This window comes from Pseudomonas sp. 43(2021) (assembly GCF_017490805.1).
Taxonomy (GTDB): domain Bacteria; phylum Pseudomonadota; class Gammaproteobacteria; order Pseudomonadales; family Pseudomonadaceae; genus Aquipseudomonas.
In genome coordinates this window covers 1-56,206 of record NZ_JAFGYJ010000023.1, presented here as the reverse complement: position 1 = coordinate 56,206, position 56,206 = coordinate 1, and the positions used below count along the sequence as shown (strand labels likewise).

Below are 56,206 nucleotides of genomic sequence, written 5' to 3'. Positions count from 1 at the left end.
GGCCCGGCCGGCACCACGCTCGGCAGGATGTCACCGTCCGCCGCATGCTCTTTGCGGATCGACGCTGGCGGGGTCCAGGTCGGGTTCGGCGTCTTGGCGGTAATCTTGGTGTTGGCGATCGGCGAACCCCAGCCTTCACGGCCAATGCCCAGCGGGAAGGTATGCACCACGTTCTGCCCTTTCGGGAAGTAGTACATGCGGTATTCGGCCAGGTTGATGACGATGCCCTCACGCGGGCCCGGCGGCAGGATATAGCGGGTCGGCAGGACAATCTCGGTGCCCGCACCTGGCAGCCATGGGTCTACGCCCGGGTTGGCGGCGATCATTTCCAGGTAGCCGAGGTCGTTGGCAGTGCCGATATCGGCGAACGTGTCCTCGTACTTTGCCTTGATCACCTGCACCTGGCCGATGATGTCTTCACCGGGGGGTGGCAGTGGCAGCTCCAGCGCAGCAGCGGGGCCTGCTACCAGCAGGGCGGCCAGGGACAGGCTACGGGTGACGGCAGGAAAGCGCGGCAACATCCGGTAAATCCTTCGAAAGGTGGGTCAAGAGAATCGATTGTACACCCGCGCCGATGCAAGCGGGAGGCATTGGCGCCATGCAAGCGTTTCAGATGATGAAAGGCGTGGCGTTCAGCCGCCCTGCAGCTCCGGCCACACCGGGCGCATGCCGCGTCGCTGGGCATCGAGGATGGCGCGGCACAGGTCGCACAGGCGGCCGTCGCGGTAGATCGAGCGCGGTACCCCCGACCAGCGCGGTTGCGCCGGCAGCAGGCCACCGCACAGGGTACGGTCGACCGGCACGCCCAGCTCGAGCTGGCGGGCCACCAGATGGACGCGGACTTCCTGGCAGGCGAACAGGTCGAGCTGCTCATCGGGCTCGATCAGTTGGTAGGCATACAGGGACCAGGCAGGGCGCGGCATCGGTGGCACTCGAAACGGGGGGCGCAACATTAGCCGAAAGCCGGCGCCGTTAAAAGCGTCACAGCAAGGGTTTTATCGCCGGCCAGGCATTTTCCAGCAGGCGTTGCTGGGCGGCCTGGGCCGGGTGAATGCCATCGGCCTGCATCAACTCAGGCACGCCCCCTACCCCCTCGAGGAAAAACGGCACCAACGGCACCTGTTTTTCTGCCGCCAGCTGTTCATACACCTGGGCGAAGGCGGTGGTGTAGCGCACGCCATAATTGGGTGGCAGGCGCATACCCAGCAGCACCACCTTGGCACCGGCCTTGCGCGCACTCTCGATCATCGAAGCAAGATTTTGTTGCAATTGCGCGGGCGGCTGCCCGCGCAGGCCATCGTTGCCACCCAATTCCAGCACCACCAGGCTCGGCTTGTGCACTGCAAGCAGCGCCGGCAGCCGCGCCTGACCACCTGCACTGGTGTCGCCACTGATCGATGCATTGACCACTTTGTCGTCGAAACCTTCGTCCCGCAGGCGGGTCTGCAACAGGGACACCCAACCCTGGCGGGTATCCAGGCCAAAACCGGCGCTGATACTATCGCCGACAATCAGCAGTGTTCCCGCCGCCGCGCTCTGCGCCAGGCAATACAGGGCCAGACCGGCACTCAACCACCACACTCGCATCGGATTCTCCATGGGCCCCAGCATTCTCGTTGCGCAGAACCTTAGCAAAGTGGTCCCCAGCGCGGAAGGTGACCTGACCATCCTGCACGCGTTGTCCCTCGACCTGGCCCAGGGCGACAGCCTGGCCATCGTCGGCGCCTCGGGCTCGGGCAAGTCGACCCTGCTCGGCCTGCTCGCCGGGCTAGACCAGCCCAGTGCCGGCAAGGTCATCCTCGCTGGCCACGACCTGGGGCCACTGGATGAAGACCAGCGCGCGCGGGTACGCGCCGAACATGTGGGCTTCGTGTTCCAGTCGTTCCAGCTGCTCGACAGCCTCAACGCCCTGGAAAACGTCATGCTGCCGCTGGAGCTGGACGGCCGTCGCGACGCCCGCGAACACGCGCGCACCCTGCTTGAACGGGTTGGCCTGGGCAAGCGCCTGAGCCACACCCCGCGCCAGCTGTCGGGCGGCGAACAGCAACGGGTGGCCATTGCCCGTGCCTTCGCCGCGCAACCGGCAGTGCTGTTCGCCGACGAGCCCACCGGCAACCTCGACAGCCACACCGGCGAGCGCATCAGTGACCTGTTGTTCGAACTGAACAAGGAGCGCGGCACCACCCTGGTGCTGGTTACCCATGATGAGCGCCTGGCACGGCGCTGCCGCCGCCAGATCCGCCTGGATGCGGGCCGCCTGGTGGCCCCGGTGGAGGCCTGATGACCCACATGCCGCTGTCCCGCCTGTGCGGCCTGGCCCTGCGCCAGCTGCTGCGCGACATTCGCGCCAGCGAAGTGCGCGTGCTGTTCTTCGCCCTGCTGGTGGCAGTCGCGGCCAGCACTGCCATCGGCTATTTCGGTGCCCGCCTCAACGGCGCCATGCAACTGCGCGCCAGCGAGTTTCTCGGTGCCGACCTGGTGCTGCAGGGCAGCGCCCCGGCCCGCGACCCGCAGATTGAGGCTGGCAAGGCGCTTGGCTTGCGCCACGCCCAGGTGGTCGAATTCACCAGTGTGGTCGGCGGCGACAACGGCATCCAGCTGTCCAGCGTCAAGGCTGCCGATGGCGCCTACCCGTTGCGCGGGCAAGTGCGCAGTGCCGCGGCGCCCTATGCCGCCGAAACCCCGGGCGGCGGCCCGGCACCTGGCGAGGCATGGGTCGAACCGCGCCTGCTGGCGGCACTGGGGCTGAAGGTTGGCGACAGCATCGACGTGGGCATGAAAACCCTGCGCATGAGCCGCGTGCTGACCTACGAACCGGACCGCGCCAACAACTTCTACAGCCTTACCCCGCGGGTAATGATGAACCTGGCCGACCTGCAAGCCACCGGCGTGGTCCAGCCGGGTAGCCGGGTCACCTACCGCGACCTGTGGCGCGGCGATGCCGAAGCGCTGGTCCAGTACCGCGAGGCACTGAAAAAAGACCTGGCCGCCAACCAGCGCCTGCGCGACACCCGCGATGGCAACCAGCAGATCGGCGGCGCCCTGGGCAAGGCCGAACGCTACCTGAACATGGCCAGCCTGGTGGCGGTGCTGCTGGCAGGCGTCGCCGTGGCCCTGTCGGCCAGCCGCTATGCCGCACGCCGCCTGGACGCCAGCGCCCTGCTGCGCTGCCTGGGCCTTTCACGCCGCCAGGCACTGGGCCTGTACTGCCTGCAATTGGCCATGCTCGGCCTGGCCGCCGCGCTGGCCGGCGCCCTGCTCGGCTGGCTGGCCCAGCTGGGCCTGTTCCGCCTGCTGCATGGCCTGCTGCCAAGCGTGGTGCCCGCAGGCGGCATCGTCCCGGCCCTGGCCGGCATCGCTACCGGGCTTGTGGCCCTGGCCGGCTTTGCCCTGCCGCCAATTGCCGCCCTGGGCCAGGTGCCGCCGCTGCGCGTGCTACGCCGCGACCTGCTGCCGATACCGCCCAGCAGTTGGGTGGTGTACGGCGCGGCGTTGTTCGCCCTGGGCCTGATCATGTGGCGCCTGAGCCTCGACCTGCTGCTCACCTTCGCCCTGCTCGGTGGCGGCCTGGTCGCCGCGCTGCTGCTCGGTGGCCTGCTGCTGCTCGGTTTGCGCAGCCTGCGCCAGTTGCTGGCCGGGGCCCCACTGACCTGGCGCCTGGGCCTGGGCCAACTGCTGCGTCACCCCATGGCCGCCGCCGGCCAGGCCCTGGCCTTTGGCCTGATCCTGCTGGCCATGGCCCTGGTTGCCCTGCTGCGCGCGGAACTGCTCGATACCTGGCAAGCGCAGCTGCCCAAGGATGCGCCCAACCATTTCGCCCTGAACATCCTGCCGGATGACCGTGAGCCCTTCGCCCAACGCCTGCAGCAGGTCAACGCCACCTCGGCGCCGCTGTACCCGGTGACCCCCGGCCGCCTGGTGCGAATCAATGAGCAACCGGTGCAGCAGGTGGTCAGCAAAGACTCGGCAGGCGAGCGCGCCGTGCAGCGCGACCTCAGCCTGACCTGGGCGGCCGAACTGCCCGAAGGCAATGCACTGACGGCCGGCAACTGGTGGCAGGCGTTGCCAGCCGAAGATGAAATCCCCGGTGTGTCGGTGGAGGCGGAACTGGCCAACAGCCTGAAGCTGCAACTGGGTGACCTGCTGACCTTCGACATCGGCGGCCAGCAGCGCCAGGCGCGGGTAAGCAACCTGCGCAGCGTGCACTGGGACAGCTTCCAGCCGAACTTCTACATGATCTTCCAGCCCGGCACGCTGCAGGGACTGCCGACCACCTACCTGACCAGCTTCTACCTGGCACCGGGTCATGACCTGGATGTGGTGGCGCTATCACGGGCATTCCCGGCGGTGACCATCCTCCAGGTGGACGCCTTGCTCGAACAGCTGCGCAGCATCCTCGCCCAGGTGACCCTGGCGGTGGAGTATGTGTTGCTGTTCGTGCTGGCAGCCGGGCTGGCAGTGCTGTTCGCCGGCTTGCAGGCGACACTGGACGAGCGCATCCGCCAGGGCGCCTTGCTGCGTGCGCTGGGCGCGGCGCGGCCATTGCTGGTCAGGGCGCGGCGGATCGAGTTCGGCTTGCTCGGTGCGGCGAGCGGCTTGCTGGCGGCGGTCGGGTGTGAGCTGATTACCCTGGTGCTGTACCGCTATGCCTTCGACCTGCAATGGAGCCCACATCCGTGGTTGCTGGTATTGCCGCTGGCAGGGGCGCTACTGGTGGGCGGTGCAGGGGTGCTGGGGACGCGGCGGGCGTTGAATGCCAGCCCGCTGGCGGTTTTACGCGAGAGTTGATGACAGCCTGTGCCGACCTCTTCGCGGGTAAACTCGCTCCCACAGGTTCACCACATGACTTGAAACCTGTGCCGGACCTGTGGGAGCGGGTTTACCCGCGAAGAGGCCGGCACAGTCAATATCAACTCACTGGCCGTAAGTGATGCTGTTCACGTACCAGGTCGCTTCACCGGTAGGTGTGTGCACCACCACCTCGTCACCCTCCTCCTTCTTCAGCAAGGCGCGGGCCATGGGCGAGTCGATCGAAATGTAGTCATTGCGCCCATAGATCTCGTCATAACCGACAATGCGAAACTTCATGGTCTCGCCCTCGTCGTTCTCGATCTCTACCCAGGCACCGAAAAACACCTTGCCCTCCTGCTGCGGCGAGTAAGCCACCACCTTTACATCTTCAAGACGCTTGCGCAGGTAACGCACCCGACGGTCGATCTCGCGCAGCAGCTTCTTGTTGTACTGGTAGTCGGCGTTCTCGCTACGGTCGCCCAGCGACGCCGCCCAGGTAACCTTCTGGGTAATCTCCGGGCGATACACCCGCCACAGGTGGTCCAGTTCTTTCTTCAGCGCCTCATGGCCTTCCGTGGTGATGATGTTGGTACTCAACAGCGCGCTCCTCAGCGGCGGGTAATCAGGCCCTGGCGCGCAATGCGGGTGATGTGGCCGATGATTTCGGCGGCCTCGTCCGGCGCCGGGGCCTGGATCACGGCCAGGTCGAAACGGTCATTGCCATACTGCGCGAGGTGGCAGCCGGTATCGGCAAACTGGATCAGAAAGGCACGCGCCTGGCCCTTGCGCCGGGACAGGCCTTCGAGGTGACGTAAAAGAGTGGGCTGATGCTGGCCGCCGAGCAGGATGCGCGGTGTGCGGGACGCCTGATTGGCAGGCAAAGGGCTCAAACAGACACTGGTACGTGGGCAACTCATGGAGCTTCTCTCCGCCTCGCGAATGCCGCTGGGCAGCGGTGGGAGGCGTCACCGAACCAGCGCTTTAGCGGTATTTCGGATGACCCGCAGAGGGGCTTTCCTGCGCCCCGCAAGTAGCTGTTTAAATCGGCGCAGACGGTATGCTAGAGCTACAAGCGACAAGATACAAGCCTCAGGCCGAAAGTGATCGGCCTGAGGCTTGTATCTTGCTGTTTGCGGTGTATCAGCGGGCGATCAGGCGGTCCAGCGAGAAGCGGCCAGCGCCTTCGATCAGCACCGCGACGGTGCCGGCCAGCAGGGCCAGACCGAACTCATAGCCGTTGTTGGACATGAACAGGCCGTTGCCGATGTGTACCGAGAGGATCGCCACTACCAGGGTTATGGCCAGCACCAAGGCCGCCGGGCGGGCCAGCAGGCCGATCACCAGGGCCAGGCCGCCGAAGAACTCGGCGCTGCCGGACAGCAGCGCCATCAGGTAACCCGGGGCCAGGCCGATGCTCTCCATCCACTGGCCGGTGCCTTCCAGGCCATAGCCACCGAACATGCCGAACAGTTTTTGCGCGCCATGCGCGATGAAGATGATGCCGACCAGGATACGGATGACGCTCAGGCCAGCGCCGGCGCGGGTAGAGAACAGGGCGTTGAGGGTAGCGTTGTTCATGTCTTGGTTTCCTTGAAGCGGGGAAGTTGTGTTGGGATGGGCGCCATCATAATCAATTCAATAGATATGAAAATCGCAAAAAACCCAACACAACAATCGATAAAATCGATTTATTAACGCTTCGCCACACGCTCCAGTGCGGCACGCTCCCGGTTGAACGCTACAAAATACTTGTTGACGCTGTTGACGAAGTTGACTGGCCCCATGCCCACCTGCTCCATGGCGATGCGTTCGGTCTGAAAGAACCACTGATCGCCATTCAACCCACGCCGCCGCGCCTCTGCGCGCATGGCCTGGACCCGCTCGGGCCCCAGGTTGTAGGCCGCCAGCACGAAGGCCATGCGCTCGCGGTCGTTGATCTTGGCGCTGGCAAAGAACTTGCGTCGGATCAGCGCCAGGTAGCGGGCGCTGGCCTGGACATTGCCATCCACCGTGGCGGTGTTGCTCACCCCTACGCGCTGCGCTGCCGAAGGGGTGATCTGCATCAGGCCATGGGCCCCGCCGGTACCGCGCGCTGCCGGGTTGAGCGTCGATTCCTTGAAAGCCAGCGCGGCCAGGTTGAGCCAGTCGATCTGCTGCGCTTCACCGTGTTTCTGCAGCACCGCCCGCAGCGCGGTCAGGCGCTGGCGATTCTTGCTGGCCAACGGGTCGTGCACCCGATACTGGCGGCGGTAGATGCGCTCGAACGCGGCATCCTGGTTGTCCGGCGCGCGGTAGCCCTGCAGAAAGCGATCGACCGTGGCCAGCAACTGCGGCGCATCGCGCCCCACATACCAGCGCATGGCTTGCGGCGCCCCCAGTTGCACGCGGCTGTCCAGGCGCAGGCGCGGCATCACCCGGGCCCAGCGCCGGGCGATCGGCTGCTCGACCACGGTCAGGTGATAAATACCGGCCTGGACCATTTCCAGCACATCCTCCACCGCCAGGGTCGAGTCGACCCACTCCACCTTGATCGGCGCGCGCTTGCGCAGCGCCAGTTGCTGGTTGACCTGCTGGATCAACGGGCCGGCGGCACTGGCGCTGGTCAAGGCCACGGTACGCCCGGACAACTGCTCGACATGGCTGAAGCTGCGTTCACCCTTGCGCCCCACCAGCAGCAGCGGCACCTGGTCGAGCACCGGCGCGCTGCTGCTGACCCCGCGCACCATGCCGGGGTCGAGCAGCTCGCCCGGCGCGGCCAGGTCACCCTCGCCACGGGCCAAGGCGCCCAGCAGCTGCTCCTTGGCCCGTGGAATCAGTTTGAGTTGGATCTCTTGGCCGTCGGCAGCGCGGGCATTGAGGTAATGCTCCAGGGCACGCAGGCGATAGTATTCGATGCCAACCGGCTCGCCCTTGACCTCACCAGAGCTGTTGCGGCTCTGGTTCACCAGCACCCGCAGCACCTGGCTGGAGCGAATCTGTTGCAGGTCACGGACCTTGGCCGACGGGATGTTCTGCTGCGGCCCTGGCGCGCGCGCGTGGGCAGGCCCGGTCAGGGTCAGCCCAAGCGTCAGCAGGAAAATGAGCCAGCATCGCAGCATGCGAAAACGTATCCGTGGTCGGTGGGCGGCATCCATGGGGTTGCACCGCCAAGAGAGAAATGACGGTAAAAGACCACGGCAACAGCATGAAGTTCTTGGTTTTTTCAGAAAAACGCGGTTTTTGCTATGCTGGCCGCCCCGCGGCACGAGGTAGCACCATGCAACTGATCGATATCGGCGTCAACCTGACCAACAGCAGTTTCCACGACCAGCAGGCGGCAATCGTCGAGCGCGCCCTTGAGGCCGGGGTCACGCAGATGGTGCTGACGGGCACCAGCCTGGCGGTCAGCGAACAAGCACTGGAGCTGTGCCAGCAACTGGATGCGAGCGGCGCACACCTGTTCGCCACGGCAGGCGTACACCCCCATGATGCCAAGACCTGGGATGCCGGCAGCGAGCACCAGTTGCGCCATCTGCTGAATGAACCGCGGGTGCGTGCCGTGGGCGAATGCGGCCTGGACTTCAACCGCGACTTCTCCCCTCGCCCGCTGCAGGAGAAAGCCCTGGAGGCCCAGCTGGCATTGGCTGCCGAGTTGCGCCTGCCAGTGTTCCTGCACGAACGCGACGCCAGCGAACGCCTGCTGGCGATCCTCAAGGATTACCGCGACCACCTGGCCGGCGCGGTGGTGCATTGCTTTACCGGCGAGCGCGACGCGTTGTTCGCCTACCTGGACATGGACCTGCACATCGGCATTACCGGCTGGATCTGCGACGAACGCCGCGGAACCCACCTGCATCCGCTGGTGGGCAACATTGCCGAGGGGCGGCTGATGCTGGAGAGCGATGCGCCTTACCTGCTGCCGCGCAGCTTGCGGCCCAAGCCGAAGAACGGGCGCAACGAGCCGGCGTTCCTGCCGGAGGTGTTGCGCGAAGTGGCCTTGCACCGGGGGGAGTCGGTCGAGCATACGGCGGCGCATACCACGGCAACGGCGCGGGCTTTTTTCCAACTCCCCTGAACCTGACGCGGCCTCTGTAGGAGCGCGTCAACACCTGCGGCGGAATTTTCTTGATACACATCAAGAAAGGCCCTGACGGATGCAGGCACAATGATGGCACCTTGCCAATATTGTTCCCGCTCAACTCAGAGAAGACCTGCCCATGGGTGCCTGGCTTAGCAATGTTTCCCTGAAGTACAAGTTCTGGGCCGTCAACGCGGTGGCCTTTGTCACGACCTTGATGCTGGTGCTCTATGCCGTGCACCTGGAGCAGCGCGCCCGCGCCGAGGCCGCGCAAGCCCAGGCGGCCGCGCAGGCCCAACTGCTGGCTGCCTGGCCAGCCGGGCAGCCGCTACCCCGCGCGGCCAATCTCATCAGCTGGTCGGCCGGGCAAACGCCTACCTTCGCGGGTGAACCCCTCGAGGCCCTGCGCAACGCCCAAGGCTGGGTCGAACTGCCCGCCGCCCGGCTCTTCGGCAACAACCCGTTACAGGGTGCGCAGGTGCTGCGCAACGGCGATCAGCAAATGGCCGTGCTGGCCCAGTCGCCGAGCCTTCGCCAGGTGTTCTTCGACCGTTTCAGCAACTACGCGGTGTGCGTACTGGTCCTGATGCTGGCCATGCTCGGCGCCTCGCAACTACTGATCCGCTTCCTGCTCAGCCAGCTCAACACCCTCAAGGACGTGATGCTACACGTGGAAAAAACCGGCGACCTGTCGGCCCGCGTACCGCTGGCCTGTGGCGACGAGGTCGGCCAGATGGCCGGGGCTTTCAACGCCATGCAGGCGACCTATCACCGCGTGGTCAGCACCGTCGCCCACACCGCCGCACAACTGGACTCCGGTGCCGCGCGCCTGGCAGCGAGCATGAGCGACGTACGCCACGGCATGCTCGGCCAGCAGAGCGAGACCGACCAGGCCGCTACCGCCATCAACGAAATGTCGGCGACGGTGCACCACATTGCCCAGCATGCCGGCGCCACCCGTGACCTGTCACAAACAGCCGATACCCTGGCCGGTAGCGGCCAGGAGGTGGTCAGCCGGGTTCAGGATTCGATCTCCGGGCTGTCCAGCGGTGTGCAGCAAACCGCCGAGATGATTCGCCAGCTGGCCGAAGACAGCCAGAAGATCAACGGCGTGGTCAATGTGATCCACAGCATCGCCGAGCAGACCAACCTGCTAGCCCTCAATGCCGCCATCGAAGCAGCGCGCGCCGGCGACCTGGGCCGCGGCTTTGCGGTGGTGGCCGATGAAGTGCGCAACCTGGCCAAGCGCGTGCAAACCTCCACCGACGAGATCACCACCATGGTCTCGGCCCTGCAGTCGGGCACCCGCGATGCAGTGGAGTTCATGCAGGAAAGCTCGTACAAGGCCGACGACTGCGTCAGGCAGGCCCAGGAGGCCGGCGAAGCACTGGCCGAGATTACCGGTGCCGTGGCGCAGATGCGCGAAAGCAACACCCAGATTGCCGTGGCCGCCGAGCAGCAAAGCCAGGTGGCCGAAGAAATGAACCGCGCCGTGGTGAGCATTCGCGATGTCACTGAACAGACCGTGCAGCAGACCGTGGGCTCGGCGACCACCAGCAGCGAACTGGCGACCCTGGCCGGCGAACTGAACAAGGCCATTGGCCAGCTCAAGCTATAGTCACCATAGCCAGCCTCGATTGGCCCCCACCCGGGGGCCGCACTAAGCTTTGGGCATGACCGAGAGGAAATGCCCATGAGCAAACGTCTGCCCAACCTGCCCACCTGGCAATGGCGCGGCTACCACCATAACCACCGCCACCCGACCAACCTGGTGCTGCACCTGATCGCCGTGCCGCTGTTCATTCTTGGCGCGTTGCTGATTCTGTCCGGCCTGTTCGGCCTGGATCTGGGCCAGATTGCCGTTGGCATCATTGCCTTGATCGCCGGCCTGGGCCTGCAGCGCCAGGGCCATCGCCTTGAAGCCGAGCAACCCGAGCCATTCGCCAACCGCAAGGATGCCGTGCAGCGCCTGCTGACCGAGCAGTTCATCACCTTTCCGCGCTTCGTGCTGAGCGGTGCCTGGTGGAAGGCCTGGCGGGAACGGCATAAACATCGGCGCTGATGCCATTGGGGCTGCTCTGCAGCCCAATCGCGACGCAAGGCCGCTCCCACAAAATCGCGCATGGCCTGAAATTTACGCGATCGCTGTGGGAGCGGCCTTGTGTCGCGAAAGGAGCGCAACGAGCTCCCCCTGCTCGGTCAGGCAAATACGGTCACCGTCTGCCGGCTCAAGGCCAGCAACTCGCCCTGCGCCGTCCTCAAGGTAGCAGCGGCATGCCCATAACCATCCCGCGCATATTCGGTTTCCACGCAGTAACGGCACCAGTCCAGGGTCGACAACTGCGGGGTGGGCTGCATGAATTCGATGGTCCAGGTCAACGTACTGCCGGCAGCGGGCTGCTTGAGAAACGGCATCAGGCTCGGTGGCCAGGCATCGACCAACGCCAGCAGGTGCGTCTCGTTGACCGGTTCTTCGGCCACCCCGCGCAAACGTACCCAGCCGCCCATCTGGCGCGACTGATTGCCGCTGAACGGCAACCCACCTACCGCCCAGCGCAAGGCCACATGCTGCATGAACTCCGGGGTAACGCCTTTGATATGGGGCAGCTCGGGGGCCGCATCTTCGAGCGCTTTCATTTCCGTGGCCGGCAACGCCGGTACATCAACCACTGACGGCCGCCCTGCGCCGAAATTGCCCTGCACCAGGGTCACTACCTGGCCGTCCTGAACGGCGCGGCCCAGCAAGGTGCTGACTGCCTTGCCTTCACGCAGCACCTCCACGTCGAAGCGGATTGGCACATCCGCCGCGGCCGGCGCCACAAAGCTGATGGCCAACGAACGCACGGGGCGGTCATCGGAGATTTTCTGGCGCATGGCTTCATACACCATGGCCGCCATCAACCCGCCAAAGGCGGCGCGGCCCTGGGCCCAGCTGGGCGGGATACTCACCGCTTCGGGGTTGACCCGCACGGCGTCGAGCAGTTGGTTGAAATTCATTGGCCGGCTCCTGCCTGCAGCGAAAATGGTCTGCCCATCCTAGCCAGCAAACCCTTGCCGATCAGCCCGCATATCGGTCATTTCTCGGGCTTTCGCCGCGCCACCGCCTGCTGCAGGGCATCCAGCATGTCGTCCGAATGGCGCTCGGCCTCGTGCAATTCCTGCTCCCAGGCAACTTTGCAGGGTGCCAGGTCGGCATGGTCGCGAGCCTGCAGCAGCCATTGCAGGCGATCATGCCAGTCACCCAGGTCGTTCTGGGCCTGCTTCAGCAAGCGCCGCAAATGCTTGCTCGCATGGTCGAGCTGCGGATAGGCCTCATCGCCATAGCGCGCACGCTTGATCAGCAAACGCAGGCGGTGGCGGTCGTGGGCAGGGTCCTGCAGCGCTTTGTGCAATTTGTGCCACTGTTTGACCAGGCGTTTGTCGATACGCTTTTCCAACCCTTTGACCAAGCCCTCACGGCCGGCTGCACGCAGGAACAGCGGAAACGCGTCGACAATCGCCAGCACCCGCGTCAGCTGCGGGCTGGCGGCAACACTGGCGAAGGTCCGGCCACGCCCTTCCAGGCGCCACTGCCCAGCCTCGGTAAAACCACGCCCGATCAGTTCGGCTGCCAGTACCTCACGGTCACGCAACGGCGTGGTGAGGGCACCCAACGACTTGGCGGCGTCCTCCAGCTGCTCCACCCCCGGCAGCCCACGTAGCGGCCGTAGCAGGCTGCGCAGGCGCCGCAGGGTGGTGCGCAGGTCATGCAAGGCCTCACTGTCGGTATCGGCAGCCAGGCGCTCGCGGCAGGCCAGCAGACGCACCTGCAAGGCCACGATCTGGGCAACCACATGATCGAGCATGGCAGACATTGAGAGACGCTCCCTGGTCAGCGCCCAGCGCGCGATTCACGAATGTAGAAACGGGCCTTTTCGGCTTTTCTGGTACAGCTTTCATAACCTTCGAACTGCTGCTGGGTCTTGGCCCCGGTCAGCAGCGACAAGGCCTTGGAGTAACTCACGGCACCGGCAAAGCCTTCGGCCTTGGCCAGATCCAGCTCCTTCCAGGCGGCATCCAGTTGGGTCGCACAACTCTCGCGGTAGGCCGTCTTGCCCGCGCAGCCAGCAAGGGCCAAGGCAATCAGTGGAAGGCAGATCCAGGCTTTCATCAGTAATACCTCAATGGAAAAATCGGTGGCTGTTCGACGCCCTGGCAGCTGAAAAGTGCCCTGCCCAGCCAGCTTTGCCTAGCCAGTTTTATTACAGTAGCTCAGTGCGATGTACATTGAAGCACAGGCAGCGATGGGTGCATTGTAGGACCATGGTTGCACTGGCCGGGGAATGTTCATGAGCAAACGCGTGGCACTGGTACTGGGATCGGGCGGAGCCCGGGGGTATGCACACATCGGCGTGATCGAGGAAATCGAGCGCCGCGGCTACGACATTGCCTGCATCGCCGGCTGCTCCATGGGCGCGGTGATTGGCGGCATCTATGCCGCCGGCAAGCTGGAAGACTACCGCAACTGGATCGAGAGCCTCGACTACCTGGATGTGTTGCGCCTGGTCGATGTCAGCTTTCGCCTCGGCGCAATTCGCGGCGACAAGGTATTCGGGCAAATCCGCAAGATCGTCGGCGAGATCAACATCGAGCAATTGCGCATCCCCTACACGGCGGTTGCAGCCGACCTCACCAACCAGCAGGAAATCTGGTTCCAGGAGGGCTGCCTGCACCAGGCCATGCGCGCCTCGGCAGCCATCCCCAGCCTGTTCACCCCGGTGATGCAAGGCAACCGCATGCTGGTCGACGGCGGCATCCTCAACCCGCTGCCGATCGTACCGGTGGTGTCCAGCCACTGCGACCTGATCATCGCGGTCAACCTCAACGCCACCAACCAGAAGCAGTACCAGTTACCGGTGATCGAACGCCCGGCGGCGTTCAAGATGCGTTTCGATGCCTTGCTCAGCTCGCTGGGCTCGCGCTTGCCGTTCCGGCGCAAGCCGGCGGAGGAACTGATCCGCATCGAGCAGGAAATCGTCGCCGAAGGGCTGGCGCCGCCGAACCCGTGGCTGGCCGATGCCGCCGCCCCGGAAGGCCAGCAACCGGCGGCGGCGCCGGAGCGCGAGGGCGCGCCGAAGTCGGCCACTGGCTCGTTCATCATCGACAACGTAGGGCCCGCTTCGCTGCTGGATTTGATCAACCAGAGTTTCGAGGTCATGCAAACCTCGCTGGCGCAGTACAAGATCGCCGGCTATCCACCGGATGTGCTGATCAACGTGCCCAAACGGGTGTGCCGGTTTTTCGAGTTCTACAAGGCGCCGGAGCTGATTGCTTTGGGGCGGGAGATTGCGCGGGATACGCTGGATAACTATGAAGGGGTGAAGCGCTAGGCCCTGTGCTGCCTGTGCCGGCCTCTTCGCGGGCAAACCCGCTCCCACAGGTATTGCGCCGCGTTCAAGGTCAGCGCGGTACCCGCGAAGAAGCCGGTACAGACAACAGAAACGAAACAGGCCGCACTGGGCGGCCTGTTCGTTCACGCATCCATCACCTTAGTAACGGGTGATGTCCGCCTTGGCTTCCAGCTGCTTGCGGTACGCCGCAAAGTCCTGCTGGCCAGCACGTGACGCGAGGTAGCGGCGGATCTGCTGCTTCTCTTCGTCGGTGGCAGCAGCGCCTTCGTTGACACCCTTGAGCTGCAGTACCACCAGGCTACCGTCACGCAGCACCACGCTGCCATATACCGGCTTGTCCTTGGCCTGCGGCTTGCCCAGGCGGAACAGCGCCTGCAGCTCGGCCGGGTCGATACCGTCCTCACCACGGGTGACTGCTTCATAGGCCTTCCAGCCCTGCCCTTCGTGCACGCTGCCCGCAGCGACGGAACCGTCACGCAGGCCGGCAATCAGCTTGTCCGCCTTGGCCTTGAGTTCGGCAGTTGCCTTCTCCTTGGCCAGGTGTTCGCTGATGTTCTTGGCCACGGCTTCCAGCGGCAGTTGCTCCGGCTTGCGGTGCTCCTTGACGCGCAGCACCACGGTGGTTTCCGGGTCGAGCTCGATGGCGGTGCTGTTGGCACCCTCCTCCAGCACTTCTTCGGAGAATGCGGCCTGCACTACCGAACGGTTGGCAGTGATGCCTTCGCCACCCTCGCGGCCGAAGGCTGCAGACGTTTGCACCTTCAGGTTCAGGTCCTGGGCCGGCTGGGCCAGGTCGGAAGCCTCGTAGGCGGCATCTTGCAGCTGCTTGCTGGCATCGACGTAACGCTGCTCGACCAGCGGGATCTTCAGGTCACGGGTCAGCTTGTCCTTCAGGCTGGCGAAGCTCGGCACTTCTGGCGCCTGCACGCCCAGCAGCTTGATCAGGTGGTAGCCGAACTCGGTGCGCACCGGCGCCGAGACCTGGCCATCCTGCAGCTTGTACAGCGCATCCTCGAACGCCGGGTCGTAAACGCCCGGGCCGGCGAAGCCAAGGTCACCACCGCTATTGGCAGAACCCGGGTCCTGGGAGAATTCCTTGGCCAGCGCGGCGAAGTCTTCACCCTTGGCCAGGCGCTGTTCGATCTCTTCGGCGCGGGCCTTGGCCTGGGCGTCGGTGACCTTGTCGTTGACCTCGATGAGGATGTGCGCGGCATGGCGCTGCTCGGCGAGGTTGGCGATTTCCTTCTCGTACTGGGCCTTGAGTTCTTCGTCGGTCACCTTGACCTGGTCGAAGAACGCCGACTTCTTCAGCTCGACATAGTCGATCACCACCTGGTCAGGCGACATGAACTCCTTGGCGTGCTGGTCGTAGTGCGCCTTGACCTCTTCATCGCTGACCTTGACTGCGGCCGGGTCGGCCTTGAAGGTCAGGGAGGCGAAGTCACGGGTCTGCTTCTCCAGGCGGGCAAAGGCATCGACCTGCTGGTCGGTGACGAAGCTGCTGCCGGCCAGGCCGGTGCGCAGCTGGCCAATGAGCATTTCCTCGGCGAGCATGTCGCGGAACTGCATGCGGCCATAGCCCATCTGGCGAATGACCTGGTCGAAACGGTCGGCACTGAACTTGCCGTCCACCTGGAATTCCGGCGTCTGCAGGATCACCTGGTCCAGCGCGGCCTCGGAGAAGGCAAACTTGGCATCCTCGGCACCTTGCAGCAGCAGCTTGCGGCTGATCAGGCCCTTCAGTGCCTCTTCGCGCAACAATTTGTCATCCAGCAGCGCCGGGTCGAAATCCTTGCCCAACTGTTGCATCAGCTGACGGCGCTGCATGTCGGCTGCCTGGCTCAGCTCGTTCTGGCTGATGGTCTGGCCGTTCACCTTGGCGGCGTCCTGGCTATGGGTGGCGGCCTGGAAAATGGCTTCGAAGCCGGTCAACGCCATCAACACGACGATAAGGCCGATGATGGTCTTGGCAATCCAACCTTGTGAATTGTCCCTGATATTTTGCAGCATGCGTCCCCCAGAAACGGCTGTACCACTGCGTCGACAACCGCGGAGCGTGGGTAGAAACCTGATAAAAGAAAGGCGCATCCGAGGATGCGCCTTTTCTTAGCAAACGTGTCAGGCGGGAACGTTTGCGCCCCGCCATCACCGTGCTCGGACCTGGCAAGGCCAGGTCCGGCTGAAAGAGACGACTTAGTTGACGGCGTCTTTCAGGCCTTTGCCAGCCTTGAAGCCTGGAACCTTGGCGGCAGCGATCTTGATCGCGTTACCGGTTTGCGGGTTGCGGCCGGTGCGCTCTGCACGCTCCTTGACCGAGAAGGTACCGAAGCCAACCAGTACCACATCGTCACCTTGCTTCAGGGCGCCGGTGACGGATTCGATGACTGCGTCCAGCGCACGGCCGGCTACAGCTTTCGGGATGTCAGCAGATGCGGCGATAGCGTCAATCAGTTCCGACTTGTTCACTCTAAGTCCCCTTATTTCTCAATTGAGTTTGTTTCTAAGTATGTAATGAAAAGCTTATGAAACGTGCGCTGGGTGGCCTGATGACAATAGCGTGCCGCTTTATAGCAAGGCCCCGAAAAAACTGTCAAGGAAAGCCCCCCAGCCAAAAACTACTAATGCGTGCTGATTCTTTCCTTAGCATCGCCGTCGCGCTTTTCATCTTTCGCGACAATCTCCGGAGCCACATCTGGCAAGGGCTCCGGGGCGTATTGCAGCGCAATTTGCAGGACTTCGTCAATCCATTTGACTGGTTTGATCTGCAGATCCTGTTTGATATTTTCCGGAATCTCCTTCAGATCGCGAACATTCTCCTCGGGAATGATCACCGTCTTGATCCCGCCACGGTGTGCCGCCAGCAGTTTTTCCTTCAACCCGCCAATGGCCAGCACCTGGCCACGCAGGGTGATTTCGCCGGTCATGGCCACGTCGGCACGTACCGGAATCTGCGTCAGCGCCGACACCAGCGCGGTGCACATGCCGATACCGGCACTTGGGCCGTCCTTCGGCGTGGCGCCTTCAGGCATGTGGATATGCACGTCGTGCTTCTCATGGAAGTCGGCGGCAATCCCCAGGCTGCGGGCGCGGCTGCGCACCACGGTCTGCGCGGCAGTGATCGACTCGACCATGACATCGCCCAGCGAGCCGGTCTTGATTAGCTGGCCCTTGCCGGGGATGACCACGGCTTCGATGGTCAGCAATTCGCCGCCCACCTGGGTCCAGGCCAGGCCGGTAACCTGGCCGATCTGGTCCTGCTGCTCGGCCAGGCCGTAGCGGAACTTGCGCACGCCCAGCAGGTGCTCCAGCTGCTCGCTGGCCACCTTGACCTTGACCTGCTTCTGCCCGGTATGTTCCTTGACCACCTTGCGGCAGACCTTGGCGATTTGCCGCTCCAGGCCACGCACACCGGCTTCGCGGGTGTAGAAGCGGATGATGTCACGGATCGCCGAGACGTCGACTTCCAACTCGTCCTTCTTCAAACCGTTGGCCTTGACCTGCTTGGGCACCAGGTACTTGACCGCGATGTTGATCTTCTCGTCTTCGGTGTAGCCCGGCAGGCGAATGACTTCCATCCGGTCGAGCAACGCCGGCGGGATGTTCATCGAGTTCGAGGTGCACAGGAACATCACGTCCGAGAGGTCGTAGTCGACCTCCAGGTAGTGGTCGTTGAAGTTGTGGTTCTGCTCCGGGTCAAGCACCTCAAGCAATGCCGACGCCGGGTCGCCACGCATGTCGCTGCCCATCTTGTCGATTTCGTCCAGCAGGAACAGCGGGTTACGCACCCCTACCTTGGTCATCTTCTGGATCAGACGGCCAGGCATGGAACCGATGTAGGTACGGCGATGGCCACGAATCTCGGCCTCGTCACGCACCCCACCGAGGGCCATGCGCACGAACTTGCGGTTGGTGGCAGCGGCAATCGACTCGGCCAGCGAGGTCTTGCCGACGCCGGGCGGGCCGACCAGGCACAGCACCGGGCCGCGGATTTTCTTGACGCGCTTCTGCACGGCAAGGTACTCGAGGATGCGTTCCTTGACCTCTTCCAGGCCATAGTGGTCGGCATCGAGGATTTCCTCGGCCTTGGCCAGGTCCAGGCGCACCTTGCTCTGGGCCTTCCACGGCACCTGCACCAACCAGTCGAGGTAGGAACGCACCACGGTGGCCTCGGCCGACATCGGCGACATCTGCTTGAGCTTGTTCAGCTCGGCCTGGGCCTTGGCCAACGCGTCCTTGGGCAGGCCAGCGGCTTCGATGCGCTTTTTCAGCTCTTCGACTTCGTTGTGGCCTTCGTCGCCATCGCCGAGTTCTTTCTGAATGGCCTTCATCTGCTCATTCAGGTAGTACTCGCGCTGGCTGCGCTCCATCTGCTTCTTGACCCGGCCGCGAATGCGCTTTTCGACCTGCAGCAAGTCGATTTCGGCATCCAGCAGCGCCAGTACGTGCTCGACACGGGTCGGCAGGTCGACGATTTCGAGAATTTCCTGTTTCTGCTCGATCTTCAGGGCCATGTGCGCGGCCATGGTATCGACCAGGCGCCCTGGCTCTTCGATGCTGTTCAGCGAAGACAGCACTTCGGCCGGGACTTTCTTGCCCAGCTGCACGTACTGCTCGAACTGCGACAGCAGCGTGCGCACGAACACTTCCGACTCGCGCTCGGCGGCGTCGACTTCGTCGATCAGGGAAACTTCGGCACGGATGTGCCCTTCTACTTCGCTGAAACGCTCGACAGCGCCGCGCTGCTCGCCCTCGACCAGCACCTTGACGGTGCCATCGGGCAGTTTCAGCAATTGCAGCACGGTGGCAACGGTACCGACGCGGTACAGGGCGTCCTCGCCCGGATCATCGTCGGCCGGGTTTTTCTGGGCCAGCAGGAGGATCTGCTTTTCGCCCGTCATCGCCGCCTCAAGGGCTTCGATGGACTTTTCGCGCCCCACGAACAGCGGGATGACCATATGCGGGTAAACAACGACATCGCGCAATGGCAAAAGAGGCAAGTCGAGGGTGGTCTTCATGATTTCGCCTCTACAGCGGCCTTATGGCCGGAAACCGGTGGAAATGATGCTTGGACCTAATGTGGGGGCACGCTTGGGAAATTACAAGCGCTAGCGCAGGAAAAGCAGAAAGGGGCCCGTAGGCCCCCTTCTTGCTTGCAACCGTCAACCGGCCATTGCCTGGATCAGGCGTCCGGCGCGGCCTTGGCTTGCGGCTCGCTGTTCTCGTAGATCATCAGCGGCTGCGAGGTGCCATCGATGACGCTCTCGTCGATCACCACCTTGCTGACATCCTTCTTCGAAGGAATCTCGTACATGGTGTCGAGCAGCACGCCTTCGAGGATCGAACGCAGGCCACGGGCGCCAGTCTTGCGCTCCAGGGCCTTGCGCGCTACGGCCTTGAGCGCATCGCTGCGGAACTCGAGGTCGACGCTTTCCATCTCGAACAGCTTGGCATACTGCTTGGTCAGGGCGTTCTTCGGCTCGGTGAGGATCTGCATCAACGCAGCCTCGTCCAGTTCGTCGAGGGTTGCCAGTACCGGCAGACGGCCGACGAATTCCGGGATCAGGCCAAACTTGACCAGATCGTCCGGCTCGACCTCACGCAGGGACTCGCCAACCTTCTTGCCCTCTTCCTTGCTGCGTACTTCGGCGCCAAAACCGATGCCACCCTTGGTGGAGCGGTTCTGGATGACCTTTTCCAGGCCCGAGAAGGCGCCACCGCAGATGAACAGGATGTTGCGGGTGTCGACCTGCAGGAATTCCTGTTGCGGGTGCTTGCGGCCGCCTTGCGGCGGAACCGAAGCCACGGTGCCTTCGATCAGCTTCAGCAATGCCTGCTGCACGCCCTCGCCCGAGACGTCACGGGTGATGGACGGGTTGTCCGACTTGCGCGAGATCTTGTCGATCTCGTCGATGTAGACAATGCCCATCTGGGCCTTCTCCACGTCGTAGTCGCACTTCTGCAACAGCTTCTGGATGATGTTCTCGACGTCCTCACCCACGTAACCGGCTTCGGTCAGGGTGGTGGCGTCAGCAATGGTGAACGGTACGTTCAACAGGCGTGCAAGGGTTTCGGCGAGCAGGGTCTTGCCCGAGCCGGTCGGCCCGATGAGCAGGATGTTGCTCTTGCCGAGTTCGACTTCGTCACCCTTCTTGTCACGCTGGTTCAGGCGCTTGTAGTGGTTGTACACCGCTACGGCAAGCACCTTCTTCGCGCGCTCCTGACCAATGACGTACTGGTCCAGGATACCGCTGATTTCTTTCGGCGAAGGCAATTTGTGCGCGCTGCTCTCGGCCTGGGCTTCCTGCACCTCCTCACGGATGATGTCATTGCACAGGTCGACGCACTCGTCGCAGATAAATACCGAGGGCCCGGCAATCAGTTTGCGCACTTCGTGCTGGCTTTTGCCGCAGAAGGAGCAATAAAGCAATTTGCCGCTGTCCTCGCCGTTACGGGTGTCAGTCATTCGATCGATCCAATCCGGTAGGCTTGCAACACAAGATGAAGGCAATTGCGGGCTTTTTCAAGTCCGCAGGTAGGCGCTTTCCGCGCCCACCTGCTCTGGCACCCCGGTTCAGGAGGCCAGTTGCCGCTTGTCGTAGACCGAGTCGATCAGGCCGTACTCGGCCGCGCGCGAGGCGCTCATGAAGTTGTCACGTTCGGTGTCGCGCTTGATGGTCTCGAGCTCCTGGCCGGTGTGGTAGGCCAGCAGTTCGTTGAGACGGGCCTTGATATTGAGGATTTCCTGGGCGTGGATCTCGATATCGGTGGCCTGGCCCTGGAAGCCGCCCAGCGGCTGGTGGATCATCACGCGCGAGTTCGGCAGGCAGTGACGCTTGCCCTTGGCACCTGCAGCCAGCAGGAAGGCACCCATGCTGCAGGCCTGGCCGATGCAGATGGTCGAGACGTCCGGCTTGATGAACTGCATGGTGTCGTAGATCGACATGCCGGCGGTGACGGAACCGCCCGGCGAGTTGATGTAGAGATGGATATCCTTGTCCGGGTTTTCCGCTTCAAGGAACAGCAGTTGCGCCACGACGAGGTTGGCCATGTAGTCCTCTACCGGGCCAACCAGGAAGATCACACGCTCCTTCAACAGGCGCGAGTAGATGTCGTAAGCGCGTTCGCCACGGGCGGACTGCTCGATAACCATCGGGACCAGGCCGCCTGCGGCCTGGATGTCAGAGCTCTGCTGAATATAAGAATTGCGGGACATGTCCTGCGCTCACTCCCAAATAGTCATGGCTTGAATACGCACAAGCCAGCGCGAAGGCTGGCTTGTGGGGGTTTCCTACGAGAGAAGCCTGTTACTCAGCGGCGGCTGGAGCCTGTGCTGGTTTAACGGCATCTTCGTACGAGACCGACTTGTCGGTCACAGTCGCTTTCTGCAGAACAGTATCTACAACTTGTTCTTCCAGCACAACCGAACGGACTTCGTTCAGTTGCTGGTCGTTCTTGTAGTACCAGGCGATGACCTGCTCAGGCTCTTGGTAAGCCGAAGCCATTTCCTCGATCATTTCGCGAACCTTGCCTTCGTCCGGCTTCAGTTCGAACTGCTTGACCACTTCGGCGACGATCAGGCCCAGGACCACACGGCGCTTGGCTTGTTCTTCGAACAGCTCGGCCGGCAGTTGCTCAGGCTTGATGTTGCCACCGAACTGCTGAACAGCCTGCACGCGCAGACGGTTGACTTCGTTTTCCAGCAGGGCTTTCGGCACTTCGATCGGGTTGGCAGCCAGCAGACCGTCCATGACCTGGTTCTTCACCTTGGCCTTGATGGCCTGACGCAGTTCACGCTCCATGTTCTTGCGAACTTCGGTGCGGAAGCCTTCCAGGGTCGATTCCTTGATGCCGAACTGGGCGAAGAACTCTTCGTTCAGCTCTGGCAGCACAGGAGCGGCAACGCTGTTGACGGTGATGGTGAACTCGGCGGCTTTGCCAGCCAGGTCCAGGTTCTGGTAGTCCTCAGGGAAGGTCACGTTGACAACGCGCTCTTCACCAGCCTTGGCGCCAACCAGGCCGTCTTCGAAGCCAGGGATCATGCGGCCGGAGCCCAGCACCAGCTGGGTGCCCTTGGCCGAACCACCGGCGAACACTTCACCGTCGACCTTGCCGACGAAGTCGATGTTGACCTGGTCGTCATTCTGCGCAGCGCGCTCGACGGCCTCGAAGCGGGTGTTCTGCTTGCGCAGCACTTCCAGCATGTTGTCCAGGTCGGCGTCAGCCACTTCGGCGCTCAGGCGCTCGACGCTGATCGACTCGAGGCCGCCAACGGTGAATTCCGGGAACACTTCGAAGATGGCGACGAATTCCAGGTCCTTGCCCTTTTCGAAGGACTTGGGCTCTACTGCAGGGGCGCCAGCCGGGTTCAGCTTCTGCTCGACGATGGCTTCGTAGAAGGAAGCCTGGACCAGGTCACCGAAAGCCTCTTGGCGAGCATCGGCTTCGAAACGCTGACGGATCACGCTCATCGGCACTTTGCCTGGGCGGAAGCCGGCAACCTTGGCGCGCTTGGCAGTCTGCTGCAGACGCTTGTTGACTTCGTTCTCGACGCGCTCGGCCGGAACGGCGATGGTCATGCGGCGCTCGAGAGCGGAAGTGTTTTCAACAGAAACTTGCATGGATATTCCTCGTTGCACAGACGTTAGCCGGCGTTTGCCCGACTCCAGAATCAAGGGCAAGCATTCTAGTGAGTCGCGCAGCAGAAGTCACCCCACTCGGGACGACGGGAAACCACGCCGGTCGATTAACTTTCAAGGCCCGCACGACATAGCGCCGGACCTGCTTCAATGGGGGCCGCACGACGCCCGGGGCGACCTGCAGCCGAAATACCTTGTCAAACAACTGCCACCAACGAATTCGCTTCCTTATGCAGGGTCGATTTCATTGAACTGGCAGTACTCCTCCCACTCCATCCCCAGCGCCTCGGCGACCTCGCGGTGCGTCTCCAGGCGCATGGCCTGCAGTTGCTCCGGGGTTTCGGCGATCAGTTGCAGGGCCAGCTCCCAAGGCTGGATACCCTGCTCCTCGGCCGCATCCTCGAATGCCCATTCGATCTGCTGGGCCTGCTCGCGCGGATCCAGCTCGCGGATCTCTTCGAGCAGCTGCGGATTGGCCTCGGCAAAGCGCTGTAGCGCCAGGGCCTGACGGGCTTCTTTTGCGATCATCGGGTTGTTCCTCTGCCGGCCAATTGGGCCGGTGTTTCAACCGGCTGAAATCTAACAGCTTTTATTGGGGTGTCACCAGAGGATTGCAAGGGGGAATTGCGTCGCGGTCGCTAGTTTCTGGCATGAGGTTTGTGGCGCCTGTGAGATCGAGCGCCGCGCGGGCGGCGCTCGATCTCACAGGCGCCAGAACACTCAAGACATGCACACCGCAGCCACACAACCCCAAAACAAAAAGGCGCCCGATCTCACGATCAAGGCGCCTTTCAAGAATATGGGGTGGACGATGGGAATCGAACCCACGACAACTGGAATCACAATCCAGCGCTCTACCAACTGAGCTACGCCCACCATATTGCGGTCTTGCGATGTTGCGGTACAGCCTTACAGAAGCATGGTGCGGACGAAGAGACTCGAACTCTTACAGCTTGCGCCGCTGGAACCTAAATCCAGTGTGTCTACCAATTTCACCACGTCCGCGTAACGCTTAAAACAAAGGCGCCAGATGCTATCGAGGCGCCTTTGAAGAATATGGGGTGGACGATGGGAATCGAACCCACGACAACTGGAATCACAATCCAGCGCTCTACCAACTGAGCTACGCCCACCATATTGCATTACAGCCTACTTGCTTGCCAAAGCTGCCTAATGGCGCACCCGGCAGGACTCGAACCTGCGACCATCCGCTTAGAAGGCGGATGCTCTATCCAGCTGAGCTACGGGCGCTTAAGCTTGAAGCCTAACCGAACGAGACATTAACAGATAACTGCTAAACCACTCATTCTGCCCGACTTCGCCAACCAGTGCTAGGCTGTGCCCGACAAGTGCGGCGAATCTTATAGGCGAGCCTGAAAGTCGTCAACACCTTTCTAAAAAAAATTTAAATTATTTAAGGGCTTAGGGGATTTGCCCGACCACCCGCCTTTGCCCTTGGCCCGTGTCGTGCGAGAATGCGCCCTCTTTAATTGTTTCCTTCTCGATGGTTAATCACGCGTCTATGACTGCACACCTAATCGATGGCAAGGCGATCGCCGCCAGCCTGCGCCAGCAGATCGCTCAACGTGTCGTGGAGCGTCGCCAGCAAGGCCTGCGCACTCCGGGCCTGGCGGTGATCCTGGTCGGCACCGACCCCGCCTCCCAAGTCTATGTCTCGCACAAGCGCAAGGACTGCGAAGAGGTCGGCTTTATTTCGCAGGCGTTCGACCTGCCTAGCGAAACCTCGCAGCAGGCCCTGACCGAGCTGATCGACCGCCTCAATGACGATCCGGCCGTCGACGGCATCCTGCTGCAGCTGCCGCTGCCGGCGCACCTGGACGCCTCGCTGCTGCTCGAGCGCATCCGCCCGGACAAGGACGTGGACGGCTTCCACCCGTACAACATCGGCCGCCTGGCCCAGCGCATCCCGCTGCTGCGCCCGTGCACGCCGAAGGGCATCATGACCCTGCTGGAAAGCACCGGCCAGGACCTGTACGGCATGAACGCGGTCATCGTCGGTGCGTCCAACATCGTTGGCCGCCCGATGGCCATGGAACTGCTGCTGGCCGGCTGCACCGTGACCGTCTGCCACCGCTTTACCAAGGACCTGGCCGGCCACGTCGGCCGCGCCGACCTGGTGGTCGTGGCCGCAGGCAAGCCGGGCCTGGTCAAGGGTGAATGGATCAAGGAAGGCGCCATTGTCATCGACGTGGGCATCAACCGCCAGGAAGACGGCAAGCTGGTCGGCGACGTAGTCTACGAGACCGCCCTGCCGCGCGCCGGCTGGATCACGCCGGTGCCAGGTGGCGTCGGGCCGATGACCCGGGCATGCCTGCTGGAAAACACGCTGTATGCGGCGGAAGAGCTGCACAAGTAATACCGCGTGAATGAAAACGGCACCTCTGGCAGGTGCCGTTTTTTTTGGCTGAGTTTCTTGATGGCTGCACCGTCCTCTTCGCGGGTAAACCCGCTCCCACAGGGGACATCACAGCCTTCGTGGACTGCACGGTCCCTGTGGGAGCGGGTTTACCCGCGAAGAGGCCCGCGCGGTATTCAGCCGATCACTTCCTGGCCGCCTCCCACGACTTCAGCAGTTCGCTGTAGCTGACCGTCTCGCCCTTGGGCTTTTCGTTGGCCAGCTTCGGTTTCGGCGCACCGGGCTGGTCGAACCAGTACTGGGCATCCTTCTCCGGGTTCAGCTTCGGTGCGCACGTGGCCTGAGCGTTGGACCGCTGCAAGCGCTCCATCATCCGGTCCTGGTCGCGGGCCAGGCCGTCCAGCGCTTCCTGCGGGGTCTTCTCGCCACTGGCCACCTCGGCGATGTGGCTCCACCACAACTGCGCCAAGCGCGGGTAATCCGGCACATTGGTACCGGTTGGCGTCCACTGTACCCGCGCCGGGCTGCGGTAGAACTCCACCAGCCCGCCCAGCTTGGGCGCCAGCTCGGTCATGGCCTGGGAGTTGATGTCCGATTCGCGAATCGGCGTGAGGCCAACGATGGTCTTTTTCAGCGACACGGTCTTGGAGGTGACGAACTGGGCGTACAGCCACGCCGCCAGGCGTTGCTTCTCGGGGGTGGACTTGAAGAAGGTCCACGAGCCAGTGTCCTGGTAGCCCAGCTTCATGCCCTCCTCCCAGTACGGCCCCTTCGGCGAAGGCGCCATGCGCCACTTCGGCGTGCCATCGGCATTCACCACCGGCAACCCGGGCTTGGTCATGTCGGCGGTAAACGCGGTGTACCAGAAGATCTGCTGGGCAATGTTGCCCTGGGCCGGCACCGGGCCGGCTTCGGAGAAGGTCATGCCCTGGGCTTCCTTGGGCGCATAGGCACGCATCCAGTCCACGTATTTCTGTGTGGCATAGACGGCGGCCGGGCCGTTGGTGTCGCCGCCTCGGGTCACGCTGGAACCCACCGGGTGGCAGTCCTCCACGCGGATGCCCCATTCGTCCACCGGCAAACCATTGGGCAGGCCTTTGTCGCCGCCACCCGCCATCGAGAACCAGGCATCGGTGAAACGCCAACCCAGCGACGGGTCTTTCTTGCCGTAGTCCATGTGGCCATAGACGCGCTTGCCGTCGATTTCCTTGACGTCTTCGGTGAAGAACCTGGCAATGTCCTCGTAGGCCGACCAGTTCACCGGTACGCCAAGCTCGTAGCCGTACTTTTCCTTGAACCTGGCCTTCAGCTCGGGCCGTTCGAACCAGTCGGCACGGAACCAGTAGAGGTTGGCGAACTGCTGATCGGGCAGTTGGTAGACCTTGCCATCCGGCGCGGTGGTGAAGGAAATGCCGATGAAGTCCTTCAGGTCCAGGGTCGGCGAGGTGTAGTCCTTGCCTTCGTTGGCCATCAGGTCGGTGATCGATTCCACCTTGCCGTAGCGAAAGTGCGTACCGATCAGGTCGGAGTCGTTGACCCAGCCGTCATAGATGTTCTTGTCCGACTGCATCTGTGTCTGCAGCTTTTCCACCACGTCGCCTTCCTGCAGCAAATCGTGGGTCAGCTGGATACCGGTGATCTCGCTGAAGGCCTTGGCCAACACCTTGGACTCGTATTCATGGGTGGTGATGGTTTCCGACACCACGTTGATCTTCATGCCACGGAACGGCTCGGCAGCCTTTATGAACCACTTCAACTCGGCCAACTGCTGTTCAGGGGTAAGGGTCGAAGGCTTGAACTCGCTGCCGAGCCACTTCTTGGCCGCGTCCTCGTACTGGTCTGCCCAGGCTGTGCCCTGCACGCTGGCCAGTACCAGCAACGCCGCCAGGGTCAAATGTCGCCTGTTGTACTTGTTGTCGAACATTGTGATCTCCCGTTTCAGTTATCCCACAGGGCCGCTCGCTCAGCCCCAGCGCAGCACCACCACCAGCCACGCCAGCGACAGCAGCGAGGCCACCCACAATGGCCACTCGCTGACGCCAACCACCAGCAAATGCAGGTAGGCGCTGGCCAGCAGGCCGATGAACAAGCGGTCGCCACGGCTGGTGACCAGCGGCAGGAAGCCACGCCGCTCCACGCAGGGGCGGCGCAATTCCAGCAGCGTCATGCCCAGCAGCAGCACGCCGACGGCGGCGAAGAACAGCGCCGTCGGCAAGGTCCAGGCCATCCACTCCATGCCTTGCCCTCCTCACACCCGGCCCAGGGCGAAGCCCTTGGCCACATGGTTGCGCACGAACCAGATCACCAGCATGCCCGGCAAGATGGTCAGTACCCCCGCCGCCGCCAGCACACCCCAATCGATGCCCGAGGCCGACACGGTTCGGGTCATCACCGCGGCGATCGGCTTGGCATTCACCGAGGTCAGGGTGCGCGCCAGCAGCAGCTCGACCCAGGAAAACATGAAACAGAAAAACGCCGTCACGCCGATGCCGGAGCCAATCAGCGGAATGAAGATTTTCACGAAGAAGCGCGGGAAGCTGTAGCCATCGATGTAGGCCGTTTCGTCGATTTCCTTCGGCACACCGGACATGAACCCCTCGAGGATCCACACCGCCAGCGGCACATTGAACAGGCAGTGGGCCAGGGCCACGGCGATATGGGTATCGAACAGGCCGATCGACGAATACAGCTGGAAGAACGGCAGCAGGAACACCGCCGGTGGCGCCATGCGGTTGGTCAGCAGCCAGAAGAACAGGTGCCGGTCACCAAGGAAGCGGTAGCGCGAGAAGGCATACGCCGCAGGCAGCGCCACCAGCAGTGAAATCAGCGTGTTCAGGCACACGTAGTACAGCGAATTGATGTAGCCGCTGTACCAGCTGGCATCGGTGAAGATCACCCGGTAGTTGTCGAGGGTGAACGCCTGTGGCCACAGGGTCAGGCCGCCGAGGATCTCGGTGTTGCTCTTGAACGACATGTTCAGCAGCCAGTAGATCGGCACCAGCAGGAAGAAGAAGTACAGCAGCAGGGCCAGCGATTTGCGTGTGCTCATGGCCTAGTCCTTGTCGGCATGGGTCATGGCTGTGTAGAACAGCCACGACACCAGCAGGATGATCAGGAAGTACACCAGCGAGAACGCCGCCGCCGGGCCCAGGTCGAACTGCCCGACAGCCATGCGCGTGAGGGTCTGGCTGAGGAAGGTGGTGGCGTTGCCGGGCCCGCCACCGGTCAGCACGAAGGGCTCGGTGTAGATCATGAAGCTGTCCATGAAGCGCAGCATCACCGCGATCAGCAGCACGTTCTTCAGCTTGGGCAACTGGATATGGCGGAACACCGCCCAGCCCGAGGCGCGGTCGATGCGCGCGGCCTGGTAGTACACGTCGGGGATGGCGCGCAGCCCTGAGTAACAGAGCAACGCCACCAGCGACGTCCAGTGCCACACATCCATCACCAGCACGGTCAGCCAAGCGTCGAACGGGTCGCCGGCGTAGTTGTAGCTGACCCCGAGTTTGGCCAGGGTGGCACCGAGCAGGCCGATATCGGCACGGCCGAAAATCTGCCAGATGGTGCCGACCACGTTCCACGGGATCAGTAACGGGATGGCCATGACGATCAGGCACACCGAAGCCATGCGCCCCTTGGTCGGCATGGTCAGGGCAATGGCGATGCCCAGCGGGATCTCGATCAGCAGCACGCAGGCGGAATAGATGAACTGGCGCAGCAGTGCATCGTGCAGCGCCGGGTCGCGCAGCACCTGGCGGTACCAGTCGGCGCCGACGAAGTAGCGGTTGGACTGGTCGAAGATGTCCTGCACCGAGTAGTTGACCACCGTCATCATCGGCACCACCGCACTGAATGCCACCAGCAGGAACACCGGCAGCACCAGCCACCAGGCCTTGTTGTTCGGCACCTTGTTCATGGCCCGGCCTCCAGCAGCACATCGTCCAGGTACAGCATCAGCCACTGCGCCGGCAGGCTGACCCAGGCCTGGCCCACCGGCAGCGGGCGGTCCTCGCCCAGGCGCGCCTTGAGCGCCACACCGCCCAGTTCAAGGGTGACGATGCGGTAGGTGCCCAGGTCCTCGATGTCCAGCACCCGCGCCGGGTAGGCGTCATCGAACGGGCTGTCCCACAGCTGCACGAATTCCGGGCGGATGCCCACCTGCAGGCGCCCGCCCGCCGTCGCTGCCAGGCGCTCGCGCAAGCCGTCGGGCAGCTCCAGGTGAATATCGCCGAACACCACCCCGTCCGCTTCGGCGCGCACCTCGATCAGGTTCATCCCCGGGCTGCCGATGAAGTAACCGACGAAGGTATGCCGCGGTCGTTCGAACAGTTCGCGCGGGGTACCGAACTGGACAATGCGCCCGCCATGCATCACCGCGATCTTGTCGGCGAACGTCGAGGCCTCCAACTGGTCGTGGGTGACGTAGATCATGGTGATGTTGAACTGCTCGTGGATCTGCTTGAGTTTGCGCCGCAGCTTCCACTTCAGGTGCGGGTCGATCACCGTCAGCGGCTCGTCGAACAGGATCGCCGACACGTCATCGCGCACCAGCCCACGGCCCATGGAGACCTTCTGCTTTTCGTCGGCACTGAGGTTGCGCGCCTTCTTGCGCAGCACGGCCGACAGATCAAGCACCTCGGCAATCTCCTCCACCCGGGCCTGCACCCGGGCTGCGTCCAGCCCCTGGTTGCGCAAGGGAAACGCCAGGTTGTCGAACACCGTCATGGTGTCGTACACCACCGGGAACTGGAACACCTGGGCGATATTGCGTGCCTGCGGTGACAGCTGGTTGACCGGCTTGCCGTCGAACAGCACCTCGCCGTGGGACGGTGTCAGCAGCCCGGAAATGATGTTGAGCAAGGTCGACTTGCCGCAGCCCGACGGCCCGAGCAAGGCGTAGGCACCGCCCTGCTCCCACACATGCTCCAGCGCATGCAGGGCATAGTCCGCCTCGCTGGCGGGCTGGCGGCTGTAGCTGTGCGCCAGTTGGCGCAGGCGAATTTCGGCCATCACCCTCTCCTTGCCTGGCGCAGCCCCGGGGCCTGCACCAGCGCCCCGGCGCTGTCGAACACGAACAGCTTGTGGGTAGGGATGAACACGCGGATCGGCGTATCCACCTGGTATTCGTGCACCCCTGGCAGGTGCAGGATCATGCGCCAATGTTCGTTGCGCACATGCAGGAAGGTTTCTGAACCACTGATCTCGGCCAGCTCCACCAGCACCGACAATTCCAGGTCGTCGTCGTGAGCCGGCACCAGGCTGATGTGGCTGGGCCGTACGCCAAAGCGGTAGTCACCCTCGGCAAGCGGCCGCAAGTTGGCATTGCGGGCAAAGTGCACGGCCTGGGCCAGGCTCACATCGTTGCCGCTGATACGGCCAGGCACCAGGTTGATCGGTGGTTCGGAAAACAGCTCGGCAGCCAGCACGCTGCCCGGGCGCTGGTAGACCTCGGCGGTAGGCCCGCTCTGGACGATACGGCCCTCATGCACCAGGGTGGTGGTGCCGCCCAGTGCCAGCGCCTCGTTGGGCTCGGTGGTGGCATACACGGCAATGCAGTGGCGCGCCGCGAACAGTTCGCGCAGTTCCTGGCGCAGACCCTCGCGCAGCTTGTAGTCGAGGTTGACCAGCGGCTCGTCGAACAGGATCAGCGAGGCATCCTTGACCAGCGCCCGAGCCATCGCCGTGCGTTGCTGCTGGCCACCGGACAGCTCCAGCGGCAGGCGCTGCAGGTAGGCTTCGATGCGCAGCATCTCGGCGGTTTCCTGCACCCGCCGGCGAATCTCGGGCTCGGCCATGCGTGCCTGGCGCAGCGGTGACGCAATATTCTCGTACACGTTGAGGGTCGGGTAATTGATGAACTGCTGATACACCATCGACACATTGCGCTGGCGCACCGGCACGCCAGTCACGTCCTGGCCATCCATCAGCACCCGCCCCCGGTCCGGGCGGTCGAGCCCGGCCATCAGGCGCATCAGGCTGGTCTTGCCGGCCAGGGTGCGGCCCAGCAGCACGTTGAACGAGCCGGGCTCGAAACGCAGTGAGGCATCGACGATCCAGGCCTGGTTGTCGACGCTGCGGCTGACCTGTTCCAGCACCAGAGACATGGCGTGGCCTTCTTGTGGTTATTGTCTGCCGGGCACAGCCAGTTTCGTGCCAGTTGCACCGCGACCGTCTGACCCGGGGCCTGCCAGGCAAGCCCCGGCCAATCGCAGGTTCACAAATGAACACAAGCACTGAACAACTGAACACTTGCCGGTTTGACATTGAACAACCGTGCACAACACTGAACAGCGGTCGGCCCCATGACAACAATCACACAGGACAGGCCCATGGCCGCATCCGCTTCACCCCATGCCCAACTGATCCAGGCCTCCTGGGCCCGCTGCCGCGACCACGGTTTGCAACCCCAGCACGCCCCGGACTTCGACTGCCTGACCCACGCCGAGCTGAGTGCCCTGCTGGAGCGGCGCCAGGCCCTGCTGCGCCTGACCCGGGAAGCGGTGCTGCCGCAGTATGCGCACCTGCTGGGCAATGCCAGCTACCTGGTGATGCTGGCCGATGCCAGCGGCTGCCTGCTCGACAGCTGGGGCTCGCGGCGTTTCATCGAGCCGCGCCAGCAACATGGCTTCAGCGCCGGTGCCCACTGGCACGAGCGCGGCGTCGGCACCAATGCCCTTGGTACCGCACTGGTCTGCGCCGAGGCGATCCATGTCGGTCAGGACGAGCACTTCCTGCGCCAGAACCGCTATATGTCCAGCGCCGCCGCGCCGCTGTTCGACGCTGCGCGGCAACTGGTCGGGGTGCTCGATGTGGCCAGCGACGGCTATCTGCCAGCCAGCCAGACGCTGGGCCTGGTACGCATGATGGGCCAGAGCCTGGAGAACCGCCTGATCCTCGCCGAGCATGCCGACCAGCACGCGCAACTGATCTTCAACAGCGCCTCCGACAACCTCGACAGCCCCTGGGCCGGCCTGCTGGTGTTCGATGAGCACGGGCAGGTGCTGGCTGCCAATCACCGGGCCGACACCCTGCTCGGCGGCAACCCGCTGCAGCAGAACATCGCACAACTGTTCCAGTTGCCCCTGCAACAGCTGCTCAGCCATCCCCGGCAACAGCCCTTCGCCCTGCAAGCCATCGGGCGCAACCGCTTTCACTGCCAGTGGCAGCCGCCGCGCGCGGCCCCCAGCCGCCCCGCCGCCAGCAACGCTGAGCCACGCCTGGAGAAGGCTCTGGCACAGGCCTGCCTGCTGTTGGAAAAGGACATCCCGGTGCTGGTACAGGGTGAAACGGGCGTCGGCAAGGAGGTATTCGTCGACACCCTGCACCGGGCCAGCAGCCGCGCCAGCCAGCCGCTGGTCGCGGTCAACTGCGCGGCGATCCCGGCCGAGCTGGTGGAATCGGAGCTGTTCGGCTACGACAAGGGCGCGTTCACCGGCGCCCACCAGAAGGGCAACCCGGGGCTGATCCGCAAGGCCCACCACGGCATCCTGTTCCTCGATGAAATCGGCGACATGCCGTTGCCCACCCAGGCCCGCCTGCTGCGCGTGCTGCAGTCGCGCAGCATCCAGCCATTGGGCAGCGGCGAACCGGTGGCAGTGGATATCCGCGTGGTGTCGGCGAGCAACCGCGACCTGGCCGAAGAGGTGCGCGCCGGGCGCTTTCGCCAGGACCTGTATTACCGCATCGCCGGGCTGGCGGTGGTGTTGCCGCCGCTGCGCGAGCGCAGTGACCGCCGACAGCTGATCGAGCAGGTGCATGCGCGCTACCGCGACCCCGGGCAACCCGCGCGGCTGCCTGCGGCCATTATCGAGCTGTTCGATCGGCACCCCTGGCCAGGTAACGTGCGCGAACTGGTGAGTGTGCTGCAGGTGGCACTGGCCTTGGCGGGTAACGGGCCGGTCGGCCTGGAACACTTGCCTGCGGGATTTCTCGCCGAGTCGCAAGTGCCTGTGCCGGTCGCGACCGAAGAGGCGGACCTGCACGCGCTGGTGGCGCAAGCCAACGGCAACCTTTCAGCGGTGGCGCGCAGGCTTGGCATCAGCCGCACCACGCTGTACAAGCGGTTGCGTGAGCGATGATCGCCCTGGTCTGTACCGGCCTCATCGCCGGCTCAGGCAAGCCCCCGTCTCAACGTCCGGGATATCCCTTTGGGGGCAGCTTTGGCCGCACACAACCCAACACCGGCTGCGCCGGTGTTCGCGGCTAAAGCCGCTCCCACAGGGTCCCTGCCAATTCAATGAGCAATTCTGTAAAAGCCGGTATGGGCAAAGCTCCCCTCTCCAACCCGTTGACGTGTTATCAAGGATCGCGCCACTGCGCCGGCTGCCGATAGGCCTGCGCCCAGGCTTGCACCGCACTGGCCGGCATCGGCCGGGCGATGCAGTAACCCTGCGCCAGCTCGCAGCCCAGGCCCATCAGTACCCGGCCGTGCTCGACGCTCTCCAGCCCTTCGGCAATCACCTCACGGCCAAACGCCCGCGCCAGGCCGATCACCGCCCTGGTCAGCGCCAGGTCGTCCTGGTCATGCAGGATGTCGCGCACGAACGACTGGTCGATCTTGATCGTCTGGGTCGGCAAGCGCTTCAGGTAACTCAGCGACGAATAGCCGGTGCCGAAGTCGTCCAGGGAGAAACGCACACCCTGCGCGCGGCAGGCATCGAGGCAGCGGCTGACATGCTGCAGGTTGTCGATGGCCACCGACTCGACGATTTCCAGGTCCAGCCGCGCCGGGTCCACCTCCGGGTGCGCCGCCAGCAACTGCTGCAGGCGTTCGGCAAAGTCACTGCGCTGCAAATGCCGCGCGGCGATATTCACGCTCAGTGACCAGGGCCGCCCCTGGCGCTGCCACACCTGGAGCTGGTTCAGCGCCTGGACGAGCACCCACTCGCCGATTTCCACGATCAGGTCGGTCTGCTCCACCCAAGGCAGGAAATCGCCAGGCGGTACCAGGCCACGGCCTGGCCGCTGCCAGCGCAACAAGCCCTCGAAACCCAGCACCTGGCCGCTGCGCAAGTTGACCTTGGGCTGGTAATACAGGCACAGCTCGCCGTTGTGCAGGGCCCGGCGCACCCGCGCCACGGTCTGATGGGTAGCCTTGAGCTCCTGTTCCTGGGACACGTCGAACAGGTGATAGCGGTTGCGCCCACGCTGCTTGGCAACGTACATGGCCTGGTCGGCATGGCGCACCAAGGTGTCGGCGTCCTCGTCGTCCTGCGGGTACAGGGTCACGCCAATACTGGCGCTAAGCGACAGGCGGTGCTCGCGCACCACATAGGGCGCCGCCAGTGCCTGCAGCACCCTACGCAGCGCCGCATGCAGCTGGCGGTCTTCGTCGACGTCGCGCAGGATCAGCACGAACTCGTCTCCCGAGAGCCGGGCCACCGCGTCGCCACCGCGCAGTATGTGCTTCAGCCGCTGCGCCACCTCGACCAGCAGCAGGTCGCCAATGGCATGCCCGTAGCCGTCGTTGACCGCCTTGAAGCCATCCAGGTCGAGCATGCACACCGCCAGCGGAATGTCTTCACGGCGCGAGTAGGCCAGGGCCTGGTTCAGCAGGTCGGACAGGTAAGCGCGGTTGGGCAGGCCGGTGAGCACGTCGTGGCCCACCCGCCATTGCAAGGCATGCAGCAGCTGGCGCTTCTCGGTGACGTCGAAACGGATCGACACGTACTTGCGCACCAGGCCGGTTAGCGGGTCGACCAGCGGCACCATGGTGCTGTCGACCCAGTACAGCGAGCCATCCTTGGCGCGGTTGCAGATCTCGCCCTTCCATACCCGGCCGGCGGCCAACGCCCGCCACATGCCGACGAAGAACTCCGGCTCGTGCAGGCCGGAGTTGAGAATGCGGTGGTTGGCGCCCAGCAGCTCCTCGTGGCTGTAGCCCGAGATGCTGCAGAACTGCTGGTTGACGTAGGTGATGGTCCCACGCAGGTCGGTTTCGGAAAAAATCGCGGCCGCGTCCACGGCCGCACGATAGATGTCATCCATAAAGCATCCTGCCTTAGCGGTTGAAGCGCTCCACGAGGGCGCGCAATCCGGCGCACACCTCTTCCAGTTCGGCGCCGCGCGAAGCGGCAGCGTTGGCGCTGTGGGCGCTGTGCTGGGCAATGCCGGCCACGCCATTGATCTGCCGTGAAACGTCTGCGGCCACTGCCGACTGCTGCTGCGAGGCCGTGGCCATCTGCTGGCTCATGTCGCTGATGCGCTGCACCGCGTCACGAATGCCATGCAGCGCCTGCCGGGCTTCCTGCACCTGGGCAACGCCCTGCTCGGCACCGTCGATGCCCTGGCTGGCGATCGCCACGGCTTCCTCGGCGCCACTGCGCAGGGCATCGATGATGGCCTGGATGTGCAAGGTAGACTGCCGGGTCTTGTCGGCCAGTGCCCGCACTTCGTCGGCGACCACGGCAAAGCCGCGGCCCTGCTCGCCCGCACGGGCCGCCTCGATGGCTGCGTTGAGGGCCAGCAGGTTGGTCTGCTCGGCAATGCCGCGGATCATCCCGGTGGCCTCGGCGATTGCACCGGTCTGACCAGCCAGGTGGCTGACCGCCTGGTTGATCTGGGCCACGGTACCGGCCAGGGTGCGAATCGCCGCGCCACTGGCATCGGCCACCTGGCTGCCCTGCTCGGCCAGCAGATGCGCGGTGTGGGCCTCGGCGGCGGTCAGCTGCACATGCCTGGCCACTTCACCGATGGACACTGCCATCTGGTTCATGGCGGTGGCGCTCAGGTCGGTTTCCGCACGCTGCTCCAGCAAGGCCGACTCGGTACTGCGGGACAACTGCCCGGCATCATGGGCAGCCACGGCCATTTGCGCCGCGAGGTCGCTCAACCGGGTCAGCGCGGTTTTCAGCCGTGCCTCCTCACTGATCAGCATCAGTTCCAGTTGCCCGGCGGCACCGGGCAGGTCGCTGTAGGTCAAGGCCGCGATCGGGTCGGCGAAAGTACCGGCGGCCCCCTGCACAACCTGCTGCATCTGCCGCCCGACGGCATCGCGCGCCCACAGGCCATAGGCCACCAACAGCCCTACGGTCAGCCCCTGCCCCACCAGGCCTGGCCACAGCTGGTTGGCGCCCAGCGCCAGCAGCCCGCTCGCCAGCGGCAGGGCCAGGGCCTGCGCCAGCAACGTCAGCCGACGTGGCCACGACAACACCGCCTGGCCATTGCGCAAGCGCGCATACAGGGCCTCGGCACGGGCCACCTGCTCACGCGTGGGGCAGACCCGCACCGACTCATAGCCAACCACCCGCCCGGCTTCGAGGATGGGTGTGACATAGGCATTGACCCAGTAGTAGTCACCATTGCGGCAGCGGTTCTTGACGATGCCCATCCAGCTCTTGCCGGCCTTCAGGTAGCGCCACATCAACGCGTACACCGCCGGCGGCATGTCCGGGTGGCGCACCAGGTTGTGCGGGCTGCCGATCAGTTCGGCCTCGCTGTACCCGCTGATGGCGGCGAATTCGGGGTTGCAGTAAGTGATCAGGCTGGCGGTGTCGGTAGCGGAAATCAGCCGTTGATCAGGTGGGAAACGTTGCTCGACCGGGGTGACCGGAAGGTTGAGACGCACAATGAGACTCCATTCATTTAAACGCCAGGAGCCTGCTCGCGGGCGATTACCAGGATGAATACCCCGTAATCGGCCCTTTAGTGACTTCCCGGTCGGGCGCGGATTCTACGAGGTCAGCCACATAATGCAAATAAACCTTACGAATCATAGCGTTATCAAAAATTTTGAAGTCGGCGTGGCGCTTGGCAAGCTGATTGCAGCTGTGCACAGGCACTGGCCAAAGCCTGATCTGATTCATGTGCGCAGTCCCTGTGGGATCGGCGGTTCGCCTGCGAACTGCCGATCCAACCCCATGCACCGAACCAGAGCCCGGCAGGCCGGATTGCCCCATAACTGGTCAGACCGGTAAGGCCAAAAATCCTTGCAATGTAGGATTTTTCGCGCTTTCATGGCTTCGCGCTGAACAAACCGGTAAGACCACAATAATTAAGTCCTGCGCTCTTTCGCCCCGTGCGGCTACCGAAGCAAGGACACCGATCAGAGATCCCTCCCATGCTCAAATGGTGCTCGCGTTCGATCTTCCTGCAAGTCGTGCTCGGCCTTGCCCTCGGCATCGCCTGCGGTCTCAGCTTCCCCGACCTCTCCCTGCAACTCAAACCCCTTGGCGACGGCTTCATCAAGCTGATCAAGATGCTCATCGGCCTGATCGTGTTCTGCGTGGTGGTCAGCGGCATCTCGGGTGCCGGCGACCTGAAAAAGGTCGGGCGCATCGGCCTGAAGTCGGTGATCTACTTCGAAGTGCTGACCACCCTGGCACTGGTGATCGGCCTGGTGTTCGCCTTCACCAGCGGCATCGGCAGCGGCGCCAACATCCACCTGGACCAACTGTCCAGCGCCGACGCCAGCAGCCTGGCCGAGCGCGGCCAGCACATCCATGGCGCGACGGCGTTCTTCATGGACCTGATCCCCACCTCGGTGATCGGCGCCTTCGCCGACAACAACATTCTCCAGGTGCTGCTGTTCTCGGTACTGTTCGGCAGCGCGCTGAACCTGGTGGGCGATTCCGCAGCCGGCATCTCGCGGCTGATCAACGAGCTGAGCCACGTGATCTTCCGCATCATGGGCATGATCGTGCGCCTGGCCCCCATCGGCGTGTTCGGCGCCATCGCCTTCACCACCAGCAAGTACGGCCTGGAATCGCTGCAACACCTGGGCGGGCTGGTGGCGCTGTTCTACCTGACTTGCGCCGGCTTCGTACTGATCGTGCTGGGCACGGTCATGCGCCTGTCGGGCCTGAAGCTGCTGCCGCTGATCAAGTACCTGCGTGAAGAGCTGACCATCGTGCTGGGCACCGCCTCGTCCGACGCCGTACTGCCACAGATCATGCGCAAGCTGGAGCACCTGGGCATCGGCAGTTCCACCGTCGGCCTGGTGATCCCCACCGGCTATTCGTTCAACCTCGATGGCTTCTCCATCTACCTGACCCTGGCCATCGTGTTCATTGCCAACGCCACCGGCACGCCACTGGCAATGACCGACCTGTTGACCATCCTGCTGGTGTCGCTGGTGACTTCCAAGGGGGCTCACGGCATCCCAGGCTCGGCGCTGGTGATCCTCGCCGCTACCCTGACCGCCGTGCCGGCGATCCCGGTGGTCGGCCTGGTACTGGTATTGGCGGTGGACTGGTTCATGGGCATCGGCCGGGCGCTGACCAACCTGATCGGCAACTGCGTGGCCACCGTGGCCATCGCCCGCTGGGAGAAGGACATCGACCTGGAGCGTGCGCACAACGTGCTCGACGGCAAACCCGGCTTCGCCCCCACGCCACGCAAGCAGCCCAACCCCCATCAACAGGAATTCTGAGCGAACGTGGCCGGCACCGACGCCGGCCCTTCCAGGAGCGAACCGTGATCAGCTCATCGACCGTCGTCAACTCAGTGGTGGAAAAACTGCGCCAGGCCCTCGCCCGCGGCCAATGGCGTACCGGCGACATGCTGCCAGGCCAGCGCGAGCTGGCCGAACAACTGGGCATCAGCCGCCCCAGCCTGCGCGAAGCGGTGACCGTGCTGGAAACCCTGGGCCTGGTGCGCTCGCTGCCAGGCAAGGGCGTGCTGGTGCTGGATGCCGACGCTGCAGGCCAGGAACCGAGCCTGGACACCAGCACCGCAGCCAGCCTGGCCGACGTGCTGGAGCTGCGCTACACCCTTGAACCCTTCATCGTCGGCCTGGTGGCGCAGTCGGCCAACAGCCAGGACATCGGCCAGCTGCGCCTGACCCTGATGGACATGCGTGAAGCGCTGGAGGCCGATGACAGCGAAGCCGGAGTCCGCGCCTATATCGCTTTCCATGAAGCGCTGTTCGCCCTGACCACCAACCCGATCTTCCAGAGCGTGGTGCAACAGACCGGCAATGCCCTCAAGCAGAGCGCCGACATGCTGCGCAATTCGCCAGAGCACCTGGCCGCACGGCTGAAGGAGAACGAAGCGGTGGTGCGTGCCATACGTGAACGCAGCAGCGCCCAGGCCAGCGCCCAGATGCGCCAGCACATCCTGGCCGAAGGGCTGCGCATGGGCATCCCGTTGAACATCCCGGACGAACACCCGCATCCATGACCCAAGGAGAGCGACCATGAACGCCGCCCCCCACTTGCCGACCCTGCTCGCGGCTGGCGAAACCCGCCTGTCGGCCGAGCAGATCTACCCGCGGCTGTTCGATGCCATCCTCGAACAGCGCCTGCCACCTGGCAGCCTGTTGCCCGAACAGGCGCTGGGCCATGCCTTTGGTGTCAGCCGTACAGTGATCCGCCGCGTGCTCGGGCGCCTGTCCGACCAGCAGGTGGTGGTGCAGCGCCCCAGCCACACTGCGCATTTGGCCGCGCCCGACCCGGAGCAGGCACGCCAGGTGCTCAGCGCCCGGCGCCTGGCCGAAACCACGCTGATCACCCTGGCCGCGCAACGCGCCCGGCCAGTGCAGATTCGCCAGCTGCGGCAACTGGTGGAGCGCGAGCGCCAGCACCATGAAAACGGCGAGCGTTGCGCGGCGATCCGCCTGGGCGGCGAGTTTCACCTGAAACTGGCGCAAGTGGCCGCCAATGCGCCACTGGCGCGGTTTCTCAATGGCCTGGTGCCGATGACCTCGCTGATCATCGCCCGCTACGAGTCGCCGTGCTGCGACCACTGCGCGTGGGAGGAACATGCGGCGATCATCGATGCCGTGGAGCACGGTGATGCCGAGGCGGCGCTAGGGCTGATGCACAAGCACCTCGACCGCCTGGAAGAAAAGCTCGACCTGGATTGACCCGGGCCGCTGCCGGCGATGGGCTGCACGGCAGCCCCCTCAACCCCACCCTATACTCCGAGAACCACCCCAGCCTCTATCAGGGAGGCGGTTGCGTGAGCACTCGAGTCCTCCTGCTGCTGTGCCTGCTGCTGGCCCTGGCCGGCTGCGCAGGCAAGCCTCCACCTGCCCCGCCGCCACCCGTGGTGCTCACCCCCGCCACCTGGCAACGCATCGACCAGGAACTGATCGACGCCTCGGTCGGCGCCGCCAGCTCGGCCAACGACTATGCCCGGCGCTCCATGCGGGTGTGGAAGGAACAGGTACAGCGGCGCACCGAAAGCGACTTCATCCCCTGGTTCACCGGCTACTGGACCCAGCAGTGGCTGACCCTCAAGGTGGCCTGGTACAAGATCGACAGCGGCGAAGGCCGGGAGCCGGCAGAAAAACGTCTGGCGCTGTACCTGCAGGAGCAGTACCACAAGCGGGTGATCGAACCGGTGGCCGAGCAGATCAACCCCGAAGGCATCCGCGACCGTGCCTGCGAGCTGTACCTGCAACTGCTCGGCCAGCAGCTGCCGGCCATCATCAGCCGCTACAACGCGCCCCCCGAGCAGTTCAGCCAGCGCCTCAACCGCATTCCCGCCATCGCCCTGGGGCCGCCAGATGCGCGTAATGCCAGCCTGTATCAACTGCTGCGGGCCAAGTCGCTGGCCCAGCAACCGGCCTGGCAAGCCATGCGCCAACACCTCCATCAGCAGGCCAGCAAGGGCCCCGGGAAGACCGATGTCGGGCTGAACTCGGTAGCCAACCAGGCCAGCGAAAAACTCGGCGCCACCCTGGCCCCGCGCGGCATCGCCAGCGCCGTGGCGTCAGCGGTGGGCAAGGTGGCGGGGGCGATGATTTCGATTGCGGCAGCCGGCTACGGAATCATGACCCATGACCGCGAACACCCGCAGATGGTCGAGCAGCTGCGGGTGATCCTCAACGTGGCGCTGAGCCAGGAATGGCAGGAACTGATGGAGAACCGCCAGAGCGGGGCCATGGCAGGGGTGTATTACCTGTCGGGGCAGGTCGAGGACAGTTTGCTGGCCAGTACGCCGCGGCCGGCTGAACAACCGGTTGAGCAGCAGGTGAATCAACAGCAGGAGCCTTTGATCATTCGCCTGCCACCTTAGCCATTGTCTGTACTGGCCTCTTCGCGGGCTCGCCCGCTCCCACAGGGGTATCACAGGTCTTGAGAACTGTGGAAATCCTGTGGGAGCGGGCGTGCCCGCGAACAGGGCGGCACAGGCTGAATCAGGCTGTCGCCATTGCCGAACTGGGCAACCCGAACACCCGGTCGAACGCCCAGTTGTAGGCAAAGGTGTAGCACGGCACCAGCACGATGAACGCCATGTCCACCAGCAACGCCTCCAGCAAAGTCATGTCCAGCCACCAGGCAATCAGCGGAATCAGGTACACCACCAGGGTCAGCTGGAAGCCGATGGCATGCGCCACCCGCCGCGCCACGCTGCGCCCGCGCTTTGCCTGACGGCTCTCCCACCACTCGAACAGGGTGTTGTAGATCAGGTTCCAGAGCATGGCGATGGTGGTGATCATCACCGCCAAAGGCCCGGTATGGGACGCTTGGCTGTCCGAGAGGTAGGCCAGTCCGAGGGTCGACATGCACAACCCGATCAGTTCATAAAAAGTCACGTAGACCAGTTTGCGTTTGAGTCCCTGCACCCGGGAGTACCTCCAATGACAAAAGCGATGGGGCGCGATCATGCTTCATCATGCTTGACAGCAAAAGTCAGCAGCTGTCATATTTTCTGACAGGAGGCTGCCATGAACTTTTCCAGCGACAACATCCAGCTGTTTCTCGCCGTGCTCGACCGCGGATCGTTTTCCGCCGCCGCGCGCGCCCTGCAGCGGGTACCTTCGGCCGTGAGCATGGCCATCGGCAACCTTGAGGCCGAACTGGGCTACACCTTGTTCGAACGCGGCCCGCGCGAAGTCCGCCCTACCGCACAGGCCATTGCGCTGGAACCCCATGCCCGGCTGATCGCCGAGCAACTGGGGCTGCTGCAGGTGCATGCCCTAGAGCTGTCCCAGGGGCTGGAAAGCAGCCTGACCCTGGCCGTGGTGCCGGACATCGACCACCGCCCGCTGCTGGCGGCCATCGCTCGCCTGGGTGAGCGCCATCCGCTACTGGACATCGCCCTGCTCAGTGCCCCGCAGGAAGAAGCCTTGCACCTGCTGGACAGCGGCCGCGCCGACCTCTGCATCGCCTTTGCCGGGCTGCAGGTCGATGCCCGTCGTGGCTTCCAGCACATCGGCATGGAGTCGCTGATAGCCACCCTGTCCCCCGCCCACCCGGCCTTGCGCGAAGGGCGTATCCACTACCTCGAGGACCTGACCCGGGTGCGCCAGATACTGGTACGCAGCCGGGACTTGCCGCTGGCCGACCCACGCCCGCTGATAGGCGCCACGCACTGGTCCACCGACAGCTTCGACCTCGCCCTGCAGATGGTGGAAGCCGGCCTGGGCTGGGGTGACTTGCCGCTGTCGCGGGTCGCGCCACTGCTGGCCAGCGGGCGCCTGGTGCGCCTGGATTTTCGCAACACCCGCAACGAACTGCAGTTGCCGGTACACATCTTGTGGCGCAAGCAACAACCGTTGCAGCACGCTGCACGTCTGTTGATAGAGCAGTTGTGTAACCCGTGAATACCGTCTGTCGAAACGACCGTAAGAATTTTCTGTAAGAGCATCAATCTTTTACCCCTTGAGCCGATATCCCGGTCGATAGGTTCCGCAATGCGTCATGAGCGCGCTGCGCCCTCCCCTCACTGGCCCAAGGTCTCGAAACATGAACCTGAAATTTCGCCACAAGATCCTGCTCAGCGCCTGCGGCGTCGTGGTCCTGGCATTTGCCCTGTTCACGCTCTACAACGACTACCTGCAACGCAATACCATCCGCCAGAACATCGAAGCTTCGGTGCAGCAGTCGGGCGCACTGACCGCCAGCAGTGTGCAGAACTGGATGAGCGGGCGCATCCTGGTCCTGGAAAACCTGGCCCAGGACATCGCCCAGCAAGGCGCTGGCGACACCCTGGACGGGCTGATCGAGCAGCCGTCCTATACGCGCAATTTCCTGTTCACCTACCTGGGCCAGGCCAACGGTGCGTTCACTCAGCGCCCCAATGCGCAGATGCCCGCCGGTTACGACCCACGTCAGCGCCCGTGGTACGGCGCCGCTGCCAGCGCCGGGCAGTCCGTGCTGACTGCCCCGTACCAAGGCGCTGTCGGCGGCCTGATGGTAACCATCGCCACGCCTGTGAAAAGCAAGGGCAATGGCGAACTGATGGGTGTGGTCGGCGGTGACGTCACCCTCGACACCCTGGTCGAGATCATCAACTCGGTCGATTTCGGCGGCATCGGCCACGCCTTCCTGGCCGACAGCAATGGCCAGGTGATCGTCAGCCCCGACAAAGACCAGGTGATGAAGAACCTCAAGGACATCTACCCCGGCAGCAACCTGCGGGTCGCCGCCGGCATGCAGGATGTCACCCTCAATGGCCAGGACCGCATCATCTCCTTCGCCCCGGTGGCCGGCCTGCCTTCGGCACAGTGGTACATCGGCCTGTCGATCGACAAGGACAAGGCCTACGCCGCCCTCAGCCAGTTCCGCACCTCGGCGATCATCGCCATGCTGATTGCCGTGGCCGCCATCGCCGGCCTGCTCGGCCTGCTGATCCCGGTGCTGATGAACCCGCTGACCACCATGGGCCGCGCCATGCGCGACATCGCCGAGGGCGAAGGTGACCTTACCCGCCGCCTGACCGTACAGAACAAGGACGAATTCGGCGAACTGGCCACATCGTTCAACCGCTTTGTCGAGCGCATTCATGCGTCGATCAGCGAAGTGTCCTCGGCCACCCGCCTGGTGCACGACCTGTCGGAGAAGGTGGTCAATGCCTCCAATGCATCGATCATCGGCTCCGAAGAGCAAAGCATGCGCACCAACAGCGTGGCCGCAGCGATCAACGAACTGGGTGCCGCCACCCAGGAAATCGCCCGCAACGCCGCCGATGCCTCGCAGCATGCCAGCGGTGCCAGCGAACAGGCCCACGGTGGCCGTGAAGTGGTCGAAGAAGCGATCAGCGCCATGACCGCCCTGTCGCAGCGCATCAGCGAGTCCTGCGCACAAATCGAAACGCTCAACGCCAGCACGGACGAAATCGGCAAGATCCTCGACGTGATCAAGGGCATCTCGCAGCAGACCAACCTGCTGGCGCTGAACGCCGCCATTGAAGCGGCCCGTGCCGGTGAAGCCGGCCGCGGCTTTGCCGTGGTGGCCGACGAGGTCCGCAACCTGGCGCACCGCACCCAGGAATCGGCGGAAGAAATCCACCGCATGATCACCAGCCTGCAGGTAGGCTCGCGCGAAGCGGTGCACACCATGAACACCAGCCAGGTTTCCAGCGAGCAGACCGTGCAGGTAGCCAACCAGGCTGGCGAACGCCTGGCCAGCGTAACCCAGCGCATTGGCGAGATCGATGGCATGAACCAGTCGGTGGCTACGGCTACCGAAGAGCAGACCGCCGTGGTCGAGAGCCTCAACCTGGACATCACCCAGATCAACGCCCTGAACCAGCAAGGGGTGGAGAACCTCAACGAGACCCTGCGCCATTGCGACCAACTGGCCCAGCAGGCCGGGCGCCTGAAGCAATTGGTAGGCAGTTTCAGGATCTGATGGACCAAGGGGGCGCTCTGCGCCCCAATCGCGACGCAAGGCCGCCCCCACAGGTGCCATGCGGTCCTTGTGGGAGCGGCCTTGTGTCGCGATTGGGCTGCGCAGCAGCCCCCTACGCCACCGCCGCTTTGACCACTTTGCTCCGCCGCACCCAGGCCAGCAGCACCGCAGCCATCAGCACAAAGCCCAGGTAGCCGAACAACGGGTACACCTCGCCCACCAGGCTGATGAACCCCACCAGGCTGCAGCCCAACGCCACCACCCCAGTCACCACCGACCCCCAGCGGAACGTCGCCGTGCCCACCGGCAACAGCCGCGAAAGGAACGAAAACAACGTACCCACCGCGGTGTTGACGATCATGCCGAAGATGATCAGGCACATCACCAGCCCCAGCAGCGGTGACACTTCGTTGGCAATCGACAGCATTGGCATCGGCAGGTCAGCCACGCTGTCCAGGCGCGACAACAGCCCGGCACTCATCACCAGCATCAGGCCGCCCAGTGCTGCACCACCGAGCAGTCCACCCCAAACCGCGGTTTTCTCGCCCTTGGCCGAGCCGCCCAGAATGGCCAGGATCGGCGCGCCGGCAACGATGTTGTAGGACACGTACAAGAACGCCCCCAGCAGCCAGTGACGGGTGCCGGCCTGTTGCTGGCTGGCCAGCAGGTCAAGCTGGGCGAAACTCTGCTCACGGGTGAATACTGCGTACAGCGCAATCGCCGACGCCACCAGGATCAGCAACGGCGTGATGGCGCCAATGGCGAGGATCACCTTGCGCACGTCCAGGCACACGATGCCCACCACCACAAGCGTCACCAGCACGCTGCCGGTCAGTGCCGGGATGCCGAACTGCTGCTCCAGCAAGGCGCCACCGCCGGCCAGCATGACCACGGTGACGGCGAACATGAAAAAGGTGATCAGCCAGTCGACGAACAGGCCCAGGTGACGGCCGCAGATGGCCTGGATCACATCCTTGTGCGAGGTGGCCTGCTGGCGATTGCCCAGTCCCGCCAGGGCCATGCCGAGGAAGGTGAACAAGGCCGCGCTGACCAGCGTACCGGCCAGCCCCCACACACCGAAATCGACAAAGAACAACAACAGTTCCCGCCCCGAAGCGAACCCTGCCCCCACGATCACGCCGACAAATGCGCCGGCGATCTTCAGCTGCTCTTGCATGTGCACCTCTGGATTTATTGTTGTTGTCTTACTGCCACCGCATCGCTTTTTGGGGCTATTTGTTCGGTCACGAATCGCCGACAAACGCCTGCACTTCGATCTCCACATCCACCCCCAGCGCCAATGCCGAGGCTACGGTCGAGCGCACCGGCAGCGCTGCGCCGAAGAATTCCTTGTACACCTCGTTGAAGCCGGCGAAGTGGCTCATGTCCGACAGCCATACCGTGGCCTTGACCACCTGGTCGAAACGCGCGCCACAGGCCGCCAGGCTTTCGGCGATGCGCTCGCAGGCGGCGCGGGTCTGGGTCTGGATGTCCCCGCGCACCACTTCGCCGCCGGCACTCATCGGCACCTGGCCGGAGAGGAACAGGAAACCGCCGGCTTTCACCGCACGGGAAAACGGGAACGGAAGGCTGCTGGGGAAACGCTGGATATCATTGCTCATGGAAAGCTCCTTTCAGGGTTGTTGGAAACGGGCCGGGGACAGGCGCTCGGGCACCACCCCCTGGCTGACAAGACCGGGACACAGGGGTTGCCGCAGCAGCAGGTCGGCGGCCAGGCGCGAGGCGCCCGCAGCCGACTGGATGCCATAGCCACCTTGTGCCGCCAGCCAGAAGAATGCGGGTGCATGCGCATCGAAACCGATCACCAGGTCGCCGTCGGCGACGAACGAGCGCAGCCCGGCCCAGGTGTGGCTCGGCCGGCGGATCGCCAGGGTGGTCATGGTTTCGATGTTGTAGATGCCCAACGCCACGTCGAACTCCTCGGGCGCGGCGTCCTGGGGTTCGACCGGGTCGGCATTGGCCGGCGAACCCAGCAACTGGCCGGCGTCTGGCTTGAAGTAGAAGCTTTCGTCAACGCCGATCACCGCCGGCCAGCGGGCGAAGTCCTGATCTGCCGGGCCGGGGAAGGTAAAGGCACTGCGTCGGCAGGGTTGCAGGCCGATACGCGCCACACCGCACTGCTCGGCCACGCGGTCGGCCCAGGCGCCTGCGGCATTGACCAGCTGGCGCGCCTGCACGCGACTGCCATCGCCCAGCTCCACCTGCCACAGGTTATCCAGGTACCGGGCCTGGATCAGCTCGGCGTTGCAGCGCAGCTCACCGCCAGCGGCGCGATAGCCGCGCAGGAAGCCCTGGTGCAGGGCATGTACGTCCAGGTCCATGGCGCCCGCTTCGAGCACCGCGCCGGCCAGGGTCTCGCCACGCAGGCTCGGCACCAGGGCCAGGGCGGCGTCGCGGTCAAGCAGGCTGACCTCGGTGCCATTGGCCAGGTTCTGCGCATAGGTCTGCTCAAGCAGCGCGCGCTGTTCCAGGCTGGCGACGTACAGGCAGCCGCGCGGTTCCAGCAGCGGGTGCTCGCAGAAGCCCTGCGGTGGAGCTTCGTAGAAGGCCCGGCTGGCGCGGGTCAGCGCCTGGATCTGCGGGGTGCCGTAGGCCTCCATGAACATGGCTGCCGAACGCCCGGTGGAATGGTAGCCAGGCTGTGCCTCGCGCTCGAGCAGCAGCACCTTCTGCTGGCCGGCCAGGCGATAGCCCAGCGATGCACCGGCAATGCCGGCGCCGATGATCAGTGTGTCGTAGATCGGGGTCATGCTCATTCCTGCCCGGCAAATTATCATTTGTGAGAATTCTAATATATGAGAATTTACGAATACGCAAGGGTCCAAGGTAAGATGCCCGACCAACGCTGCATGCCGAGATCCCCGAATGCCCGCTGCCCTACCCCTGCTGGACCGTGCCGTAGTCGGCCAGCGCCTGCGCCAGGTGCGCAAGGCGCGCCAGATGACCCTCAAGCAATTGTCCGAAGCCAGTGGCGTCCCGCTGTCTACCTTGTCGAAAATGGAGCTGGCGCAGGTCTCGGTCAGCTACGAAAAACTCGCCGCCGCCGCCCGGGCGCTGAATGTCGACATTGCCCAGCTGTTGCGCGCCAGCGGCACGGTCACGGCGCCGGTACCGGTGACCGTGGTGGTCGAGTCGCTGCCGGGCGCGGCGGGCTACTCGACCGGCACCTATGAATATCACCCGATCGCCGGCGACTTCCCCGAACGGCGCATGACACCCGCCTATGCCCGCATCATTGCCCGTGAACGCGGCCAGTTCGACGATTTTATCCGCCACCCTGGGCAAGAGTTCGCGTTGGTGCTGAGCGGGCGCGTTCGTATCGAGTTCGAAACCGGCGAAGCGGTGAGCATCGGGCCGCAGGAGACGGCATATTTCGACAGCCAGGTGGGGCATATCTACCTGTCGGAAAGTGACGATGGCGCAGATGCACATGTGATGGTGGTGATGACTGATCGCTGACAGGCCCTCATGAAGCAACTGCCTTGCTAAAAATCCGAAAACCGGCGCGATCCCCTGCGGGAGCGGGTTTACCCGCGAACACGGGCGAAGCCCGTGCCATCCACCGCGGCGCCTGCTTCGCGGGTAAACCCGCTCCCACAGGGAACCTATTCAGCCCCTGACTCGGTTATAACCTAATAACGAACAAGTCTATTTGGCTATAAAAAAATCTATATGCTGGCTGCATCCGATAACGGGCAAAGTTGGGCAGTCGAGTAGCGTATGGATGTAGGTTCTTTCGGTTTCACCATTGCAGGCCTGATCGTAGGTTTCATCGTCGGCATGACCGGCGTCGGTGGCGGCTCGTTGATGACCCCGATCCTGTTGTGGTTCGGCATCAGCCCGGCAACGGCCGTCGGCACCGACCTGCTCTATGCCGCCATCACCAAGGCCAGTGGCGTCTGGGTGCATGCGCGCAACAAGAACGTCGACTGGAAGATCACCGGCCTGCTCAGCCTGGGCAGCGTGCCCGCGGCGGCACTGACCCTGTGGTTCCTCAGCACCCTGAACACCGACACCTCGGCACTCAACGCCGTCATCAAGCAAGGCCTGGCGGTGGTGCTTATCCTGACCGCGCTGGCCATCCTGTTCAAATCGCGTCTTCAGGCCTTCGCCAGCCGCCACGCCGGTGACCACTACCACCTCAGCGACCGCAGCCTGAACACCCTCACCGTGCTCACCGGCGTGGTGCTGGGGGTGATGGTCACCCTCACCTCGATTGGCGCTGGCGCACTGGGTACCGTGGCGTTGTTCCTGCTGTACCCCTTCCTGGTCACCCGCCGCCTGGTCGGTACCGAAATCGCCCATGCCGTGCCACTGACCCTGGTAGCGGGCCTGGGCCATGCGGGCATGGGCAACATGGACTGGTCGCTGCTGGGCTACCTGCTGCTGGGCTCACTGCCAGGCATCTACCTGGGCAGCCACCTTACCGGGCGGATTTCCGACCGCGTACTGCGCCCGTGCCTGGCGGCGATGCTGCTGCTGATCGGCTACAAGCTGGCGTTCTGACCTTCAGCCCAGGCGCAGGCGCCACTGCCCGGTCAGGCTCAGCTGCAGACGCGACAGCGGCAACACGTCGATCCGCTGGCTGGCACTCATCGGGCAGCCAAGCACCTGCACCAGCACGGCGCGCATGACCATCGGGTGGGTAACCGCCAGCCATTCACCCGGCCTGTCGAAGGCCGCCAACCAGGCGGCCATGCGCTGGCAAAGCACGGCGAACGACTCGCCGCCGTGCACCTCACTGGCCGGGTCCTGCAGCCATTCGGTCAATGCCTGCGGTTGCTCGGCCTGCAATTGCTTGAGCGTCAGCCCTTGCCAACGCCCCAGGTCGCAATCGGCCAGGGCCGGCTCGACCTGAGCCTGCCCCGAAAACCACGCCGCCGTCTCACAGGCTCGCCGCTCTGGCGCAGTCAGCACCTGCACACCGGAAAGGTCGGCGAAAGGCTGTTGGAGCAACGGCAGGATGCCGTCGTCCGCACGGTGCAGGCGCCCGGTCTTCTGGGCCTGGGTCAGGGCGTGGCAGATCAGGGTCAGGCGGGCGGCTTTCACCGGGTTTATCTCGCAGCGGGCTGGGGCGCATGGTTTAGCATGCTGTGGCAATTTTTGCCGCAACATTATGGCACCGGCTGCGCCGCTGTTCGCAGGCAAGCCCGCTCCCACAGGGATAGCGCATGGCTTGAGGCCGATGCGCTCGAGGTGGAGCTTGCCGGTGAATGGGCCGCACAGCGGCCCGTGGTGTCAGAAGTTGATGTTCAGCGCAGCGAACACCGCCCGGCCCGGCTGGTTATAGGTATTTGCGCCCGAAGTACTGGCGTTGCCGCCACGCAAGATCTGCTTGTCGAACACGTTGTTCACCCCCACCCGCACGTCGTAGTTGGCGTTGAACTTGTACCCGGCGCTCACATCCACCAGCCCGTAGGCTTCCACATCCTGTTGCGCCGCCTTGTCGTAGGCTTGCTGGGTGCGGTCGTTGTAGGTCGGCGACTTCTGCTTGCCGAAGTAAGTACCCGCCACCTGGAACGACAGCTTGTCGGTAGCGCGCCAGTCGAGGGTGGTGTTGACAGTGTATTCCGGGATCACCGACAGCGGCTCGCCGGTCTCGCGGTTGTCGTTGTCGAGCATCCAGGTCAGGTTGGTGTTCCAGTCCAGGGCCGGTGTCAGCTCGATGAACAGGTTGCCTTCGATGCCTTCCACCCGCGCCTTGCCGGCGTTGTCCCACTGGGTCACGCGGCTGCCAGTGCCGATGGTGTACAGCACATCGGTATCACCGATGATCTTGTTCTTGTAGTCGTTGCGAAAGTACGTGGCACTGGTGCGCCAGGTACCACGGTCGTAGAGCAGGCCGATTTCCTTGTTGACGCTGATCTCGGGCTTGAGGTCGGCGTTGCCCTGCAGGTAGCAGCCACCGTTGTTGGCCTGCTGCACACTGCAACCGTTGCCACGGCTGTACAGCAAGTAGTTGGGGTTGGACTGGTACAGGTTCGGGGTTTTGTAGGCGCGCGCGATGCCGCCTTTGACCGACAGCGCTTCGGTCAGCTTATGCGACAGGTTAAGGCTGGGGCTGAAGTTGTCGCCGAAGGTTTCGTGGTGATCAAAGCGCAGGCCCGGGGTAATGGTGGTGTCACCGACTATGATGTTGTCCTCGACGAACAGCGCATAGCTGCGGGCGGTCGTCTTCGAGCTGCTGCGGTCGAAACCGACCAGCCCGTCATTACCCGTGGGGTCCGAGCTTTGCGGGCGCAGCGAGCCCTGGTCATTGAGCGCCTCGTACAGGTATTCGCCACCCAGGGTCAGCACATGCTCGGTGCTGCCCATGGCGAATGGCAGGTTCACCTCACTGCTCAGGCGTGTGTTGCGCAAGCGCGACATCGCGGCGCCTTCGGCGTTGGGGGCACCTTCGGTGCGGCCTGCCAGGCCCTCGTTGAGGCGCCAGTTACGCACGTACTCGTAGGCCAGCACGGTCTTGCTGGTACCCCAGGTGAAATCGCCCAGATGGGTCAGGTCGTAGGTACTGCGCTGCATCACATTGGTTTCATGGCCATACAGGCTGGACACGAACTCGACGTCGCCACCGCCGTTACTGTTCATGGTGTCGCCAGCAAAGATATTGCCCTGGCGGCTGTAGCCGACGCTGGCCTCGAGGCGGTGCTCGTCGTTCAGCTTCCAGCTCAGCAGGCCATTGATGTCCTTGTTGCGCACCCCTTCGCGGCCCGCCACCAGCGCGCTGGTGGCATGCCCGGCGTTGATGTCCAGGTCGTCGGCATCGGTCTTGGCCAGGCCGCCGTACAGGCGGAAACCGAGGTTATCGGTCAGGCCGCCACCCAGGTTGAAGTTGGCCCGGCGGCTGGCGCCCTCGGCGCTGTCTTCCGGCAACTGGGTGTACAGGCTGACGCTACCCTTGAGTGCGTCGGTGGGGCGCTTGGTGATAATGTTGACCACCCCGCCCATGGCGCCGGAGCCGTAGCGTGCGGCCGCCGGGCCACGCAGGATCTCGATGCGCTCGACCGCTTCGGCCGGTACCCAGTTGGTTTCACCGCGGGTATCGCGGTCGCCGTTCCAGCCATAGCGCACGGCATTGCGTGCGCTGGATGGCTTGCCGTCGATGAGGATCAGGGTGTTTTCCGGACCCATGCCGCGCAGGTCGATCTGCCGGTTGTTGCCCCGCGCGCCGCTGGCGCTGTTGCCGGTCAGGTTGACCCCGGGTTCGCGGCGAATGATGTCGGACAGGTCATTGGCCGGCGGGTGGCGCTTGATGTCTTCGGCGGTGATGATCGACGTGCCCAGGGCCTGGCGTGCCTCCCGCTCGGCGGTGACCAAGGTGTCCTCGATCACCAGCGCGTTGTCGGCAACCGGCATCTCCAGCACCTCACCCGTGCGCTTTTCTTCTGCCTGAGCCGCGCTGGCCACCATGACCGGTGACGCCAGCGCGACGAACGCCAGGGCCAGGCTGTTGGGTGAAGTCTTGCACTGCATGGGTACATCTCCTGCGATTCATGAGCGAAACGGCACATCCCTGTCGGAAACCGGGGGCCCTCGCCCACCGGCCTCGCAAACACAGTTTGGTGGCCAACAGGGATGGTAAATATAGAGATTCCTAAATGAGTTTGAATCTTATTTACGAAGTTTACATGTTTGTAACGGAACTTTGCCGACAAGATTGCGTTGCTGGCACATAGCCCCTTGAATCAGCGGGGCCCCTGTGGGAGCGGGCCGCTTGCGAATTCAGTTCTCCACGCGACAGCGCAGCCCAAAGGGCTGGGCAATCTCCTACAGTTTCGAAGGTAGCCCTCTGCCGAGTCGCCCCTGATGCGCAGCCACGAAGAATGCCGCCCCACGAACACCACCAGGCCCCTGGTGAAGATCCCTCGCAGCGTCTGGGCGTTGGGCTTCGTGTCGATGTTCATGGACATTTCCTCGGAAATGATTCACGCCCTGCTACCGCTGTACATGGTCACCGTGCTCGGTACCTCGGTAGTGGCGGTGGGCTTTATCGAAGGCATCGCCGAGGCGACTGCCTCGATCACCAAGGTTTTCTCCGGCGCTCTCAGCGACCGTCTGGGCAAGCGCAAGCTGCTTACGGTTCTGGGCTATGGCCTGGGGGCGCTGAGCAAACCCGTGTTCCCCATGGCCTCCGGGCTGGAATGGCTGACCGCGGCACGCTTCGTCGACCGGGTCGGCAAGGGTATTCGTGGGGCGCCGCGCGACGCACTGGTGGCGGATGTCACGCCCGCTGAACTGCGTGGTGCAGCCTTCGGCCTGCGCCAGGCGCTGGACACCGTGGGCGCCTTCCTTGGGCCGTTGCTGGCGATCCTGTTGATGTGGCTGACCGCAAGCCATTTCCAGACGGTGTTCTGGGTGGCAGTGATCCCGGCGTTCGTGGCGGTGTACATCCTCATCGCCTTCGTGCGCGAACCTGAAACGCCGGCCACCGCCCGGCCGGTACGCTCACCGTTGGCAGTGCACGAACTGGCTCGCCTGGGCCCGGCCTACTGGCGGTTGATCGGCCTGGCCACGCTGTTCACCCTCGCCCGCTTCAGCGAGGCGTTTCTGCTGTTACGCGCCCAGGACATGGGCCTGGCGCCGCTGTGGGCGCCGGCAGTGCTGGTGCTCATGGCCTTGGCCTACTCGCTGTCAGCCTACCCCGCCGGGGCGCTGTCGGACCGCGTAGGCCGCCGTGGCGTGCTGATGTCCGGGCTGGGGCTGCTGGTCACCGCCGACCTGCTGCTGGCCCTGCTGCCGGGCTGGGCCGGGCTGGCCATGGGGGTGGCCGCCTGGGGCCTGCACCTGGGCTTCAGCCAAGGCATCTTTGCCGCCATGATCGCCGACAGCGCCCCCGTCGACCTGCGCGGTACGGCCTTCGGCCTGTTCAACCTGCTGACCGGGGTGGCGCTGCTGGTGGCCAGCGTGGTGGCCGGGCTGCTGTGGGACGGGGCCGGTTTTCAGGCGACATTCCTGCTTGGCGCAGCATGTGCCGGCGGCACCTTGGTCGGGGTCGCATTGCTCAGATCAGGCCCGACCACCGGCAAGCCGAACTAGACCAGCGCTGGCTGCTGTTCCAGTAACGACCAGCCGCCATGCCCATCCACCTCCAGCCGGTGGGTATGGAACCCTGCCAGCGTGCTGCGGTGCCCGACACTGACCAGCAGCGCACCCGGCATTTCCGTGCGCAACAGCGAATACAGAGCATGCTCCAGCCCTTCGTCCATGGCCGAGGTGGACTCGTCAAGAAACACCACCTGAGGCCGGTTGAACAGCACCCGGGCAAACGCCAGGCGCTGCTGTTCACCGACCGAGAGAATGTGTGACCAGTCACAACTGACGTCCAGCCGCTCGGCCAGGTGGGCCAGGTTGACCTGACGCAAGGCCTGCTGCATCCGCGTTTCGTCCTCAGGCTTGCTCGCCGCCGGGTAGGCGATGACGGTGCGCAGATCGCCCAGCGGCAGGTACGGCCGCTGCGACAGGAACAGCGCCTGGTGGCCCAGCGGCCGCCTGACCTCACCCTCGGCATACGGCCAGAGGCCCGCCAGCGCGCGCAGCAGCGTGGTTTTGCCGCTGCCCGACGGGCCCTTGATCAACAGCGCCTGGCCGGCGTGCAGGTCAAGGTCCAGGTCGGCGATAAGCGCATGCCCGTCCGGGCGCAGCACCTGCAGGCGGCTGATCGCCAAGGCATGCGCCTGGTCCTCGGTGATGACACGTGGCAAAGCGCTCGCCTGCTCGTTGGCATCGAGGAACCCGGTCAGACGGTCGAGGGTGGCCCGGTACTGGGCAAACGCATCATACGACTCGCGGAAGAACGACAACGAATCCTGCACCTGGCCAAAGGCCTGGGAAGTCTGCATGACATCGCCCAGCTTGATCGCCCCACTGAAGAAGCGCGGCGCCTGGAGAATGAACGGGAACACCACCGCAACCTGGCTCACGCCCAGGTTGAAACCACTGAATTTCAGGTTTCGGTACACCAGCGCCCAGGCATTTACGATCAAGGCACCAAAGCGACCCAGCAAGGTGCTCCGCTCGACCTGCGTGCCTTGGTAGAAGGCAATGTTCTCGGAGTTCTCGCGCAGGCGCATCAGCGCGTAACGGAAGTTGGCGGTGAGCTTTTCGTTGAGGAAGTTCAGGCGGATCAGCGGTCGCCCGAGGCGGAAGGCGATCCAGGTGGCGACGATGACATACAGGTACACGGCAAACACCATCGCCCGGGGTATCTCCACACCGGCGACAGCCAGCGGTGCCGACAGCCCCCAGAGGATACCGGTGAACGCCACCAGCGACACCAGCGCGCTGACTGCACCCAGGGCGAGGGTCACCGAGTTGCTGACAAAGGCGTTGACGTCCAGTTCGATACGTTGGTCGGGGTTGTCCACCGGCTCGGCGAGGAACTGGCCACGGTAGTAGGCATCGCCGTGCATCCAGTCGTGGGTCAGGCGCTCGGTCAGCCAGACCCGCCACTGGATGCTGAAGGCCTGGCTTACATAGAAGGTGAACAGCGAACGCAACACGTGGATGGTGGCCAATACCGCGAAGACGCCGAGCAGGTACCAGAATGCGGCTTGATCAAGGCCCTGCAAGGCGCTGTAGAAGCCGTTGTACCAGAACGAGAACAGCACGTTCAGGCGCACCGAGAATAGCGTCAGTACCAGCAGCAGGGCGAACACCAGTAACGGCCGCCAACTACGCCTGAAACTGAAATAGGGCCCGGCAAGCTGCCAGAACTGGCTACCCCAGCGCGTACAACGTACGGCCAGTGTGGCGGCTGCAGTGAAGCAGACAAGGGTGATGAACGAGGCGATTGCCAGCCAGCTCAGGCTCTCTTGCAGGGCCTGGTGCCAGTTCATTTCCATGATGAGTATCCGTGCTGAGTATTTCCGCGAGCGTAGCATTGACCTGTGATTCGTCAGGCATAAATGACGCACATTTCATGAATGCCTCCGGGAGCTACGCGGGCCCTGTGGGAGCGGCTTTAGCCGCAAAGCAGGCGACGCGGAGGATGGCACCGGCTTTGCCGGTGTTCGCGGGTGAACCCGCTCCCACAGGGGGCGCGTATGCCCGGGAGTTTTTGCGCCACAAAGACAAAACCCCTACCTGCATGGGCAGATAGGGGTTTTGCGAAATGAATCTTGACGATGACCTACTCTCACATGGGGAAACCCCACACTACCATCGGCGATGCATCGTTTCACTGCTGAGTTCGGGATGGGATCAGGTGGTTCCAATGCTCTATGGTCGTCAAGAAATTCTGTTGCCAGAATGTCCAGATGGACAGCCCAGCGAATCCGGATATGTGATCTTGTGAAGTTGCGAACTTTCGGTTCTTTCGTCTTCACCACCGCAATCTGCGCTAGCAAATTGCTTGGGTGTTATATGGTCAAGCCTCACGGGCAATTAGTATTGGTTAGCTCAACGCCTCACAGCGC

Annotated in this window: 49 protein-coding genes, 4 tRNA genes and 1 rRNA gene (1 of these 54 cut by a window edge); 17 read left to right on the top strand and 37 right to left on the bottom strand. The window is 63.8% G+C overall.

All coding sequences use genetic code 11. The features are described 5' to 3' along the window. The 3 genes from J5M71_RS19510 to J5M71_RS19500 form a co-directional block, all read right to left on the bottom strand. On the bottom strand, positions 1 to 521 hold the 5' portion of the coding sequence (locus tag J5M71_RS19510; RefSeq protein WP_207835263.1) for a L,D-transpeptidase family protein. The gene continues 457 nt to the left of window position 1, outside the view; 521 of the gene's 978 nt are visible here — the first part of the coding sequence; it begins with the start codon at positions 519 to 521; its stop codon lies off the left edge, out of view. 111 nt (positions 522 to 632) lie between these two features. Next, positions 633 to 923, bottom strand: a complete 291-nt coding sequence (locus tag J5M71_RS19505; protein WP_207835254.1) for a hypothetical protein — start codon at positions 921 to 923, stop codon at positions 633 to 635. Positions 924 to 981: 58 nt separating this feature from the next. Further along, on the bottom strand, positions 982 to 1,587 hold the full coding sequence (locus J5M71_RS19500) for an arylesterase (RefSeq protein ID WP_207835253.1): 606 nt from the start codon (positions 1,585 to 1,587) through the stop codon (positions 982 to 984). A gap of 10 nt (positions 1,588 to 1,597) precedes the next feature. Here J5M71_RS19500 and J5M71_RS19495 point away from each other — a divergent pair, with 10 nt between their 5' ends. Both J5M71_RS19495 and J5M71_RS19490 read left to right on the top strand, forming a co-directional pair. After that, complete coding sequence (locus J5M71_RS19495) at positions 1,598 to 2,281, top strand: ABC transporter ATP-binding protein (RefSeq protein WP_016714756.1); 684 nt, start codon at positions 1,598 to 1,600, stop codon at positions 2,279 to 2,281. Continuing rightward, complete coding sequence (locus J5M71_RS19490) at positions 2,281 to 4,788, top strand: FtsX-like permease family protein (RefSeq protein WP_207835252.1); 2,508 nt, start codon at positions 2,281 to 2,283, stop codon at positions 4,786 to 4,788. Before J5M71_RS19495 ends, J5M71_RS19490 begins: the two co-directional genes overlap by 1 nt. Before the next feature lie 126 nt (positions 4,789 to 4,914). Here J5M71_RS19490 and greB read toward each other — a convergent pair whose 3' ends face one another. The 4 genes from greB to J5M71_RS19470 all read right to left on the bottom strand — a co-directional run bounded on the left by greB (position 4,915) and on the right by J5M71_RS19470 (position 7,889). Then, a complete protein-coding gene (gene greB, locus J5M71_RS19485) occupies positions 4,915 to 5,388 on the bottom strand; it encodes a transcription elongation factor GreB (RefSeq protein WP_063914016.1) in 474 nt (157 codons plus the stop codon). A gap of 11 nt (positions 5,389 to 5,399) precedes the next feature. Further along, on the bottom strand, positions 5,400 to 5,708 hold the full coding sequence (locus tag J5M71_RS19480) for a hypothetical protein (protein WP_207835251.1): 309 nt from the start codon (positions 5,706 to 5,708) through the stop codon (positions 5,400 to 5,402). Positions 5,709 to 5,931: 223 nt separating this feature from the next. After that, positions 5,932 to 6,369: a DoxX family protein gene (locus J5M71_RS19475; protein ID WP_207835245.1), complete on the bottom strand. Its 438-nt coding sequence runs from the start codon at positions 6,367 to 6,369 to the stop codon at positions 5,932 to 5,934. Positions 6,370 to 6,482: 113 nt separating this feature from the next. Then, positions 6,483 to 7,889, bottom strand: coding sequence for a transglycosylase SLT domain-containing protein (locus J5M71_RS19470; RefSeq protein ID WP_207835243.1), 1,407 nt, complete (start codon positions 7,887 to 7,889; stop codon positions 6,483 to 6,485). A gap of 158 nt (positions 7,890 to 8,047) precedes the next feature. Between J5M71_RS19470 and J5M71_RS19465 the strand changes: the two genes are divergently transcribed. The 3 genes from J5M71_RS19465 to J5M71_RS19455 all read left to right on the top strand — a co-directional run bounded on the left by J5M71_RS19465 (position 8,048) and on the right by J5M71_RS19455 (position 10,910). Continuing rightward, entirely contained in the window at positions 8,048 to 8,845 is a 798-nt protein-coding gene (locus J5M71_RS19465; protein WP_207835234.1) for a TatD family hydrolase, read from the top strand. Positions 8,846 to 8,987: 142 nt separating this feature from the next. Further along, positions 8,988 to 10,466 (top strand): methyl-accepting chemotaxis protein, encoded by a 1,479-nt coding sequence (locus tag J5M71_RS19460; protein WP_207835225.1) that lies wholly within the window; start codon positions 8,988 to 8,990, stop codon positions 10,464 to 10,466. Positions 10,467 to 10,541: 75 nt separating this feature from the next. Then, positions 10,542 to 10,910: an Mpo1-like protein gene (locus J5M71_RS19455; RefSeq protein ID WP_063914011.1), complete on the top strand. Its 369-nt coding sequence runs from the start codon at positions 10,542 to 10,544 to the stop codon at positions 10,908 to 10,910. Between the two features lie 137 nt (positions 10,911 to 11,047). On the opposite strand, the gene J5M71_RS19450 is transcribed toward J5M71_RS19455, so the two are convergent. The 3 genes from J5M71_RS19450 to J5M71_RS19440 all read right to left on the bottom strand — a co-directional run bounded on the left by J5M71_RS19450 (position 11,048) and on the right by J5M71_RS19440 (position 12,998). After that, positions 11,048 to 11,845, bottom strand: a complete 798-nt coding sequence (locus J5M71_RS19450) for a thioesterase family protein (protein WP_207835223.1) — start codon at positions 11,843 to 11,845, stop codon at positions 11,048 to 11,050. 77 nt (positions 11,846 to 11,922) lie between these two features. Continuing rightward, positions 11,923 to 12,702, bottom strand: coding sequence for a CHAD domain-containing protein (locus tag J5M71_RS19445; protein ID WP_207835221.1), 780 nt, complete (start codon positions 12,700 to 12,702; stop codon positions 11,923 to 11,925). A gap of 17 nt (positions 12,703 to 12,719) precedes the next feature. Continuing rightward, positions 12,720 to 12,998: a hypothetical protein gene (locus J5M71_RS19440; RefSeq protein ID WP_003259403.1), complete on the bottom strand. Its 279-nt coding sequence runs from the start codon at positions 12,996 to 12,998 to the stop codon at positions 12,720 to 12,722. Between the two features lie 178 nt (positions 12,999 to 13,176). Here J5M71_RS19440 and J5M71_RS19435 point away from each other — a divergent pair, with 178 nt between their 5' ends. Beyond that, a complete protein-coding gene (locus tag J5M71_RS19435; RefSeq protein ID WP_207835219.1) occupies positions 13,177 to 14,217 on the top strand; it encodes a patatin-like phospholipase family protein in 1,041 nt (346 codons plus the stop codon). Positions 14,218 to 14,376: 159 nt separating this feature from the next. Here J5M71_RS19435 and J5M71_RS19430 read toward each other — a convergent pair whose 3' ends face one another. From J5M71_RS19430 to J5M71_RS19380, 11 genes are all read right to left on the bottom strand, one after another. Further along, complete coding sequence (locus tag J5M71_RS19430; RefSeq protein WP_207835209.1) at positions 14,377 to 16,248, bottom strand: SurA N-terminal domain-containing protein; 1,872 nt, start codon at positions 16,246 to 16,248, stop codon at positions 14,377 to 14,379. A gap of 183 nt (positions 16,249 to 16,431) precedes the next feature. Next, positions 16,432 to 16,704 (bottom strand): HU family DNA-binding protein, encoded by a 273-nt coding sequence (locus tag J5M71_RS19425; RefSeq protein ID WP_003259401.1) that lies wholly within the window; start codon positions 16,702 to 16,704, stop codon positions 16,432 to 16,434. Positions 16,705 to 16,856: 152 nt separating this feature from the next. Then, positions 16,857 to 19,253: an endopeptidase La gene (gene lon, locus J5M71_RS19420; protein ID WP_015269697.1), complete on the bottom strand. Its 2,397-nt coding sequence runs from the start codon at positions 19,251 to 19,253 to the stop codon at positions 16,857 to 16,859. 164 nt (positions 19,254 to 19,417) lie between these two features. Beyond that, positions 19,418 to 20,701 carry an ATP-dependent Clp protease ATP-binding subunit ClpX gene (gene clpX, locus J5M71_RS19415; protein WP_025338419.1) on the bottom strand — a complete coding sequence of 428 codons (1,284 nt, stop codon included), beginning with the start codon at positions 20,699 to 20,701 and terminating at the stop codon, positions 19,418 to 19,420. Between the two features lie 108 nt (positions 20,702 to 20,809). Then, a complete protein-coding gene (gene clpP / locus J5M71_RS19410) occupies positions 20,810 to 21,451 on the bottom strand; it encodes an ATP-dependent Clp endopeptidase proteolytic subunit ClpP (protein ID WP_003250240.1) in 642 nt (213 codons plus the stop codon). Between the two features lie 91 nt (positions 21,452 to 21,542). Next, positions 21,543 to 22,856: a trigger factor gene (gene tig, locus J5M71_RS19405; RefSeq protein ID WP_015269696.1), complete on the bottom strand. Its 1,314-nt coding sequence runs from the start codon at positions 22,854 to 22,856 to the stop codon at positions 21,543 to 21,545. A 246-nt stretch (positions 22,857 to 23,102) separates the two neighbouring features. Further along, a complete protein-coding gene (locus J5M71_RS19400; RefSeq protein WP_207835192.1) occupies positions 23,103 to 23,402 on the bottom strand; it encodes a DUF6388 family protein in 300 nt (99 codons plus the stop codon). A gap of 272 nt (positions 23,403 to 23,674) precedes the next feature. After that, positions 23,675 to 23,750, bottom strand: a tRNA-His gene (locus J5M71_RS19395). Positions 23,751 to 23,794: 44 nt separating this feature from the next. Beyond that, positions 23,795 to 23,879: transfer RNA gene (locus tag J5M71_RS19390), tRNA-Leu, on the bottom strand. Positions 23,880 to 23,931: 52 nt separating this feature from the next. Further along, positions 23,932 to 24,007: transfer RNA gene (locus tag J5M71_RS19385), tRNA-His, on the bottom strand. 41 nt (positions 24,008 to 24,048) lie between these two features. After that, positions 24,049 to 24,125: transfer RNA gene (locus J5M71_RS19380), tRNA-Arg, on the bottom strand. Between the two features lie 271 nt (positions 24,126 to 24,396). On the opposite strand from J5M71_RS19380, the gene folD reads away from it, so the two are divergent. After that, a complete protein-coding gene (folD, locus tag J5M71_RS19375; RefSeq protein WP_063914005.1) occupies positions 24,397 to 25,251 on the top strand; it encodes a bifunctional methylenetetrahydrofolate dehydrogenase/methenyltetrahydrofolate cyclohydrolase FolD in 855 nt (284 codons plus the stop codon). Between the two features lie 184 nt (positions 25,252 to 25,435). On the opposite strand, the gene J5M71_RS19370 is transcribed toward folD, so the two are convergent. Genes J5M71_RS19370 through J5M71_RS19345 form a run of 6 tightly spaced genes read right to left on the bottom strand, consistent with a single transcriptional unit; the run spans position 25,436 to position 31,355 of the window. Beyond that, positions 25,436 to 27,175: an ABC transporter substrate-binding protein gene (locus J5M71_RS19370; RefSeq protein ID WP_207835190.1), complete on the bottom strand. Its 1,740-nt coding sequence runs from the start codon at positions 27,173 to 27,175 to the stop codon at positions 25,436 to 25,438. Positions 27,176 to 27,214: 39 nt separating this feature from the next. After that, on the bottom strand, positions 27,215 to 27,487 hold the full coding sequence (locus J5M71_RS19365) for a DUF2160 domain-containing protein (RefSeq protein ID WP_013971877.1): 273 nt from the start codon (positions 27,485 to 27,487) through the stop codon (positions 27,215 to 27,217). 12 nt (positions 27,488 to 27,499) lie between these two features. Continuing rightward, a complete protein-coding gene (locus J5M71_RS19360) occupies positions 27,500 to 28,300 on the bottom strand; it encodes a carbohydrate ABC transporter permease (RefSeq protein ID WP_013971876.1) in 801 nt (266 codons plus the stop codon). A 3-nt stretch (positions 28,301 to 28,303) separates the two neighbouring features. Beyond that, on the bottom strand, positions 28,304 to 29,167 hold the full coding sequence (locus J5M71_RS19355) for a sugar ABC transporter permease (protein WP_013971875.1): 864 nt from the start codon (positions 29,165 to 29,167) through the stop codon (positions 28,304 to 28,306). Further along, positions 29,164 to 30,261 carry an ABC transporter ATP-binding protein gene (locus tag J5M71_RS19350; protein ID WP_207835188.1) on the bottom strand — a complete coding sequence of 366 codons (1,098 nt, stop codon included), beginning with the start codon at positions 30,259 to 30,261 and terminating at the stop codon, positions 29,164 to 29,166. The genes J5M71_RS19355 and J5M71_RS19350 overlap by 4 nt, the downstream gene beginning before the upstream one ends. Then, positions 30,261 to 31,355, bottom strand: coding sequence for an ABC transporter ATP-binding protein (locus tag J5M71_RS19345; protein ID WP_207835178.1), 1,095 nt, complete (start codon positions 31,353 to 31,355; stop codon positions 30,261 to 30,263). The genes J5M71_RS19350 and J5M71_RS19345 overlap by 1 nt, the downstream gene beginning before the upstream one ends. A 225-nt stretch (positions 31,356 to 31,580) precedes the next feature. On the opposite strand from J5M71_RS19345, the gene J5M71_RS19340 reads away from it, so the two are divergent. Beyond that, a complete protein-coding gene (locus tag J5M71_RS19340) occupies positions 31,581 to 33,329 on the top strand; it encodes a sigma-54-dependent Fis family transcriptional regulator (protein WP_207835176.1) in 1,749 nt (582 codons plus the stop codon). A 220-nt stretch (positions 33,330 to 33,549) separates the two neighbouring features. Here the strand turns inward: J5M71_RS19340 and J5M71_RS19335 are convergent, their stop codons facing one another. Together J5M71_RS19335 and J5M71_RS19330 are read right to left on the bottom strand one after the other, a co-directional pair. Next, positions 33,550 to 35,238 carry a GGDEF and EAL domain-containing protein gene (locus J5M71_RS19335; RefSeq protein WP_063913996.1) on the bottom strand — a complete coding sequence of 563 codons (1,689 nt, stop codon included), beginning with the start codon at positions 35,236 to 35,238 and terminating at the stop codon, positions 33,550 to 33,552. Between the two features lie 13 nt (positions 35,239 to 35,251). Then, complete coding sequence (locus J5M71_RS19330) at positions 35,252 to 36,817, bottom strand: PAS domain-containing methyl-accepting chemotaxis protein (RefSeq protein ID WP_207835174.1); 1,566 nt, start codon at positions 36,815 to 36,817, stop codon at positions 35,252 to 35,254. 492 nt (positions 36,818 to 37,309) lie between these two features. Here J5M71_RS19330 and J5M71_RS19325 point away from each other — a divergent pair, with 492 nt between their 5' ends. From J5M71_RS19325 to J5M71_RS19310, 4 genes are all read left to right on the top strand, one after another. Continuing rightward, positions 37,310 to 38,620: a C4-dicarboxylate transporter DctA gene (locus tag J5M71_RS19325; RefSeq protein WP_003260726.1), complete on the top strand. Its 1,311-nt coding sequence runs from the start codon at positions 37,310 to 37,312 to the stop codon at positions 38,618 to 38,620. 44 nt (positions 38,621 to 38,664) lie between these two features. Continuing rightward, positions 38,665 to 39,369: an FCD domain-containing protein gene (locus J5M71_RS19320; protein WP_207835172.1), complete on the top strand. Its 705-nt coding sequence runs from the start codon at positions 38,665 to 38,667 to the stop codon at positions 39,367 to 39,369. A 16-nt stretch (positions 39,370 to 39,385) separates the two neighbouring features. Continuing rightward, positions 39,386 to 40,054, top strand: a complete 669-nt coding sequence (locus tag J5M71_RS19315; protein WP_207835170.1) for a GntR family transcriptional regulator — start codon at positions 39,386 to 39,388, stop codon at positions 40,052 to 40,054. A 95-nt stretch (positions 40,055 to 40,149) separates the two neighbouring features. Then, positions 40,150 to 41,211, top strand: coding sequence for a hypothetical protein (locus J5M71_RS19310; RefSeq protein WP_207835168.1), 1,062 nt, complete (start codon positions 40,150 to 40,152; stop codon positions 41,209 to 41,211). A gap of 121 nt (positions 41,212 to 41,332) precedes the next feature. Here J5M71_RS19310 and J5M71_RS19305 read toward each other — a convergent pair whose 3' ends face one another. Next, on the bottom strand, positions 41,333 to 41,761 hold the full coding sequence (locus J5M71_RS19305; RefSeq protein ID WP_063913990.1) for a PACE efflux transporter: 429 nt from the start codon (positions 41,759 to 41,761) through the stop codon (positions 41,333 to 41,335). Positions 41,762 to 41,863: 102 nt separating this feature from the next. Here J5M71_RS19305 and J5M71_RS19300 point away from each other — a divergent pair, with 102 nt between their 5' ends. Together J5M71_RS19300 and mcpA are read left to right on the top strand one after the other, a co-directional pair. Continuing rightward, the gene (locus tag J5M71_RS19300; RefSeq protein WP_207835166.1) at positions 41,864 to 42,742 is read left to right on the top strand and encodes a LysR family transcriptional regulator; all 879 of its coding nucleotides are present in this window, start codon (positions 41,864 to 41,866) and stop codon (positions 42,740 to 42,742) included. Positions 42,743 to 42,884: 142 nt separating this feature from the next. Beyond that, entirely contained in the window at positions 42,885 to 44,771 is a 1,887-nt protein-coding gene (gene mcpA / locus J5M71_RS19295) for a methyl-accepting chemotaxis protein McpA (RefSeq protein WP_207835165.1), read from the top strand. 112 nt (positions 44,772 to 44,883) lie between these two features. Here mcpA and J5M71_RS19290 read toward each other — a convergent pair whose 3' ends face one another. The 3 genes from J5M71_RS19290 to J5M71_RS19280 form a co-directional block, all read right to left on the bottom strand. After that, positions 44,884 to 45,948 carry a hypothetical protein gene (locus tag J5M71_RS19290; RefSeq protein WP_207835162.1) on the bottom strand — a complete coding sequence of 355 codons (1,065 nt, stop codon included), beginning with the start codon at positions 45,946 to 45,948 and terminating at the stop codon, positions 44,884 to 44,886. A gap of 67 nt (positions 45,949 to 46,015) precedes the next feature. Beyond that, on the bottom strand, positions 46,016 to 46,393 hold the full coding sequence (locus J5M71_RS19285) for a RidA family protein (RefSeq protein WP_207835160.1): 378 nt from the start codon (positions 46,391 to 46,393) through the stop codon (positions 46,016 to 46,018). Between the two features lie 12 nt (positions 46,394 to 46,405). Beyond that, the gene (locus tag J5M71_RS19280; RefSeq protein WP_207835157.1) at positions 46,406 to 47,542 is read right to left on the bottom strand and encodes an FAD-dependent oxidoreductase; all 1,137 of its coding nucleotides are present in this window, start codon (positions 47,540 to 47,542) and stop codon (positions 46,406 to 46,408) included. Positions 47,543 to 47,657: 115 nt separating this feature from the next. Between J5M71_RS19280 and J5M71_RS19275 the strand changes: the two genes are divergently transcribed. Next, on the top strand, positions 47,658 to 48,251 hold the full coding sequence (locus J5M71_RS19275) for an XRE family transcriptional regulator (protein WP_207835155.1): 594 nt from the start codon (positions 47,658 to 47,660) through the stop codon (positions 48,249 to 48,251). Positions 48,252 to 48,512: 261 nt separating this feature from the next. Then, complete coding sequence (locus J5M71_RS19270; protein ID WP_207835153.1) at positions 48,513 to 49,298, top strand: sulfite exporter TauE/SafE family protein; 786 nt, start codon at positions 48,513 to 48,515, stop codon at positions 49,296 to 49,298. A gap of 3 nt (positions 49,299 to 49,301) precedes the next feature. Here the strand turns inward: J5M71_RS19270 and J5M71_RS19265 are convergent, their stop codons facing one another. Both J5M71_RS19265 and J5M71_RS19260 read right to left on the bottom strand, forming a co-directional pair. Then, positions 49,302 to 49,841 carry a histidine phosphatase family protein gene (locus J5M71_RS19265; protein ID WP_207835151.1) on the bottom strand — a complete coding sequence of 180 codons (540 nt, stop codon included), beginning with the start codon at positions 49,839 to 49,841 and terminating at the stop codon, positions 49,302 to 49,304. A gap of 189 nt (positions 49,842 to 50,030) precedes the next feature. Continuing rightward, the gene (locus J5M71_RS19260) at positions 50,031 to 52,265 is read right to left on the bottom strand and encodes a TonB-dependent siderophore receptor (RefSeq protein ID WP_207835144.1); all 2,235 of its coding nucleotides are present in this window, start codon (positions 52,263 to 52,265) and stop codon (positions 50,031 to 50,033) included. Between the two features lie 333 nt (positions 52,266 to 52,598). Between J5M71_RS19260 and J5M71_RS19255 the strand changes: the two genes are divergently transcribed. Next, entirely contained in the window at positions 52,599 to 53,828 is a 1,230-nt protein-coding gene (locus J5M71_RS19255; protein WP_207835135.1) for an MFS transporter, read from the top strand. Here J5M71_RS19255 and J5M71_RS19250 read toward each other — a convergent pair. Further along, positions 53,825 to 55,633 (bottom strand): ABC transporter ATP-binding protein/permease, encoded by a 1,809-nt coding sequence (locus J5M71_RS19250; protein WP_207835133.1) that lies wholly within the window; start codon positions 55,631 to 55,633, stop codon positions 53,825 to 53,827. The two genes, J5M71_RS19255 and J5M71_RS19250, sit on opposite strands and share 4 nt — an antisense overlap. Before the next feature lie 274 nt (positions 55,634 to 55,907). Next, positions 55,908 to 56,023: ribosomal RNA gene (gene rrf / locus J5M71_RS19245) — 5S ribosomal RNA — on the bottom strand. Positions 56,024 to 56,206: the final 183 nt, after the last annotated feature.

What these genes read in the sequence shown, in the direction of transcription:
- J5M71_RS19445 (WP_207835221.1), bottom strand. Translation starts at nt 12,702, where the DNA reads ATGTCTGCCATGCTCGATCATGTGGTTGCCCAGATCGTGGCCTTGCAG.
- J5M71_RS19350 (WP_207835188.1), bottom strand. Translation starts at nt 30,261, where the DNA reads ATGGCCGAAATTCGCCTGCGCCAACTGGCGCACAGCTACAGCCGCCAG.
- J5M71_RS19290 (WP_207835162.1), bottom strand. Translation starts at nt 45,948, where the DNA reads ATGCAAGAGCAGCTGAAGATCGCCGGCGCATTTGTCGGCGTGATCGTG.
- J5M71_RS19470 (WP_207835243.1), bottom strand. Translation starts at nt 7,889, where the DNA reads ATGCTGCGATGCTGGCTCATTTTCCTGCTGACGCTTGGGCTGACCCTG.
- clpX (WP_025338419.1), bottom strand. Translation starts at nt 20,701, where the DNA reads ATGACTGACACCCGTAACGGCGAGGACAGCGGCAAATTGCTTTATTGC.
- lon (WP_015269697.1), bottom strand. Translation starts at nt 19,253, where the DNA reads ATGAAGACCACCCTCGACTTGCCTCTTTTGCCATTGCGCGATGTCGTT.
- J5M71_RS19450 (WP_207835223.1), bottom strand. Translation starts at nt 11,845, where the DNA reads ATGAATTTCAACCAACTGCTCGACGCCGTGCGGGTCAACCCCGAAGCG.
- J5M71_RS19250 (WP_207835133.1), bottom strand. Translation starts at nt 55,633, where the DNA reads ATGGAAATGAACTGGCACCAGGCCCTGCAAGAGAGCCTGAGCTGGCTG.
- J5M71_RS19400 (WP_207835192.1), bottom strand. Translation starts at nt 23,402, where the DNA reads ATGATCGCAAAAGAAGCCCGTCAGGCCCTGGCGCTACAGCGCTTTGCC.
- J5M71_RS19255 (WP_207835135.1), top strand. Translation starts at nt 52,599, where the DNA reads ATGCGCAGCCACGAAGAATGCCGCCCCACGAACACCACCAGGCCCCTG.
- J5M71_RS19355 (WP_013971875.1), bottom strand. Translation starts at nt 29,167, where the DNA reads ATGAACAAGGTGCCGAACAACAAGGCCTGGTGGCTGGTGCTGCCGGTG.
- J5M71_RS19270 (WP_207835153.1), top strand. Translation starts at nt 48,513, where the DNA reads ATGGATGTAGGTTCTTTCGGTTTCACCATTGCAGGCCTGATCGTAGGT.
- J5M71_RS19360 (WP_013971876.1), bottom strand. Translation starts at nt 28,300, where the DNA reads ATGAGCACACGCAAATCGCTGGCCCTGCTGCTGTACTTCTTCTTCCTG.
- J5M71_RS19370 (WP_207835190.1), bottom strand. Translation starts at nt 27,175, where the DNA reads ATGTTCGACAACAAGTACAACAGGCGACATTTGACCCTGGCGGCGTTG.
- J5M71_RS19480 (WP_207835251.1), bottom strand. Translation starts at nt 5,708, where the DNA reads ATGAGTTGCCCACGTACCAGTGTCTGTTTGAGCCCTTTGCCTGCCAAT.
- J5M71_RS19505 (WP_207835254.1), bottom strand. Translation starts at nt 923, where the DNA reads ATGCCGCGCCCTGCCTGGTCCCTGTATGCCTACCAACTGATCGAGCCC.
- folD (WP_063914005.1), top strand. Translation starts at nt 24,397, where the DNA reads ATGACTGCACACCTAATCGATGGCAAGGCGATCGCCGCCAGCCTGCGC.
- J5M71_RS19345 (WP_207835178.1), bottom strand. Translation starts at nt 31,355, where the DNA reads ATGTCTCTGGTGCTGGAACAGGTCAGCCGCAGCGTCGACAACCAGGCC.
- J5M71_RS19365 (WP_013971877.1), bottom strand. Translation starts at nt 27,487, where the DNA reads ATGGAGTGGATGGCCTGGACCTTGCCGACGGCGCTGTTCTTCGCCGCC.
- J5M71_RS19325 (WP_003260726.1), top strand. Translation starts at nt 37,310, where the DNA reads ATGCTCAAATGGTGCTCGCGTTCGATCTTCCTGCAAGTCGTGCTCGGC.
- J5M71_RS19285 (WP_207835160.1), bottom strand. Translation starts at nt 46,393, where the DNA reads ATGAGCAATGATATCCAGCGTTTCCCCAGCAGCCTTCCGTTCCCGTTT.
- J5M71_RS19475 (WP_207835245.1), bottom strand. Translation starts at nt 6,369, where the DNA reads ATGAACAACGCTACCCTCAACGCCCTGTTCTCTACCCGCGCCGGCGCT.
- J5M71_RS19435 (WP_207835219.1), top strand. Translation starts at nt 13,177, where the DNA reads ATGAGCAAACGCGTGGCACTGGTACTGGGATCGGGCGGAGCCCGGGGG.
- J5M71_RS19340 (WP_207835176.1), top strand. Translation starts at nt 31,581, where the DNA reads ATGGCCGCATCCGCTTCACCCCATGCCCAACTGATCCAGGCCTCCTGG.
- J5M71_RS19430 (WP_207835209.1), bottom strand. Translation starts at nt 16,248, where the DNA reads ATGCTGCAAAATATCAGGGACAATTCACAAGGTTGGATTGCCAAGACC.
- J5M71_RS19440 (WP_003259403.1), bottom strand. Translation starts at nt 12,998, where the DNA reads ATGAAAGCCTGGATCTGCCTTCCACTGATTGCCTTGGCCCTTGCTGGC.
- J5M71_RS19455 (WP_063914011.1), top strand. Translation starts at nt 10,542, where the DNA reads ATGAGCAAACGTCTGCCCAACCTGCCCACCTGGCAATGGCGCGGCTAC.
- J5M71_RS19335 (WP_063913996.1), bottom strand. Translation starts at nt 35,238, where the DNA reads ATGGATGACATCTATCGTGCGGCCGTGGACGCGGCCGCGATTTTTTCC.
- J5M71_RS19460 (WP_207835225.1), top strand. Translation starts at nt 8,988, where the DNA reads ATGGGTGCCTGGCTTAGCAATGTTTCCCTGAAGTACAAGTTCTGGGCC.
- clpP (WP_003250240.1), bottom strand. Translation starts at nt 21,451, where the DNA reads ATGTCCCGCAATTCTTATATTCAGCAGAGCTCTGACATCCAGGCCGCA.
- tig (WP_015269696.1), bottom strand. Translation starts at nt 22,856, where the DNA reads ATGCAAGTTTCTGTTGAAAACACTTCCGCTCTCGAGCGCCGCATGACC.
- J5M71_RS19280 (WP_207835157.1), bottom strand. Translation starts at nt 47,542, where the DNA reads ATGACCCCGATCTACGACACACTGATCATCGGCGCCGGCATTGCCGGT.
- J5M71_RS19495 (WP_016714756.1), top strand. Translation starts at nt 1,598, where the DNA reads ATGGGCCCCAGCATTCTCGTTGCGCAGAACCTTAGCAAAGTGGTCCCC.
- J5M71_RS19465 (WP_207835234.1), top strand. Translation starts at nt 8,048, where the DNA reads ATGCAACTGATCGATATCGGCGTCAACCTGACCAACAGCAGTTTCCAC.
- mcpA (WP_207835165.1), top strand. Translation starts at nt 42,885, where the DNA reads ATGAACCTGAAATTTCGCCACAAGATCCTGCTCAGCGCCTGCGGCGTC.
- J5M71_RS19300 (WP_207835166.1), top strand. Translation starts at nt 41,864, where the DNA reads ATGAACTTTTCCAGCGACAACATCCAGCTGTTTCTCGCCGTGCTCGAC.
- J5M71_RS19490 (WP_207835252.1), top strand. Translation starts at nt 2,281, where the DNA reads ATGACCCACATGCCGCTGTCCCGCCTGTGCGGCCTGGCCCTGCGCCAG.
- J5M71_RS19260 (WP_207835144.1), bottom strand. Translation starts at nt 52,265, where the DNA reads ATGCAGTGCAAGACTTCACCCAACAGCCTGGCCCTGGCGTTCGTCGCG.
- J5M71_RS19275 (WP_207835155.1), top strand. Translation starts at nt 47,658, where the DNA reads ATGCCCGCTGCCCTACCCCTGCTGGACCGTGCCGTAGTCGGCCAGCGC.
- J5M71_RS19500 (WP_207835253.1), bottom strand. Translation starts at nt 1,587, where the DNA reads ATGCGAGTGTGGTGGTTGAGTGCCGGTCTGGCCCTGTATTGCCTGGCG.
- J5M71_RS19315 (WP_207835170.1), top strand. Translation starts at nt 39,386, where the DNA reads ATGAACGCCGCCCCCCACTTGCCGACCCTGCTCGCGGCTGGCGAAACC.